This is a genomic window from Nonomuraea sp. NPDC001699, assembly GCF_053596455.1.
Genome location: NZ_JBSFGF010000025.1, coordinates 55,385 through 110,651, shown reverse-complemented (window position 1 = coordinate 110,651; position 55,267 = coordinate 55,385). Strand labels below are relative to the sequence as shown.

At 73.5% G+C, this 55,267-nt stretch carries 57 protein-coding genes (2 of these 57 cut by a window edge); 34 read left to right on the top strand and 23 right to left on the bottom strand.

The genetic code is table 11. From position 1 onward, the window contains the following. The 9 genes from ACWCSU_RS43770 to menC all read left to right on the top strand — a co-directional run. A protein-coding gene (locus tag ACWCSU_RS43770) for a serine hydrolase domain-containing protein (protein ID WP_449942433.1) crosses the window boundary here: on the top strand, positions 1-712 show its 3' portion. Its footprint begins 857 nt before the window's first position; 712 of the gene's 1,569 nt are visible here — the last part of the coding sequence; its start codon lies beyond the left edge, outside the window; the stop codon is at positions 710-712. Positions 713-833: 121 nt separating this feature from the next. After that, positions 834-2,393 (top strand): ABC transporter substrate-binding protein, encoded by a 1,560-nt coding sequence (locus ACWCSU_RS43765; protein WP_449942432.1) that lies wholly within the window; start codon positions 834-836, stop codon positions 2,391-2,393. Next, the gene (locus ACWCSU_RS43760; protein WP_449942431.1) at positions 2,393-3,340 is read left to right on the top strand and encodes an ABC transporter permease; all 948 of its coding nucleotides are present in this window, start codon (positions 2,393-2,395) and stop codon (positions 3,338-3,340) included. Before ACWCSU_RS43765 ends, ACWCSU_RS43760 begins: the two co-directional genes overlap by 1 nt. Then, positions 3,337-4,194 (top strand): ABC transporter permease, encoded by an 858-nt coding sequence (locus tag ACWCSU_RS43755; RefSeq protein ID WP_449942430.1) that lies wholly within the window; start codon positions 3,337-3,339, stop codon positions 4,192-4,194. The genes ACWCSU_RS43760 and ACWCSU_RS43755 overlap by 4 nt, the downstream gene beginning before the upstream one ends. Beyond that, positions 4,187-5,899, top strand: coding sequence for an oligopeptide/dipeptide ABC transporter ATP-binding protein (locus tag ACWCSU_RS43750; protein WP_449942429.1), 1,713 nt, complete (start codon positions 4,187-4,189; stop codon positions 5,897-5,899). The genes ACWCSU_RS43755 and ACWCSU_RS43750 overlap by 8 nt, the downstream gene beginning before the upstream one ends. A 41-nt stretch (positions 5,900-5,940) precedes the next feature. After that, positions 5,941-7,491, top strand: coding sequence for an N-acyl-D-amino-acid deacylase family protein (locus ACWCSU_RS43745; protein ID WP_449942428.1), 1,551 nt, complete (start codon positions 5,941-5,943; stop codon positions 7,489-7,491). Further along, on the top strand, positions 7,488-9,101 hold the full coding sequence (locus ACWCSU_RS43740; RefSeq protein ID WP_449942427.1) for a PucR family transcriptional regulator: 1,614 nt from the start codon (positions 7,488-7,490) through the stop codon (positions 9,099-9,101). The genes ACWCSU_RS43745 and ACWCSU_RS43740 overlap by 4 nt, the downstream gene beginning before the upstream one ends. Positions 9,102-9,154: 53 nt before the next feature. Then, positions 9,155-9,952 carry a GNAT family N-acetyltransferase gene (locus tag ACWCSU_RS43735; RefSeq protein ID WP_449942426.1) on the top strand — a complete coding sequence of 266 codons (798 nt, stop codon included), beginning with the start codon at positions 9,155-9,157 and terminating at the stop codon, positions 9,950-9,952. Then, positions 9,949-11,067, top strand: coding sequence for an o-succinylbenzoate synthase (gene menC, locus ACWCSU_RS43730; RefSeq protein WP_364098221.1), 1,119 nt, complete (start codon positions 9,949-9,951; stop codon positions 11,065-11,067). The genes ACWCSU_RS43735 and menC overlap by 4 nt, the downstream gene beginning before the upstream one ends. Here menC and ACWCSU_RS43725 read toward each other — a convergent pair. Next, positions 11,051-11,506 (bottom strand): MarR family winged helix-turn-helix transcriptional regulator, encoded by a 456-nt coding sequence (locus tag ACWCSU_RS43725; protein WP_357705534.1) that lies wholly within the window; start codon positions 11,504-11,506, stop codon positions 11,051-11,053. The two genes, menC and ACWCSU_RS43725, sit on opposite strands and share 17 nt — an antisense overlap. A 90-nt stretch (positions 11,507-11,596) precedes the next feature. On the opposite strand from ACWCSU_RS43725, the gene ACWCSU_RS43720 reads away from it, so the two are divergent. Genes ACWCSU_RS43720 through ACWCSU_RS43710 form a run of 3 tightly spaced genes read left to right on the top strand, consistent with a single transcriptional unit; the run spans position 11,597 to position 13,230 of the window. Further along, on the top strand, positions 11,597-12,142 hold the full coding sequence (locus ACWCSU_RS43720; protein WP_357705533.1) for a YceI family protein: 546 nt from the start codon (positions 11,597-11,599) through the stop codon (positions 12,140-12,142). A gap of 21 nt (positions 12,143-12,163) precedes the next feature. Next, the gene (locus ACWCSU_RS43715) at positions 12,164-12,553 is read left to right on the top strand and encodes a hypothetical protein (RefSeq protein ID WP_449942425.1); all 390 of its coding nucleotides are present in this window, start codon (positions 12,164-12,166) and stop codon (positions 12,551-12,553) included. Positions 12,554-12,558: 5 nt separating this feature from the next. Further along, positions 12,559-13,230 (top strand): SGNH/GDSL hydrolase family protein, encoded by a 672-nt coding sequence (locus tag ACWCSU_RS43710; protein ID WP_449942424.1) that lies wholly within the window; start codon positions 12,559-12,561, stop codon positions 13,228-13,230. A gap of 12 nt (positions 13,231-13,242) precedes the next feature. Here ACWCSU_RS43710 and fxlM read toward each other — a convergent pair whose 3' ends face one another. Both fxlM and ACWCSU_RS43700 read right to left on the bottom strand, forming a co-directional pair. Continuing rightward, positions 13,243-14,466 carry a methyltransferase, FxLD system gene (gene fxlM / locus ACWCSU_RS43705; RefSeq protein WP_449942423.1) on the bottom strand — a complete coding sequence of 408 codons (1,224 nt, stop codon included), beginning with the start codon at positions 14,464-14,466 and terminating at the stop codon, positions 13,243-13,245. 146 nt (positions 14,467-14,612) lie between these two features. Then, positions 14,613-14,957: an ArsR/SmtB family transcription factor gene (locus ACWCSU_RS43700; RefSeq protein WP_357705529.1), complete on the bottom strand. Its 345-nt coding sequence runs from the start codon at positions 14,955-14,957 to the stop codon at positions 14,613-14,615. 136 nt (positions 14,958-15,093) lie between these two features. Here ACWCSU_RS43700 and ACWCSU_RS43695 point away from each other — a divergent pair, with 136 nt between their 5' ends. Then, entirely contained in the window at positions 15,094-16,563 is a 1,470-nt protein-coding gene (locus ACWCSU_RS43695) for an MFS transporter (RefSeq protein ID WP_449942422.1), read from the top strand. A gap of 85 nt (positions 16,564-16,648) precedes the next feature. On the opposite strand, the gene ACWCSU_RS43690 is transcribed toward ACWCSU_RS43695, so the two are convergent. Further along, positions 16,649-17,074, bottom strand: coding sequence for a MerR family transcriptional regulator (locus ACWCSU_RS43690; protein ID WP_449942421.1), 426 nt, complete (start codon positions 17,072-17,074; stop codon positions 16,649-16,651). Between the two features lie 179 nt (positions 17,075-17,253). Between ACWCSU_RS43690 and ACWCSU_RS43685 the strand changes: the two genes are divergently transcribed. Then, complete coding sequence (locus tag ACWCSU_RS43685; protein ID WP_449942420.1) at positions 17,254-17,709, top strand: SgcJ/EcaC family oxidoreductase; 456 nt, start codon at positions 17,254-17,256, stop codon at positions 17,707-17,709. A 68-nt stretch (positions 17,710-17,777) separates the two neighbouring features. Next, positions 17,778-17,942, top strand: coding sequence for a hypothetical protein (locus tag ACWCSU_RS43680; protein ID WP_357705525.1), 165 nt, complete (start codon positions 17,778-17,780; stop codon positions 17,940-17,942). A 69-nt stretch (positions 17,943-18,011) separates the two neighbouring features. Here the strand turns inward: ACWCSU_RS43680 and ACWCSU_RS43675 are convergent, their stop codons facing one another. Next, complete coding sequence (locus tag ACWCSU_RS43675) at positions 18,012-18,647, bottom strand: TetR/AcrR family transcriptional regulator (protein WP_449942419.1); 636 nt, start codon at positions 18,645-18,647, stop codon at positions 18,012-18,014. 90 nt (positions 18,648-18,737) lie between these two features. Here ACWCSU_RS43675 and ACWCSU_RS43670 point away from each other — a divergent pair, with 90 nt between their 5' ends. The 3 genes from ACWCSU_RS43670 (at position 18,738) to ACWCSU_RS43660 (ending at position 21,226) form a co-directional block, all read left to right on the top strand. Continuing rightward, positions 18,738-19,394: a CatB-related O-acetyltransferase gene (locus ACWCSU_RS43670; RefSeq protein WP_449942418.1), complete on the top strand. Its 657-nt coding sequence runs from the start codon at positions 18,738-18,740 to the stop codon at positions 19,392-19,394. Positions 19,395-19,459: 65 nt separating this feature from the next. Beyond that, positions 19,460-20,635: a macrolide family glycosyltransferase gene (locus ACWCSU_RS43665; protein ID WP_449942417.1), complete on the top strand. Its 1,176-nt coding sequence runs from the start codon at positions 19,460-19,462 to the stop codon at positions 20,633-20,635. A 24-nt stretch (positions 20,636-20,659) separates the two neighbouring features. Next, positions 20,660-21,226 (top strand): YciI family protein, encoded by a 567-nt coding sequence (locus tag ACWCSU_RS43660; RefSeq protein ID WP_364098188.1) that lies wholly within the window; start codon positions 20,660-20,662, stop codon positions 21,224-21,226. A gap of 39 nt (positions 21,227-21,265) precedes the next feature. On the opposite strand, the gene ACWCSU_RS43655 is transcribed toward ACWCSU_RS43660, so the two are convergent. Together ACWCSU_RS43655 and ACWCSU_RS43650 are read right to left on the bottom strand one after the other, a co-directional pair. Continuing rightward, on the bottom strand, positions 21,266-21,658 hold the full coding sequence (locus ACWCSU_RS43655) for an STAS domain-containing protein (protein ID WP_357705520.1): 393 nt from the start codon (positions 21,656-21,658) through the stop codon (positions 21,266-21,268). Next, on the bottom strand, positions 21,658-22,041 hold the full coding sequence (locus ACWCSU_RS43650) for an STAS domain-containing protein (RefSeq protein ID WP_357705519.1): 384 nt from the start codon (positions 22,039-22,041) through the stop codon (positions 21,658-21,660). The genes ACWCSU_RS43655 and ACWCSU_RS43650 overlap by 1 nt, the downstream gene beginning before the upstream one ends. Positions 22,042-22,301: 260 nt before the next feature. Between ACWCSU_RS43650 and ACWCSU_RS43645 the strand changes: the two genes are divergently transcribed. Beyond that, entirely contained in the window at positions 22,302-22,874 is a 573-nt protein-coding gene (locus ACWCSU_RS43645) for a dienelactone hydrolase family protein (RefSeq protein WP_357705518.1), read from the top strand. A gap of 186 nt (positions 22,875-23,060) precedes the next feature. Here ACWCSU_RS43645 and ACWCSU_RS43640 read toward each other — a convergent pair whose 3' ends face one another. The 4 genes from ACWCSU_RS43640 to ACWCSU_RS43625 form a co-directional block, all read right to left on the bottom strand. Beyond that, positions 23,061-23,546 carry a DUF4232 domain-containing protein gene (locus ACWCSU_RS43640; RefSeq protein WP_357705517.1) on the bottom strand — a complete coding sequence of 162 codons (486 nt, stop codon included), beginning with the start codon at positions 23,544-23,546 and terminating at the stop codon, positions 23,061-23,063. 44 nt (positions 23,547-23,590) lie between these two features. After that, positions 23,591-24,709, bottom strand: a complete 1,119-nt coding sequence (locus ACWCSU_RS43635; protein WP_449942416.1) for a hypothetical protein — start codon at positions 24,707-24,709, stop codon at positions 23,591-23,593. A 12-nt stretch (positions 24,710-24,721) separates the two neighbouring features. After that, on the bottom strand, positions 24,722-24,925 hold the full coding sequence (locus tag ACWCSU_RS43630) for a hypothetical protein (RefSeq protein ID WP_449942415.1): 204 nt from the start codon (positions 24,923-24,925) through the stop codon (positions 24,722-24,724). Positions 24,926-25,083: 158 nt separating this feature from the next. After that, positions 25,084-28,101: a M4 family metallopeptidase gene (locus ACWCSU_RS43625; RefSeq protein ID WP_449942414.1), complete on the bottom strand. Its 3,018-nt coding sequence runs from the start codon at positions 28,099-28,101 to the stop codon at positions 25,084-25,086. 354 nt (positions 28,102-28,455) lie between these two features. Here ACWCSU_RS43625 and ACWCSU_RS43620 point away from each other — a divergent pair, with 354 nt between their 5' ends. Both ACWCSU_RS43620 and ACWCSU_RS43615 read left to right on the top strand, forming a co-directional pair. Further along, positions 28,456-28,830: a hypothetical protein gene (locus ACWCSU_RS43620; RefSeq protein ID WP_449942413.1), complete on the top strand. Its 375-nt coding sequence runs from the start codon at positions 28,456-28,458 to the stop codon at positions 28,828-28,830. Beyond that, a complete protein-coding gene (locus tag ACWCSU_RS43615) occupies positions 28,827-30,935 on the top strand; it encodes a hypothetical protein (RefSeq protein WP_449942412.1) in 2,109 nt (702 codons plus the stop codon). Before ACWCSU_RS43620 ends, ACWCSU_RS43615 begins: the two co-directional genes overlap by 4 nt. Before the next feature lie 9 nt (positions 30,936-30,944). Here ACWCSU_RS43615 and ACWCSU_RS43610 read toward each other — a convergent pair whose 3' ends face one another. Then, positions 30,945-32,360 carry an amino acid permease gene (locus ACWCSU_RS43610; protein WP_449942411.1) on the bottom strand — a complete coding sequence of 472 codons (1,416 nt, stop codon included), beginning with the start codon at positions 32,358-32,360 and terminating at the stop codon, positions 30,945-30,947. A 90-nt stretch (positions 32,361-32,450) separates the two neighbouring features. Further along, positions 32,451-35,819 (bottom strand): OmpL47-type beta-barrel domain-containing protein, encoded by a 3,369-nt coding sequence (locus ACWCSU_RS43605; RefSeq protein ID WP_449942410.1) that lies wholly within the window; start codon positions 35,817-35,819, stop codon positions 32,451-32,453. A 239-nt stretch (positions 35,820-36,058) separates the two neighbouring features. Between ACWCSU_RS43605 and ACWCSU_RS43600 the strand changes: the two genes are divergently transcribed. From ACWCSU_RS43600 to ACWCSU_RS43590, 3 genes are read left to right on the top strand one after another with little or no spacing between them, the layout of a single operon-like run. Continuing rightward, positions 36,059-37,183, top strand: coding sequence for a winged helix DNA-binding domain-containing protein (locus ACWCSU_RS43600; protein ID WP_449942409.1), 1,125 nt, complete (start codon positions 36,059-36,061; stop codon positions 37,181-37,183). A gap of 58 nt (positions 37,184-37,241) precedes the next feature. Next, positions 37,242-37,868, top strand: a complete 627-nt coding sequence (locus ACWCSU_RS43595) for a helix-turn-helix transcriptional regulator (protein ID WP_449942408.1) — start codon at positions 37,242-37,244, stop codon at positions 37,866-37,868. Next, positions 37,865-38,995, top strand: coding sequence for an aminotransferase class I/II-fold pyridoxal phosphate-dependent enzyme (locus ACWCSU_RS43590; RefSeq protein ID WP_449942407.1), 1,131 nt, complete (start codon positions 37,865-37,867; stop codon positions 38,993-38,995). Before ACWCSU_RS43595 ends, ACWCSU_RS43590 begins: the two co-directional genes overlap by 4 nt. Before the next feature lie 16 nt (positions 38,996-39,011). Here the strand turns inward: ACWCSU_RS43590 and ACWCSU_RS43585 are convergent, their stop codons facing one another. From ACWCSU_RS43585 to ACWCSU_RS43565, 5 genes are all read right to left on the bottom strand, one after another. Next, complete coding sequence (locus ACWCSU_RS43585) at positions 39,012-39,791, bottom strand: TetR/AcrR family transcriptional regulator C-terminal domain-containing protein (RefSeq protein WP_357705508.1); 780 nt, start codon at positions 39,789-39,791, stop codon at positions 39,012-39,014. A gap of 142 nt (positions 39,792-39,933) precedes the next feature. Further along, positions 39,934-40,284, bottom strand: a complete 351-nt coding sequence (locus tag ACWCSU_RS43580) for a hypothetical protein (protein ID WP_449942406.1) — start codon at positions 40,282-40,284, stop codon at positions 39,934-39,936. A 173-nt stretch (positions 40,285-40,457) separates the two neighbouring features. Beyond that, positions 40,458-41,222 (bottom strand): alpha/beta fold hydrolase, encoded by a 765-nt coding sequence (locus ACWCSU_RS43575; protein ID WP_449942405.1) that lies wholly within the window; start codon positions 41,220-41,222, stop codon positions 40,458-40,460. A gap of 70 nt (positions 41,223-41,292) precedes the next feature. Further along, entirely contained in the window at positions 41,293-41,928 is a 636-nt protein-coding gene (locus ACWCSU_RS43570; RefSeq protein ID WP_449942404.1) for a GNAT family N-acetyltransferase, read from the bottom strand. A gap of 22 nt (positions 41,929-41,950) precedes the next feature. Then, positions 41,951-42,340 carry a MerR family transcriptional regulator gene (locus ACWCSU_RS43565; protein ID WP_357705504.1) on the bottom strand — a complete coding sequence of 130 codons (390 nt, stop codon included), beginning with the start codon at positions 42,338-42,340 and terminating at the stop codon, positions 41,951-41,953. Between the two features lie 55 nt (positions 42,341-42,395). On the opposite strand from ACWCSU_RS43565, the gene ACWCSU_RS43560 reads away from it, so the two are divergent. Further along, positions 42,396-43,640, top strand: coding sequence for an MFS transporter (locus tag ACWCSU_RS43560; RefSeq protein WP_449942403.1), 1,245 nt, complete (start codon positions 42,396-42,398; stop codon positions 43,638-43,640). Here ACWCSU_RS43560 and ACWCSU_RS43555 read toward each other — a convergent pair. After that, positions 43,564-45,000 (bottom strand): LLM class flavin-dependent oxidoreductase, encoded by a 1,437-nt coding sequence (locus tag ACWCSU_RS43555; protein ID WP_449942402.1) that lies wholly within the window; start codon positions 44,998-45,000, stop codon positions 43,564-43,566. The two genes, ACWCSU_RS43560 and ACWCSU_RS43555, sit on opposite strands and share 77 nt — an antisense overlap. A gap of 93 nt (positions 45,001-45,093) precedes the next feature. Here ACWCSU_RS43555 and ACWCSU_RS43550 point away from each other — a divergent pair, with 93 nt between their 5' ends. Beyond that, positions 45,094-45,564 carry a MarR family winged helix-turn-helix transcriptional regulator gene (locus ACWCSU_RS43550; protein WP_357705501.1) on the top strand — a complete coding sequence of 157 codons (471 nt, stop codon included), beginning with the start codon at positions 45,094-45,096 and terminating at the stop codon, positions 45,562-45,564. A 24-nt stretch (positions 45,565-45,588) separates the two neighbouring features. On the opposite strand, the gene ACWCSU_RS43545 is transcribed toward ACWCSU_RS43550, so the two are convergent. Continuing rightward, positions 45,589-46,548, bottom strand: coding sequence for a DsbA family protein (locus tag ACWCSU_RS43545; RefSeq protein ID WP_449942401.1), 960 nt, complete (start codon positions 46,546-46,548; stop codon positions 45,589-45,591). Positions 46,549-46,605: 57 nt separating this feature from the next. Between ACWCSU_RS43545 and ACWCSU_RS43540 the strand changes: the two genes are divergently transcribed. From ACWCSU_RS43540 to ACWCSU_RS43515, 6 genes are all read left to right on the top strand, one after another. Further along, on the top strand, positions 46,606-47,169 hold the full coding sequence (locus ACWCSU_RS43540) for a TetR/AcrR family transcriptional regulator (RefSeq protein WP_397039756.1): 564 nt from the start codon (positions 46,606-46,608) through the stop codon (positions 47,167-47,169). A gap of 121 nt (positions 47,170-47,290) precedes the next feature. Continuing rightward, the gene (locus tag ACWCSU_RS43535; RefSeq protein ID WP_364098131.1) at positions 47,291-48,262 is read left to right on the top strand and encodes a small ribosomal subunit Rsm22 family protein; all 972 of its coding nucleotides are present in this window, start codon (positions 47,291-47,293) and stop codon (positions 48,260-48,262) included. Between the two features lie 27 nt (positions 48,263-48,289). After that, positions 48,290-49,057, top strand: coding sequence for a GNAT family N-acetyltransferase (locus ACWCSU_RS43530; RefSeq protein WP_449942400.1), 768 nt, complete (start codon positions 48,290-48,292; stop codon positions 49,055-49,057). A gap of 44 nt (positions 49,058-49,101) precedes the next feature. After that, entirely contained in the window at positions 49,102-49,989 is an 888-nt protein-coding gene (locus ACWCSU_RS43525; protein WP_449942399.1) for a pentapeptide repeat-containing protein, read from the top strand. 29 nt (positions 49,990-50,018) lie between these two features. Further along, complete coding sequence (locus tag ACWCSU_RS43520; RefSeq protein WP_357705495.1) at positions 50,019-50,498, top strand: RrF2 family transcriptional regulator; 480 nt, start codon at positions 50,019-50,021, stop codon at positions 50,496-50,498. 44 nt (positions 50,499-50,542) lie between these two features. Next, positions 50,543-51,736: an MFS transporter gene (locus ACWCSU_RS43515; RefSeq protein WP_449942398.1), complete on the top strand. Its 1,194-nt coding sequence runs from the start codon at positions 50,543-50,545 to the stop codon at positions 51,734-51,736. Positions 51,737-51,826: 90 nt separating this feature from the next. On the opposite strand, the gene ACWCSU_RS43510 is transcribed toward ACWCSU_RS43515, so the two are convergent. Then, positions 51,827-52,588, bottom strand: a complete 762-nt coding sequence (locus ACWCSU_RS43510) for a hypothetical protein (protein ID WP_449942397.1) — start codon at positions 52,586-52,588, stop codon at positions 51,827-51,829. 249 nt (positions 52,589-52,837) lie between these two features. Then, a complete protein-coding gene (locus ACWCSU_RS43505) occupies positions 52,838-53,335 on the bottom strand; it encodes a MarR family winged helix-turn-helix transcriptional regulator (RefSeq protein ID WP_449942396.1) in 498 nt (165 codons plus the stop codon). Positions 53,336-53,412: 77 nt separating this feature from the next. On the opposite strand from ACWCSU_RS43505, the gene ACWCSU_RS43500 reads away from it, so the two are divergent. Together ACWCSU_RS43500 and ACWCSU_RS43495 are read left to right on the top strand one after the other, a co-directional pair. Then, positions 53,413-54,321 carry an EamA family transporter gene (locus ACWCSU_RS43500; protein WP_357705491.1) on the top strand — a complete coding sequence of 303 codons (909 nt, stop codon included), beginning with the start codon at positions 53,413-53,415 and terminating at the stop codon, positions 54,319-54,321. A gap of 37 nt (positions 54,322-54,358) precedes the next feature. Next, on the top strand, positions 54,359-55,222 hold the full coding sequence (locus ACWCSU_RS43495) for an SMP-30/gluconolactonase/LRE family protein (protein ID WP_449942395.1): 864 nt from the start codon (positions 54,359-54,361) through the stop codon (positions 55,220-55,222). 23 nt (positions 55,223-55,245) lie between these two features. Here the strand turns inward: ACWCSU_RS43495 and ACWCSU_RS43490 are convergent, their stop codons facing one another. Further along, positions 55,246-55,267: the final stretch of a DinB family protein gene (locus ACWCSU_RS43490; protein WP_449942394.1), read on the bottom strand. It continues 467 nt past the right edge of the window; only the last 22 of its 489 coding nucleotides appear in the window; its start codon lies beyond the right edge, outside the window; the stop codon is at positions 55,246-55,248.

Sequence of the window (55,267 nt, the reverse complement as noted above, 5' to 3'; positions counted from 1 at the left end):
CGGCATGCACGGCTACGTCGGCAACCTGCTCCACCTGCCGGAGCCCGGCCTCGGCGTGGCCGTGCTGACCAACCACAGCGGCCTGGACCCCGTCGGCCTCAGCCTCCGCCTGGCCCGCGCCCTCACCGGCCAGGACCCGGCCCCCCGTCCGGCCCCGGCCCGCCGGGCCGACGCCGAGGCGGCGCGGCCCGCCCTGCTCGGCCACTGGCACGACCCGGAGACCGACGCCACCCTCACCCTCGAACCCGCCGACGGCGACGACGGCGGCGGCGGAATCTCCCTGACCGGCGCCACCGACTTCGAGCTCGCCCTCGACGAAGACGGCCGCTGGTACGCGCAGGTGCCGGCCGGCCGGATCTGGCTGGTGCCGGAGGACGGGCGGCTGCTGTTCGGCCACGACGGGTCGATCCGGTGGCCGCACGTGTACGAGCCGTGCGACCCGCCGGGGGAGGGGCCCGTCCCGCGGGGCGCCTGGCTCAACGACGAGACGGGCGTGCTCGCCGTCATCGACGAGGGCATGCTGCGCGTCGGCCTGACCTTCCAGGCCCCCGTCGCCCCCGCACCCGCCGGGACGTGGCGGGCCGGCCCGTTCACCCTGCGCCTCGACGGGGACGGCGACCTGCTGCTCAGCGGCTTCGGCCTGCTCGGCCTGCGCTTCGCCGCCCAGCCCGAGGGCACCGCGCCCGTCGGCGTCCCCCCTGGTCTGGTCTAGGGCCGTGTTGGCCTGCAGCACGAGCCGGGGCGCGCAGAGTTTGGCTGCCGGGTCAGTGAACGAGGGGGGCCGGGCTTCTAGCGTCCGACTATTCCCCCCGCTCACTCCCCGAGGTGGTTCCATGACATCCGCAACCGCACTCGCCAGGCTCGCGACGGGCGCTCTGCTCGTGCTGGTGACCGGCTGCGCCGGAGCCGCGAGCTCTGGCGCGGCCCCCGACACGCTCCGCTGGGCGATGGGGCTCGCCCCCAACAGCCTCGACATCGCCCACGGCTTCAACGACGCTTCCACCACCGTGCAGTTCGCCGTCCTCGACACGATGGTGACCCTCGGCCCGGACGGCAGGGTCATCCCGAGCATCGCCGCCTCCTGGACCCATCCCGACCCGCGCACGTACGTCTTCACCCTGCGCGAGGGCCCGAGGTTCAGCGACGGCACGCCGGTCACCGCCGAGGACGCCGCCTACTCCCTGACCCGCCACCTCGACCCCGCCGTGACCTCCCAGGCCGCCAGCTACGTCACGCAGGTCAAGAAGGTCGAGGTCACCGGCCCGCGCACGGTGAAGGTCACCCTCGGCAAGCCCAGCCCCGCCTTCCTGGCCACCGCCGCGCTGGCCTGGCAGATCGTGCCGAAGAAGCTGGCCGCCGCGCACCCGAAGGACCTCGGCTCGCCCGAGGTCGGCACCCTCGGCTCCGGCCCCTTCAAGGTCACGAAGTTCTCGCTCACCTCGGGGGTGACGCTGGAACGCAACGAGCTGTACTGGGGGCCGAAGCCGGCGCTGCGCAGGATCGAGGTCAAGGCGATCGGCGACCCCGAGACGTTGCGCCTGGCCGTCTCCTCCGGCGAGGTGGACGGCACCAACGACATCCAGGTCAGCGAGACGCGCAAGTGGAGCGCCCTGTCCGGCGTCACGACCGCCTTCTACCCGGCCAACAACATCGCCTACCTGTCCCTCGGCGTCCGCGAGGGCCCGCTCAAGGACGTGCACGTACGCCGCGCCATCGCCCACGCCCTCGACCGGGAGGCGCTGGCCACGCTCATGACCAGCGGCCACGGCGGCATCGCCGACCTGATGCTGCCCAAGCCCCAGATCGCCGCCCTGTACGGTGGCACGCCGCCGAAGCTGCCCGCCTACCCCCACGACGTGAACGCCGCCAAGGCCGAGCTGGCCAAGTCGGCCCACCCCGAGGGCTTCACCCTGGCCGCGCCGTACGACAGCGGCAGCGACGACGTCAAGGCGCTCCAGGCCATCGTCGCCGACCTGGCATTGATCGGCATCAAGCTCGACCTCCAGCCGCTGCCCACCGAGCAGTACCGGCAGCGCATGTTCAGCCACCAGGACACCCCGCTGCAGCTCGTCGACCTGCTCTACGGCACCCCCGACCCGGGCGAGGTGCTGCCCGACCTGGTCAGCCGCGCCTCGGCCGGGCCCCAGGGCTTCAACTTCAGCGGCTACGGCTCGCCCGAGACCGACGCCCGGCTCGACGACCTCGGCACGCACGAGGGCGCCGACCGTGCCGCCGCCGTCACCGAGGTGCTGGCCGAGATCGCCGACCAGGTGCCGTACGTGCCGCTCTACACCAAGGAGGCCGCCGTCGCGCTGCGCAAGCGGTTCACCGGCCGGTTCGGCACCTGGACCATGAACGTCTTCAGCACCATCCGCCCGGCGGCCGGTGCCTGATGGCCTTCGTCGCCCGCCGCCTGGCCGCCGCGCTGCTCCTGCTCGGCGTGCTGTCCGTGCTCACCTACGCGCTGCTGGCGCTCGCCCCCGGGGACCCGGAGCAGGTCCTGCTCGGGCCGCGGCCCTCCACCGCCGAGTCGCGCGCCGCCGTCCGCGCGCAGTACCACCTCGACGACCCGCTGCCCGTCCGCTACGCCACCTGGCTCGGCGACGCCGTGCGCGGCGACTTCGGCGCCTCCCTCTACAGCCGCGAACCGGTCGCCGGCGTCATCGCCGACCGCCTGCCGGTCACCGCCGGCCTGGCCGCCTACGCGATCATCCTCACCCTCGCCGTCGGCCTGCCCGCCGGGCTGGCCGCCGCCATGCACAGGGGCGGCCCGCTCGACCGGGGCATCACGCTCTCCGCGCTGGTCGGCCTCGCGATCCCGCCGTTCGCCATGAGCATCCTGCTGCTGTACGGCTTCGCCGTCACCCTCGGCTGGTTCCCCGTCTTCGGCGCGGGCGAGACGTTCGCCGAGCGGGTCGCGCACCTGACGCTGCCCGCGATCGCGCTGGCCACCGGGCAGGCGGCGGTCGTCATCAGGCAGATGCGGGCGGCCGCGCTCGACCTGGCCGGGCAGGACTACATGACCTTCGCCCGGGCGCGCGGCGTCGGCCGGGCCCGCTACTGGATCGGGTACGCGCTGCGCAACACCGCGCTGCCCGTCCTCACGGTCGGCGGCCTGCTGCTGGCCGCCAACCTCACCGGCGCGCTGTTCGTCGAACGGGCCTTCGGGCTGCACGGCGTCGGCGAGCTGCTCGTCAGCGCGGTCGGGCAGAAGGACCTGCCCGTCGTCCAGGCGCTCGTCCTGATGGGAGGCGCCGTGGTGGTCGCCGTCAACCTGCTGATCGACCTGGCCTACCTCGCGGTGGACCCGCGGGTGCGCCACGGGGCGGTGGCCGCGTGAGCGTCGTGCCGGGGACCGTGCGCCTCGGCGGACGGGCGCGCCGGCTGCGCCGGACCGGGCCGGGGCCGTTGACGCTGCTGTCGGGTGGGATCCTGGCCCTCATGGCGGCAGCCGCCCTGTTCGGAACGTGGATCGCCCCCTACGACCCGGCCGCGCAGGACCTCGCGCTCGGCGCGACGATGCCCGGCTGGGCCCACTGGGCGGGCACCGACGAGCTGGGCCGGGACGTGTTGTCGCGCTGCCTGGCCGGAGCCCGCTCGGCGCTGCTGTGGCCGGTCGTCGTCGCGCTGGGCACCTGCGCGATGAGCACCTCGCTCGGGCTGCTGGCCGGCTACCGCCGCGGCTGGATCGACGCCGTCTTGATGCGCGTGGTCGACCTGCTCATCGCGATGCCGGGACTGCTCATGCTGATCGTCCTGGTGGGCGTGCTCGGCGGCGGCATCGGCTGGGCGGTGCTGGCGATGGCGGTGCTGTTCACGCCCGGCGACATCCGGGTGGTGCGCAGCCTCACCATGGCCCAGCGCGAGCTGGCCTACGCCGAGGCGGCCCGGACGCTCGGGCTCAGCCGCACCCGGATCATGTTCAGGCACCTGCTGCCCAACATCGCGCCCACGGTCGTGGCGGGCGCGCTGCTCAGCTTCGTCGCCGCGCTGGTCGCGCTCTCCGGTCTGTCCTTCCTGGGCATCGGCCTGCCCGCCGGCACGCCCGACTGGGGGCTGATGATCGAGGAGAACCGCGGCCTGCTCGACCTCAACCCGTGGGCCGCGGTGGTGCCCGCCGCGCTGGTCACCGTCGCCGCCACCGCCGCCACCCTGCTGGGCGACCAGCTCTTCGAGAGGCTCTCCGATGCTTGAGACACGCGGCCTGCGGGTCGTCGGCGACCGGGTGCTCGTGGACGGCGTGGACCTGACGGTCGCCGCGGGCGAGACCGTCGGGCTGGTCGGCGAGTCCGGCAGCGGCAAGTCCCTGACCGCCCGCGCCCTCGTCGGCCTGCTCCCGCGCGGCCTGCGCGCCGAGGGGTCGGTCGAGGTCGGCGGCACCCAGCTTGTCGGCGCGTCCGAGCGGCTGCTGCGCGGCGTGCGCGGACGGCGGATCTCGCTGCTCATGCAGGACCCCTTCGCCATGCTCAACCCGCTGCGCACGGCCGGCGCGCACATCGCCGAGACCCTGCGCGGCCGGACGTCCCGGCAGGAGATCGCCCGCAGGCTGGCCGAGGTCGGCATCGACGACCCCGCCGTGGCCGGGCGCTACCCCTTCCAGCTCTCGGGCGGCATGCGGCAGCGCGTCGCCCTGGCCGCCGCGCTGGCCGGCGACCCCGAACTGCTCGTCGCCGACGAACCCACCACCGCGCTGGACGCCACCACCCAGCACGAGATCCTGGCGCTGCTGCGCCGCGTGCAGGAGGCGCGGGGCATGGGCGTGCTGCTCATCACCCACGACCTGCGCGTGGCGTTCGCCGTCTGCGACCGGGTCGCCGTGATGTACGCCGGGCGCGTCGTCGAGCAGGGGCCCGGCCCGGAGCTGGCCTCGGCGCCCGCGCACCCGTACACCTCGGGGCTGCTGGGCGCGCTGCCCTCGGCCGAGCTCACGCTGGAACGCCTGGTGGGCATCCCGGGCGCCGTGCCGCGGGCGGACGCGGTGGCCGGCGTCTGCGCGTTCGCCACCCGCTGCGACCGGGTCGCGGACGCCTGCACCGCGGCCAGGCCGCCGTTGCGCCCGATCGGCCGTGACCGGCTGACCGCCTGCGTCCACGACACCGCCGGGGCCGCCCGCCCGCCGCTGCGCGAGGCCGCGCTCCCCGCCGCCCCGGCCGGCAGCGAACCGCTGCTGCACGTCGAGGACCTGCGCAAACGGTACGGCGCCCACACCGCCCTGGGCGGCGTCAGCCTGCACGTGAACCCCGGCGAGACCGTCGGCCTGGTGGGGGAGTCGGGCTCGGGGAAGACCACGCTGGCCCGCTCGGTGCTCGGCCTGCTCACCCCCGACGGCGGCCGGATCCGGCTGGCCGGCCTCGACGTCACCGACCGGGCCGCCCTGGACCCGCGCGAGCGTGCCCGGGTGCACCGGCTCGTCCAGTGCGTCTTCCAGGACCCCTCCACCTCGCTCAACCCCGCCATGACCGTCGGCGCGACGCTGGCCGAGGCGATCGCCAGGGCCGCGCCCGCCGACCGGATCGGCGTGGGCGAGCTGCTGGAGCTGGTCGGCCTGCCCGCCGCGTACGCCGCCCGCCGCCCCAAGGCGTTGTCCGGCGGCGAACGCCAGCGCGTCGCCATCGCCCGCGCCCTGGCCGTCCGGCCCGCGCTGCTGATCTGCGACGAACCGGTCGCCTCCCTGGACGTGTCGGTCCAGGCGCACGTGCTCGAACTGCTGCGCGGCATCGGCCGGGAGCTCGGCACCGGGATGTTGTTCATCACCCACGACCTGGCGGTCGTCCGCCAGGTCGCCGCCAGGACCGTGGTGCTGCTGAAGGGCGCGGTCGTGGAGGAGGGGACCACCTCGGCCGTCCTGGACGCCCCCGCCCACGACTACACCAGGCGCCTGGTGGCGGCCGTCCCCTGACATGACCGACGAATCTCGTACCCGGGAAAGGTAATACCTGCATGCACGACCTCATTCTGCGCGGCGGCACTCTGCACGACGGGTTCGGCTCGCCCGGCCGTACCGCGGACGTGGCCATCGGTGGCGGACGCGTCACCGCGACCGGCCGTGACCTCGGCCGGGCCGCCCGCGTGGTGGACGTGGACGGCATGGTCGTCGCGCCCGGCTTCATCGACCCGCACAGCCATTCCGACACCGTGCCGTTCATGGCCGGGGAGCAGCCGTTCAAGCTGTGGCAGGGCGTCACCACCGAGATCATCGGGAACTGCGGCTTCTCCTGCGGACCGGCCGACTCCGAGTCGGCCCATTTCGCCCCCGGGATCTTCGGCGAGCACGCCTTCACCACCTTCGGCGGTTACCTCGACGCCGTGGAGCGGGAGGGCACGACCAACAACCTGGCCGCGCTCGTCGGCCACAACACGCTGCGCACGGCCGTCTGCGGCATGGACGCCGCGCCGCCGCCCGGCGCGCTCGACCGGATGACCGAGTTGGCCGAGGAGGCGTTCGCCGCGGGCGCGTGCGGGCTGTCCAGCGGCCTGGAGTACGTGCCGGGCGCCTACGCCGGCACCGGCGAGCTGATCGCGCTGGCCCGCGCGGCCCGGCGCTGGAACCTCGTCTACGCCACCCATCTGCGCAGCGAGAGCGAGGGGCTGGCCGGCGCGCTGGACGAGGCCGTCGAGGTCGCGGCGGCGGCCGGGGTGCGGCTGCAGGTCTCCCACTGCAAGGCGTCGGGCCGGGCTGTGCACGGCTCGTCGGCCATGCTGCTGGACAAGCTGACGGCCGCCCGGGTCCGGGGCGTGGACGTGCGGGCCGACGTGTACCCGTACCGGGCGTTCTGCACCGGGCTGGTCGCGCTGCTGCCGCCCACCGCGTGCGAAGGCGGTGAGCCGGAGCTGCTCAGGAGGCTGGCCGACCCGGCGGAACGGCGGGCGCTGCGCGCGCTGGCCGAGGATCCCGAGCGCACGACCGGCGTCGGCCTGTGGCGGGAGACGCACCCCGAGGACGTGCGGCTGCTGCGGCACGCCTCCGCCGGCGTCACCGGCCGCTCGCTGGCCGACCTGCTGGACGGCCGCGAGCCCTGGGACGCGCTGTGCGACCTGCTCATGGCCGACCCGCACGCCGACGGCGTCTTCCACACCATGCACGACGACGACGTCACCCGGATCATGCGGCACCCCCTCGTGTCGATCGGCTCCGACGGCGGGCCGCCCGAGGGGCCGACCCATCCGCGCACGTACGGCACCTTCCCCACCTTCCTCGGCGAGTACGTGCGCGAACGCGGGCTCGTGCCGATGGCCGAGGCGATCAGGAAGGTCGGCTCGGCCACCGCGGCCCAGTTCGGCCTGGCCGACCGGGGCTGGCTGGGCAGGGGAGCGGTCGCCGACGTGTGCGTGTTCGACCCCGCCGCCATCCGCCACGACGGCACCTACGACGAGCCCGCCACCCGCCCGGCCGGCGTCACCCACGTGCTCCTGGGCGGCCGCATGGTGATCGACGACGGCGAGTTCACCGGCGGCCGGCACGGACGCCTCCTGCGCGGGGGGCGGGCGTGAGCGGCCAGGGCCGGGTGACGCTCGGCGTGCTGCTCGACAGCCTCGGCGCGGAGACGGTGAGCGCGCTGTGCCTGCCGTCCGGCCGCCAGGCGATGGTGGGCGCGCCGGTCATCCACGGCTCCGACGAGCCGCTGGCCGCCTACGCCGGGGCGCTGCTGCTGGCCACCGGCAGGCCGGAGCCGTCCCTGCTGGAGAGCGCGGCCGGGGCGGGCGTGAGCGCGGTCGTCGTCCGGGCCGGGATCGGCGACGCCGCCGCGCTGACCGAGGCGGCCCGCGGCGCGGGCGTGGCGCTGCTGGCCGCCGCCCCCGGCCTGGCCTGGGGCCAGCTCTACGCCCTGGTGGACGCCCTGCTCGCGCTCGTCGCCCCGGCCGCGGACCTGGGCGGCGGCCAGGCGGGCGACCTGTTCGCGCTGGCCAACCAGGTCGCCGCCCGCGTCGGGGGCGCGGTGGCCATCGAGGACCTGGCCATGCGCGTCCTGGCCTACTCCACGATCGGCCAGCCGATCGACGACCTGCGCAGGGAGGGCATCCTCGGCCGGCGCGTGCCCGAGCACCCGACGAACGCCGAGGAGTACGCCGCCGTCCTGCGCTGCGAGGGGGCCGTGTGGAGCCACGAGCCGCGCGAGTACCTGCCCCGGCTGGCCATCGCGGTCCGCGCCAGGGGCGAGGCGCTCGGCACGATCTGGGCCATCCAGGCGGACGAGCCGCTCGCGCCCGACGCCGACGCGGTGCTCGCCGAGGCCGCCAGGACCGCCGCCCCGCACCTGGCCCGCCTCAGCCTGGCCGCCGACGAGGCCCGCCGGACCAGGGACGAGTGGGTGGGCCGGCTGCTGCGCGGCGCAGGCCCCGCCGGGGAGCTGGCCGCCTCCTTGGGCCTGCGCCCGGACGAGCCGGTCAGGGTGGTGGCCGCCGGGGACCCGGCCGGGCGGACCGACGTCTTCGCCGCCACGCACGCCGCCGACCTGCTGCGCACCGCCTACGCCGTCTACCGGATCAGGGCCGCCGTCGGCGCCGTGGACGGCCGGACGTACGCGATCGTGGCGGCCGGCGCCGGGACCGCGCTGCTGCGGCGCGTCACCGCCGAGACCCTCGGCCGGATCACCGACCGGCTCGGCGGGCACTGGCGGGCGGGCGTCGGACGGACCGCGGCCTCGGTCGCCCAGGTCCCGGCCGCCGCCCGGCAGGCCGACGAGGCGCTGCGCGCGATGGGCGGCCCGTTCGCGGGCGGCGAGGTGGGCCTGCACGAGGAGCTGGCCGCGGCGCTGTTCCTGCTGGACGCGGCCGCCTCGATGCGGTCCGGCCCGGCGGCGGGCGAGCCGCTGTCCCTGGTGGCCGAGCACGACGCCGGGCACGGCACCGACTACGTCCGCAGCCTGCGGGTCTGGCTGGCCGCCCACTACGACGTGCCCAGGGCGGCCGAGACGTTGTCGCTGCACCCCAACACGCTCAGGTACCGGCTGCGCCGCATCGGCGAGCTGATCCCGCTCGACGACCCCGACGTCCGGCTCGTGCTGGGCCTCCAGCTCCGGCTGGCCGAGATCGGCGCGGGCGCCACGGGCGGCACGGGCGGCGGCCGGAGCCCGGCGTCCGGCACAAACGGCGGCGGCTGAAGTTGGGCTTGCGCGCCAACGATCCGGCGGCGGTCCGGCGGAATGCTGGTGCCATGCTCGAAATCCGCATCCTCCACGGAACCTCCGAGTTCCAGGCCGCCGACCGGCTGCTGCGCCGCGTCTGGAACACCAGGGCGGGCGACGATCCGCCGGTGGCCGTCGACCTCATGTGCGCCCTTGAGCACACCGGCGGGTACGTCAGCGGCGCCTTCCTCGGCGGCGAGCTCGTGGCCGCCGCCTCCGGGTTCCTGGCCGAGGGGGCCGGCCTGCACTCCCACGTGGTGGGCGTGGCCGCCGAGGCGCGGGGCCGGGGGGTCGGCCAGGCGATCAAGGCACACCAGCGGGCGTGGGCCGCCGAACGCGGCCTGAGCTCCATCTCCTGGACCTTCGACCCGCTCGTACGCCGCAACGCCTTCTTCAACCTGGGCAGGCTCGGCGCGCGGGCCGAGCGGTACGTCCCCGACTTCTACGGGCCGATGAACGACGGCATCAACGGCGGCGACCTCACCGACCGTCTGTTCGCCCACTGGCCCGTGACCCCTGCCCCTGCCCTGGATCCGGCGCGGAGCCCTGTCCCGGCGGCCCCGGACTCGGGGCTGTCCGCCCTGGGCGGGACCGAGAAGGCCGAGGTGATCCTCGACGAGACCGGGGCGCCGCGCGAGCCGGGCGGCGCGGCCGTACTGCGCTGCGCGACGCCCGCCGACGCCGAGCGGCTGCGGCGCGAGGACCCCGCGGAGGCGGCGCGGTGGCGGGCCGCCCAGCGGGCCGCCCTGGGCGGCGCGCTCGCCCGCGGCTACCGGATCGCCACCTTCACCAGGGACGGCTGGTACGTGCTGGAGCGTGCGGCGTGAGGATCGCCGAGGCCGAGCTGCACACGGTCGCGCTGCCGCTGCTCACCCCGTTCCGCACCTCGCTCGGCACGCAGACCGAGCGCCGGGCGCTGCTGGTGCGCGTGCGCGGGGCCGAGGGGGAGGAGGGCTGGGGCGAGTGCGTGGCCGAGGACGAGCCCACCTACAGCCCCGAGTACCTGGAGGGCGCGGCCGACCTCATCCGCCGCTTCCTGCTGCCCGCCCTGTTCGCGGTGCCCGGCCTCGACCCGGCCGGCGTCGCGCCCGCGCTGGCGCACCTGCGCGGCCATCCGATGGCCAAGGCCGCCGTCGAGACGGCCGTCCTGGACGCCGTGCTCAAGGCGCGCGGCCTGTCACTGGCCGCCTACCTGGGCGGGGTGCGGCGCAGCGTACGCGTCGGCGTGTCGGTCGGCATCGCCGCCACCCTCGACGACCTGCTCGACACCGTGGACCGGCACGTCGGCGCCGGGTACGCCCGGATCAAGCTCAAGATCGAGCCCGGCTGGGACCTGGAGCCGGTCCGGCTGGTGCGCGAGACGTTCGGCCCCGGCCTGATGCTCACCGCCGACGCCAACACCGCCTACGCCCCCGCCGACGCCCGCCACCTGGCCCGCCTCGACGCGTACGGCCTGACCCTGCTGGAGCAGCCCTTCGCCCCGGACGACCTGCACGGCCACGCCCTGCTCGCCGCCCGCATGGACACGCCGATCTGCCTGGACGAGTCGATCACCTCGGCCCGCGCCGCCACCGCCGCCATCAGGGCGCGCGCCTGCTCGGTGATCAACATCAAGCCCGGCCGGGTCGGCGGCTACCTGGAGGCCCGCCGGATCCACGACCTGGCCCGGGCCGCCGACGTGCCGGTGTGGTGCGGCGGGATGCTGGAGACCGGGCTCGGCCGGACGGCGAACCTGGCGCTGGCCAGCCTGCCCGGCTTCACCCTGCCGGGCGACATCTCGGCGACCGCCCGCTACTTCGAGCGCGACCTCACCGCGCCGGTCGTGCTGACCGGCGACTCCATCACGGTCCCCGACGGCCCCGGGATCGGCGTCGCGCCGGACCCGGACGCCCTGGCGGCGTTCACCGCCGAGCCGCCCGTACGCGTCACCCCTTCTCGATGAGGTGGTCGAGCAGGACCTGACTGATGTCGGCGAGCTGTCGCAGCTGTTCCTCGGTGAGCAGGTCGACCAGGTGCTCGCGGACGCTGGCGACGTGCTCCGGGGCGGCGGCCCGGAGCGCGTCGAGCCCGTCGTCGGTGAGCACCGCCAGCCAGCCGCGCCGGTCGCCGGCGTAGTGCTCCCGGCGCACCCAGCCCTTCTGCTCCAGCTTGTTGACCGCGTGTGAGATGCGGCTCGGCTTGGAGTTGGTCCAGTGCGCCAGCTCGCTCATGCGCATCGTGCGCGCGGGGGCCTCCGACAGCAGGACGAGCAGCTCGTAGTAGGTGGGCGGCATGTCGGCCGCCGCCATCAGGTCGCGTTCCAGACGATCGGTCAGCAGGCGGGTGGCCAGGCCGAAGGCGCGCCACGCCTGTTGTTCGTCGTCGGTGAGCCAGCGGGTCATGCGTCGAGCGTACTGGAAAGTTGCGTGCTGAAATAAAGGTATGTACTGTCGTGCCGAATCTTCCGGTGCTGAACTAATTGGAGCGCGACCATGTACCCCAGCGAGCTGAGCGGCCACTACACCATCGACCCGGACCACAGCCGGTTCGGGTTCGTCGCCCGCCACGCCATGGTGACCAAGGTGCGCGGCAGCATCCCCGTCCAGGAGGCCACCGCCCGCCTGGACGCGGCCGACCCCACCGCCTCCGCCGTCCGCGTGGTGCTCGACGTGGCCGGCATCCAGACCGGCAACCAGATGCGCGACAACCATCTGCGCACCGGCGACTTCCTCGACGCCGCCGCCCACCCGCACATCACCTTCGAGTCCGCCTTCGTCGTGCACGCGGGCGGCGACAGCTTCGAGGTCACCGGCGACCTGACGATCCGCGGGGTGACCCGGCGGATCACCGTCCCCCTCGACTACACCGGCACCGCCGTCGACGCCCAGGGGCTGACCCGGGTCGGCTTCGAGGGCAGCGTGGCGGTCAACCGCAAGGACTTCGGCATGACGTACAACGCCGCGCTGGAGACCGGCGGGGTGATGATCTCCGATCGCATCACGCTGGAGTTCGACCTGTCCGCCGTCCGCTCCGCCTGACCACACCCCAGGACCCCCGTCATGAGCAATCCCCTCCTTTCTGGAATCTCGGGGAGGCCCGTCGTGCGCAGGCTCGCCGTTCCCGCCCTCACCGTCGTGCTCGCCCTGGCCTTGGGCATCACCCCAGCCGGCGCGGCATCGCGCCGATGGGTGGCGGCGTGGGGCGCCGCCGTCCAGCCAGCCACCCCCAGCACCTCCTGGTACGGCCCCAACTGGTCCGAGGACGGCTTCGCCCGCCGGGGTCCCGAGACCCTGCGCCAGATCGTCCGCCTCGGCGGCGGCGGCACCGCCGTGCGCGTCCGGCTCTCCAACGTCCACGGCGCCGCTCCACTGGCGATCGACGGAGCCGCCGTCGCCCGGGCCGATCGGGGAGCCGCGACACTCCGCCCCCGCACGCTCTGGCACTCCTGACCGGCGTGGACGTCACCGGCCCCCGCGCCGGGCGGCCATCCTCCACCGGGCCGTCCCTCACCGGGGCCGTGGTCACCTTCGGCGACTCCCTCACCGACGGCGTCGGCTCGACCGCCGGAGCCGACAACCGCTACCCCGACCGGCTCGGCGAGCGCCTGATCGCGTCCGGCCGCCCCCTGACCGTGATCAACGCCGGCATCGGCGGCAACCGCCTGCTGACCGACTCGCCCGAGTACGGCACCAGCGGCCTGACCCGCTTCCGCCGCGACGTGCTGGAGCGACCCGGCGTCCGCACCGTCATCATCATGGACGGCATCAACGACCTGGCCGAATGGAACAAGCCCCACCAGGCGACCGCCCGCGGGATCATCGACGGCCACAAGGAGCCGATCCGGGCCGCCCACGCCCGGGGCATCCGTGCCGTCGGCGCCACCCTCACCCCCGTCAAGGGCTCGCCGCTCGCCTACAGCCCGGCGGCGGAGGCCGTACGCGACCAGGTCAACGAATGGATCCGCACCAGCGGCGCGTACGACCACGTGGTGGACTTCGAAGCGGCCGTCCGCCGCCCCGACGACCCCGACTCCCTGCGCCCGGAGTACGACTCGGGCGACGGCGTCCATCTCGACGATCGCGGCTACGACGCCCTCGCCCGAGCCGTCGACCTCGACGCCCTGTGACGCCCCACACGATCAGGGCCAGGCCATGACGAGCTGGGTGTGACGCTTGCGGAAGACCCGACCGGCGGCGGGAGGCGGCACGACGGCGCCCGCGGGGTGAAGGGTGAAGACCGGGTCCGGACGGTCCCGCAGGCGGTGATCCCAGGTCCGCACATGATCGGCCAGCTCCCGGGCGAGCCCGGCGCCCTCGCGGCCGTGGCCACAGGCCCCGAACTCCCAGCGCCGCCGGTCGTCCTCGCGGACGCACGACTCGCGGATGGTGAGATAGGCGAAGCTGTCGCGGGTGATGAGCGCGGGACAGTACCAGCGCATGGCCGGCCGGACGAGCCCGCAATCGCGCTCGGGATCCTGCCAGAACATGCCGAACCGCTCGTCGACCGCCGCGATCGACAGGTGCATCGAGTCGAACGGCTCACCATGGCCGGCGGTGACGCCGGTCCACAGCTCGGTCCGGTCGCCGCCCAGCGCCCGGTCGAGGGCGGCCCTGTCGAGCGCGGGGCCGCTCTCCAGGGTCAGCCTGACGGCTCCGCCCGCCAGGACCGGTTCCTGGTCGGGCAGCATTCCGGCCCCCTGGCAGGGGACGAAGCCGCAGACCGTCGGGTTCAGCCCCAGGAAGTGGTCGCCCTCGCGGACGAAGGTGAAGGACCGGCTGACGGTGGAGAAGCGCAGCGGCACGACCATCCGGCCGCCCGGCGCGAGAAGGTGTCCCCAGGGAACGTCCCAGACGCCGACGGTGACGATGACGGCGTCGAAGCCGCCGCTCGGCGCGTGTTGCTCGGCCGCGTGCTCGGCGTCGCCCAGGACGACCTTCACCCGCCCGTAGCCGGTCTCGGCGAGGAAACGGCCCGCGCGCCCGGTGACGAAGGGGTCGATGTCCACGGTGACGACCAGCCCGTCCGGCCCGGCGATCTCGGCGATGAGGGCGGCGTTGCAGCCGCCGGAACCGACCTCCAGGACCTTCGCGCCGGGACGGATCCGTGCCGCTTCGAGCATCTCGGCCTGCAGCCAAGGCGCGCTGATCGAACTCGTGGCCCTGCCGTCGGGCCCGCGCTTGGTGACGACGACGTCGTGGGCCGAGTAGGCCGCGCTCGGCGACACCTCAGGCGCGAAGCGCTCCCGCGGCACCTTGGCGAACGCCGCTTCGACCTCGGGGGAGCGGACCCGGCCGCCCCGCCTGAGCTCGGCGACCAGCTCGGCCCGGAGACGGTCGGGGGAGTCGGACGACAAGGTGGTCACCACAGCGAGGGTAGCCGGGCCCTGCGGGGTGGAACGGAGAATCGAGGCATGGCGCGGGACACCTCGGCGACCATATTGCCCTGCACCGAAGCAAACGTGACCGATCCGCGGCGCTGAAGGCAATGCGAGGCGCCGGGGGCGGGTGGTCAGGCGGCGGAGTCGGGGTGTTGGGTGGCGGCGTCGGTGCGGGCGCCGGAGAGGATGGCGTCGAGCAGGCCGGGGTAGCGGGCGTCCAGGTCCTCGCGCCGCAGGACGAGCAGGTTCTCCCGCCCCGAGGGCTGCTGCCGGATGACGCCGCTGTCGCGCAGCACCCGCCAGTGGTGCGTCATGGTCGACTTCGCGGTGATCCCCAGCGTGTTCAGGACGCTGGTGCAGTTGTGCTCGCCCCCGGCGTCGAGGATGCGGACGACCGACAGACGCACGCCGTTCCCCAGCGCCGACAGCACGTCTTCGACCCGGATCTGGTCACGGTCGGGATGACGGAAAGCCATGGTTCAACTGTACCGCGACTGTCGAACAATCCTTCTCCGGTCTGGCATAGTACGACTGTACGTAAATCCTCGTACGATCGTTTCGTGTGGCGGGCTTCCGCGTGCCCGCTCCCCGGCTCCCTCCGAAGGGCGTTCCATGTCCACACCATCCACGCTGCCCGCGGCCGTCGCGGACGGCGTCAAGCCGCGACTCGGCTGGACCCTGGCGTTGCTCGCCCTGGCCCAGCTCATCTACGCGCTCGACCTCAACATCGTCTTCGTCGCGCTTCCGCAGATCGGCGCCGAGCTGGGCTTCCCCGGCCAGACCCAGCAGCTGGTGGTCAGCGCGTACGTCGTCTTCGCCGGCGGCTTCCTGCTGCTGGGCGGCCGGGCCGCCGACCTGCTCGGCCGCCGCCGCGTCTTCGTGCTCGCCCTGGCCCTCTACGCGTTGTCCTCGCTGGCCGGCGGGCTGGCCGGCGGTCCCGTCGTCATCATCGTCGCCCGCGCGGTCCAGGGCATCGGCGGGGCGTTGCTGCTGCCCTCGACGCTGGCCCTGCTCAACAGCCTGTTCGCGGAGGGGCCGCAGCGCAACCGGGCGCTGGCCGTCTGGGGTGGCGCGGGCGCCAGCGGGCTGACGATCGGCGCGCTGCTCGGCGGCGTCCTCACCCAGAACTTCGGCTGGCCCGCCGTCTTCTTCGTGAACGTCCCCCTGGCCGGGCTGGTCGCGCTGGCCGCCCTGGCCGTCATCCCGCGCGACCCGGCCAGGCGGGAACGGCGCAGGTTCGACCTGCCGGGGGCGCTCACCGTCACCGGCGGGTCCACGCTGCTGGTCTTCGCCCTGGTCGAGGGGCCCGAACTGGGCTGGGGCAGCCCGCCGGTCGTGGGCGCCTTCGCGCTGGCCGCCGTCCTGCTGGTGATCTTCGCGCTGGTCGAGGCCCGCAGCGCGGATCCGCTCATGCCGTTCCGGCTCTTCCGCAACCGGAGCCTGACCGTCGGCATGCTGGTCACCTTCGTCTACATGGCCACGTTCGGCGTCCTGCCGTACTTCCTCACCGTGCTGCTGCAGAGCGTCCACGGTTACAGCGCCCTGCAGACCGGGCTGGCCTTCCTCATCCCCTCGCTGGCCATCGCCGCCGGCACGCAGAGTGGCGAACGTCTGGCGACCCGGATCGGCACCCGTCCCACGCTGCTGATCGGCTTCGCCGTCGGTGTCGTGGGGACCGCCGTCCTGGCCCTCGGCTTCGACGCCGACGCCGGGTACGGCCTGCTGATCCCCGGCCTGGTCGTCTCCGGGCTCGGCCAGGGCATCGTCTGGACCGCCATGTGGATCGCCGCCGCCACCGGGACCCCCGCCCACGAACAGGGCGTCGCCAACGGCATCGCCTCCACCGCGCTCAACATCGGCAACGCCATCGGCCTGGCCGTCTTCACCGTCATCGCCGACCTCGGCACCGAGGGCAGGACCGGTCAGGCCCTGCGCGCCGCCACGGCGGACGGCGAGTTCCTGGTCGTCCTGCTCACGGCGGCGGCGATGATCGCCGGGCTGCTGATCACCCTCACCCTGCCCCGCCGCACTCCCCGACCCCCGGCGCCCGTGCAGCCGGACGAGTCGCTCGCGACCGGCTGACCGCACGTCGTCGCCCGCGAGCACCTGGCCCGCACCCCGGGTGCTCGCGGAACAGGAACCCGCCGCCGACGTGACGCCCGGCCGGTCAGTGCCGGTGAGCCTCTTCCAGGGACGCCCCCGCCAGCCGCGCCTGGACCACGCCGGTGAAGGACGAGCACTCGAAGACGTTCTCGTGCGGGCACGCCATGCCGTGCGCGATGGCGGTGCGCGCCACCTGGGCTCGGGCGATGCGCTCGTCCAGCTCGTCGAGCTTGCGCCGATACAGCTCCCGCCCCGCGTCGCCCGGCTCGGACCGGACCGCGAGGAACGTCTTGACCTCGCGCAACGTGAGGCCGACCTCGCGCAGCAGCAGGATCGCGGCGACCAGTTCGACCGCCGACGGCGGATAGCGCCGCTGCCCCGAGACGCGCTCCGGCTCCGGGATCAGCCCGAGCTCCTCCCAGTAGCGCAGAGCGGAAGTGGCGACCCCGGTGCGCTCGGCCAGCTCGCCGATCGTCAACAGCTCACTCATGGAACGCCAAGCATACGTGTCGGGCCCGCGTCGGCGATCGAGCAGCCGCTCCTTCGCGGGGGGCCGGGACGCGGCCGGTGTTGACAGGGGTCGGCGTCATCTCTAATCTCTTCTTTGGCGCAGATAAATCTTCAAAGAAGTAAATGCTTTAGAGAAGCTGCTGAAGGAAGGCAACGACCATGCACAACACCCTCACCGCCGCCGACGCCGCCGCCATCAACGCCGTGCTCGACCGCCTCGCCGACGCCTGGCAGCGGGCCGACGGTGACGCGTACGGGGCCCTGTTCACCGACGACGCCACCTACATCACGTACGTCGGCACCCTCTACACCGGCGCCCAGGAGATCGGCGACGCCCACCAGGCGCTGTTCGACAGCTTCGTCAAGGGCACCAGGCTGGCCAGCGAGACCCTCGGCATCCGCCTCGCGGGCCCCGACACCGCACTGGTGATCACCCGCGGCGACACCTACAAGGGCAGGTCCGGGAAGCTGCACAAGATCCAGACCTACACGATGGTCCGCCAGGCGGACGGCGACTGGAAGATCGCGGCCTTCCAGAACACCAAGCACCAGGCCCTCATGGAGGCCATCTCCTTCAAGTTCCAGCCCGCCAGCAAGCCGGCCGCCCACGCCTGAACCGCAGCCCCGGAAGATCCCGCCACAGGCCGACCCAGCCCCATGACACCCGCCACGGAAGGCCGCGCATGACCTCCCTCGCCGTCGTCGCCGCCACGGGCCGTCCCCGCGTCTCGATCGGCGCGACCGAACGCCTGGGCGCCCGTACCTCCCGCGCCGACCTGGCCGCCTTCATCGTCGACCACCTCGACGACCCGCGCACCCACCACCTCCCCGTCGCCGTCTCCTCCTGACCGCGACCGGACGCCGTCCCCGGCGGAACGGCCTCGACCCGGCCGCGGTCCGCCTGTGGAGACCGGGCCTCACGCGTCCGGCGAAGAGGCGGGCTCGGTACGGGTGAAGGCGCCCGCGGACGCCGCCAGCACGGCCGTCCGCGCAGCCTGGTCCGGAAGGTCCGGGTCCGGGGGCGTGCGAAGGAGCACCAGGTGGTGGTAGAGCGGCGCGGTCGCGGCGACGAGCAGCCGCTGCGCGTCGGTGCCCGCCGGAAGCTCGCCCCGCTCGACCGCCCGCCCCACGATCACCTCGCACCGGGTGTACCGGTCCTCCCAGAGCCGCCGCAGCCCGCGGGCGGCCTCCTCGGAACGGAAAGAGGCGGCGATCAGGGCCGCGGCGATCGACGGCTGCGCGGTCAGGGCCGCCTGGTTCTCGTGGTTGAGCGCGGCCAGGTCGCCCAGCAGGGACCCGGTGTCCTCGGGCAGCCAGTCGTCGTCGCCCGTCGCCTCCAGCACGTCGGCGAGCAGGCCGCCGACGTCCCGCCAGCGCCGGTAGACCGTCGCGCGGTGCACGCCCGCGCGGGCCGCGACGGCGTCGAGGGTCAGCCCGTCGTAGCCGTGCTCCCCGAGCTCGGCGCGGACCGCGTCGAGAACCTGCGTACGGATGCGACCGGTACGGCCACCCGGACGGCGGCGCGGACCGGGCGACGGGCTCTCGGACGTCATCGCTCCCTTTCCCGTTTGCGAGGCGGACGGCGACATGACACCATCTTAATGTACAAGTTGTCGCATTAGCAGTGGCGGAAGGAAAGATCCATGAACGCCCACGTCCCCGCCGACCCGACCGTCATCCACCCGATGCCCGGCCAGCCGCGGGTGGCGCTGCTGCGGCCACTGGTCAAGTCCCCGCTGATCGAGGTGGGGGAGTACTCCTACTACGACGACCCGGACGACCCGACCGCGTTCGAGACCCGCAACGTGCTCTACCACTACGGCCCGGAGAAACTGGTCATCGGCAGGTTCTGCGCCCTGGGCACCGGGGTGCGGTTCATCATGAACGGCGCCAACCACCGCATGGACGGCCCCTCGACCTTCCCCTTCCCCACCATGGGCGGCTCGTGGTCCGACCACTTCGACCTGCTCACCGGCCTGCCGAACCGCGGTGACACCGTCGTCGGCAACGACGTCTGGTTCGGCTACGGCGCGACGGTGATGCCCGGCGTGCGCATCGGCCACGGCGCGATCATCGGCGCCGGCTCGGTGGTCACCTCCGACGTGCCCGACTACGGGATCGTCGGCGGCAACCCGGCCCGTCTCATCCGCACCCGCTACCCCGCCGACGACGTCGCCCGCCTGCTCGCACTGGCCTGGTGGGACTGGCCCGCCGAGCACATCACCGAGCACGTGCGCACGATCATGTCGGGCAGCGTCGCCGACCTGGAGGCCGCCGCCCCGGGCGCCCGCCGCGCCTGAACCGCCGGCCCGCCGCCCGTTCCACCGCTCGAACGTCGCGTAGAACCCGAAATGAGTGATCGTCCATGTCCCGCCGCCGCGCCCACATCGCCATGGTCGGCATCCCCGCCGTCAGCCACGTCCTGCCCAGCCTGGAGATCGTCCGCGAGCTGGTGGCGCGCGGCCACCGGGTGACGTACGCCAACGACCCGGCGGTCGGCGAGCTGATCACGGGCACCGGCGCCGAGCTGGTCCCCTGCTCCTCGACGCTGCCGGTCGCCGACAACAGGTGGCCCGACGACCCCATCGCGGCGATGAGCCTCTTCCTGGACGACGCCGTCCAGGCACTCCCGCAACTGCGCGCCGCCTACGACGCCGACCCCGCCGACCTCTACCTGTACGACATCGGCGCCTACGCCGCGCGGGCCCTGGCCGAGACGCAGGGCCGTCCCCTCATGCAGCTGTCGCCGACGTTCGTGGCCTGGGAGGGATACTCCGAGGAGGTGGCGGCGCAGCTGTGGCGACTGCCGGGAGCCGACGCCTACCTGGCCAGGTTCGCCCGCTGGCTCACCGACTGCGGCGTCTCCACCACCGACGTGGAGACCTTCTCCGGCCGCCCGCCGCACACGCTGGCCCTGATCCCGCGGGCGATGCAGCCGCAGGCCGACCGGGTCGACACCGGCACCGTGACCTACGTCGGCCCCTGCCACGACCCGCGCGGGCAGCAGGGCGGCTGGACCCGTCCCGGTGACGCCGCGAACGTCCTGCTGGTCTCCCTGGGGTCGGCCTACACCCGTCAGCCGGAGTTCTACCGCCAGTGCCTGGCGGCCTTCGGCGACCTGCCGGGGTGGCACGTCGTCCTGCAGATCGGCAAGTACACCGACGCGGCGGAGCTGGGCGAGATCCCGTCCAACGTCGAGGTGCACCCGTGGGTGCCGCAGCGGGCGATCCTCGACCAGGCCGACGCGTTCGTCACCCACGCGGGCATGGGCGGCTGCTGCGAGGGGCTGCTGGCCGGGGTGCCGATGATCGCCGTGCCGCAGGGCGCCGAGCAGTTCGCCAACGCCGACCGGCTCGTGGAGCTGGGCGTGGCCCGCCGCATCGACACCCCGGACGCCACGGCCGAGACCCTGCGCGCCGCCCTGGGCGAGCTGACCGGCGACCCGGAGGTGGCCCGCCGCCTGACGCGCCTTCAGGCCGAGGCACGGGCCGAGGGCGGCACCGCCCGCGCCGCCGACCTCGTCGAGCAGCTGCTGGGCTGAGCCGCCCGGACTGGGAGATGATCTGTGGTAGGTACTCTCCGCATGGAGTTCTTCTGCTATCACCGTGACCGTCCTGACTCGGGCGCCCTGCGCGCGGAACTGGTCGAGGCGCACTGGTCCTACATGGACCGCTACGAGGCCGAGCTGATCGCCCGCGGCCCGACCTTCGACCGCGACACCGACACGGCCACCGGCAGCGTGCACATCGTCGACCTGCCCGACCTCGCCTCCGTGCGGGCGTTCGCCTTCGACGAGCCCAACTACCAGGCCGGCGTCTACCGCGACGTGCTGGTACGCCGGTGGCGCAACGTGCTGGGACGCACCATGTGGGAGTTCCCCGGCGGCCGGGAGGGCGGCAACCGGTATCTGGTGCTGGGCCTCGGCTCCGGGCAGCCCGCCGACCTCGTCCCGCCGGCCGGCGGCGACGAGCTGATCGCGTACGGGCCGCTGCTGTCCGACGACGGCGCCACCTGGGTCGGCACCGCCCTGCTGGTCCGGGCGCCCGACGCGGACGCGGCCCGCGCCGTCCTCACCGCCGGCCGGTACGCCGACATCGAGGTGCACGACTGGGAGTTCGGCGGCCGGCGCTGACACCCGCCGGACAGGGGACCTCGGACGACGACCAGGACGTCAGACGGCCTCGGTGGGGCCGGCGGCTTCGAGCGCCCCGGCCCTGGCGTCCCGGAGCGCCTCCACCGCGGCGACGGCCCGGGTGACGTGGTCGTGGATCGTCACGAGCTCCACGGTGCCGGTGATCTCCAGCAGCCGGGCCACCGTGGGCCGGAGGCCCGCCAGGTGCACGTCCACGCCGTGCGCGCGGGCCAGCGTGGCGGCGGCGAGCAGGACGGACAGGCCGGAGCTGTCCAGGAACGCCAGCCGGCTCACGTCGAAGATCAGGTGCTCGTCCAGGCTGCGGCGTACCTGGTCGAGGTAGGCCTCCAGATGGCCGGAGGCGGTGGCGTCGACCTCGCCGGCCACCGTGACCACCGTGATCCCCGGCAGGTAGCTGCTGGCCAGGTGCATCACAACCGCTCCACATCATCCGGCAGTCGATCGGGCGAGGCGCCCCGGGCCGCCGCGACGGCCTCGTCCACGCAGGCATGGATGTGCAGCACGTCCCACACCCCGGTGATCTGCAGGATGCGGGCCGGGATGTCCCGTACGGCGGCCAGGCGCAGGCAGCCGCCCGCGCCGCGGACGTCGTCGTGCGCCCGCAGCAGCACGTGCAGACCGCTGCTGTCCATGAAGGTGAGCTCGCCCAGGTCGAGGACCAGGGATCGGCCGGGTCGGCGGGCGTCGCGGATGGCGGACTCCAGCCGATCGGCGTTGGTGGCGTCGAGCTCGCCGGAGACCGTGAGCAGCACGCCGGCCGGGACCGGCCGGCAGGTCATGTCGAGCACGGACATGGCGGCTCGGTGGCGACGGCAAGGTACGTCTGGGTGACGGACATCTGTTGTTCCCCAAGTGGGCCTGGCCGGTCGGGACGGCATCGAGCCGCCCCAGCACCAAGGTTAGGGGCGAAGCTGGTTGCAGGAAAGAGGTTTCGTCATACGATCTTCAGGTGACCGCTCGGCGGATCCGGGACGCCCCTGCAGACCGTCCGGCAGGACGCCTGACCCGCCGGGGCACGCGTCCCGCGGGCGCTCGGGGTCGCTAAGCTGCGCGTATGGCGCGGATTCTCCTCCTGCATTCGATGTACGGCCTGCGGCCCGCCGTCCACCAGGCGGCCGACAGGCTCCGGGAGGCGGGGCACGAGGTGCACGTCCCCGACCTGTACGACGGGCGCGTCGTCGACACGTCCGAGGAGGGCATCGCGATCAAGGAGGAGATCGGCAGCGAGGAGTTGCTGAAGCGGGCCATCGCGGCGGCGGCCCCGCTGTCCGGCGACGGCCTGGTGTACGCCGGCTTCTCCCTCGGCGCTGCCATCGCCCAGAACCTCGCCCTGGGCGACGAGCGTGCCCGGGGGCTGCTGCTCATGCACGGCACCTCCGACATGGCCGAGGGCGCCACCGCCGACGACCTGCCGGTGCAGCTCCACGTCGCCGACCCCGACTTCTACGAGCCGGTCGACTGGCTCAACGCCTGGTATCTCCAGATGCGCCGGGCGGGAGCCGACGTGGAGGTCTTCCGCTATCCGGGGGTCGGCCACCTGTTCACCGACCCCGGCCTGCCCGACCACGACGCCCCGGCGGCCGAACGCGCCTGGGCCGTCGCCCTCGACTTCGTCGCCGGTCTCTGACGCCCGCGCGGGCCGGGATACGACCCCGGCCGCCAGGGGTAGGGGCCGGGGATGAGGTTCGGGGACTGGGACGTGCGACCGCTGGGCGGCTGGATCGGCTGCCTGGCGATGATCCTGATCTCGCTGCTGCTGTCGATCGTGCTGACGGTCGTCGTCAACTGGCTGCGCTGACCGGCCCCCCGGACGTCAGGCCAGTGGCTTGACGTCGAGCCGTCCGCCGTCGCACACCTGGCCGGCGTCGAACGGGACGTTGACGTACGACTGCTCGTCCGGCGGGATGACCAGCAGGCGGGCCGGGCTCGGGCAGTGGGTCTCGTCGCCGGTCTCGACGACCGTCCAGTGCAGCGTCGTACGGGCGCTGCCGCCCGGCTTGACCGTCACCTGGTGCTTGGTCCCGGCGGCGCGGCGGACGCGGGTGCGGAGGGCGTCGCCCTGCTTGTCGATCATGATCAGGCCGGGGTGGCCGTACAGCGTGCAGGTGGTGCGTGAGCTGTTGGTGAACACCAGCGGCGCGTTCCTGTTGCCGGCGCCGGCGTCGATCGTGCCCAGGCGCACCTGGAGCTGGGCGGCCGAGCAGCGGCGGACGGGCGAGGACTGGCCGGCCATCGCGGGGGCGGCCCCGCCCGCCAGCAGCAGCCCGGCCACGAGCGTGGCGGTGGTGAAGCGTCTCATGGTGTGTTTGACGCAGGGAACGCGGCGAAAGTTATGACCGGCTGTCATCCGGCCCGTTCGCGGGAGGCGTACAGCAGCACCAGGACGAGGGCGGAGGCGAGAAGGGCCGCGCTGAACCACAGCGGCGAGAGCCCGAAGACGAGCCCTTCCCCCGGGCCGGTGACGAACAGGCCGTCGGGATACAGCGGCAGGTCACCGGACGGATCGCGCATCGAGGAACGCTCGGCGGTGAGGGCTCCGGCCACGCCCACGGCGGCCGTCAGCATCAACGCCGCCACCGTCACCCGCAGCAGGCGGACGGTGCCGCGCAGGACGGTCACCAGCACGAGCAGCGCGGCCCCGCCCACCCCCACGACAAGGTCGAACCCCACCCACACAAGCGACGCCGCCGGGCTGACGGCCCCGCCGAAGACCACCCGCTCGGCCACACCTCGGGGGCCGATCCAGAACGGCATCCCGCTCGCGAGGTTGACGGCCGCGGGGACCAGCGGCAGCACGACCGCCGGCGTCACCAGCCACCACGGCCTGGCCGGGATGCGCGCGGGCGGCCGCCGGGGCCCGAACGGCACCGCGGGCGGCCCGGCCAGCTCGTGCGCCGAGCGCGCCTCCCACCCCAGGGCGACGACGCCGAGCGCACGGAGCAGCCAGAAGACCAGCACCTCCAGCGGCATGTCGTAGGAGAAGAACGCGTACGACGTCGGCTGGACGAACGAGATGACCAGCGACAGAACGCCCATCGTCACGGTCGTCCGGCTCCAGCGGCCATCCCGTGCCTGGGCCGTCAGCAGCAGCGCCAGCCACGCCATCGCCGGCAGGCCGTACAGCAGGACCAGGTCGAAGAAGCTCATGCCCGGGTCGAACTGGAGGACCCTGCAGACGGCGAAACCGAGGCCGGAGAGCACGCCCGCCGCGCCGAGGACGAGCATGAGGAGCCGCGCCCAGACCGGAAGGGCGCCCCCCACCGCGACGGAGAACAGCCAGACCATCACCCCCTGGACGAGCAGCACGGCGACCGACACCCAGCCGGCGTACGGCTCCGGCAAGGAGTACAGAAGCGAGAAGGGCGGCAGGGAGAGGGCGACGTCGACGTAAAGGACGGCGCGCAGCAGGGCGATCCGGCGGTCGGCGGCCGGTCGCGCACCGCGCCGGGGCCCGCGCAGCACCTGCCAGTAGACCTAGCCCTGCACCGCGCCGACCAGCACCAGCACCAGCACGAGCCACCAGGAGTCGGGCGGGTCCATGGCCCACCCGCGGACGACGGCGAACCAGAGCGGGGAAACCTCATGGGTGACCAGCGCGAAGACGCCGAGGCCGAGGACAAGGACCACGTAGGCCACCGCGACGGGCATCGCGACGAGGCCGAAACGGTAGCGGCGCACGGGCACTCCCACCCAGGACAGGCGACCGAGGCGCCCACCCTACTGAAGGACCACGTACGTGATCAAACAGTGGGAAACCAGAGCGGAGGGGGTCCGGGTGGACCCCCTCCGTTCCGGCCCTCAGTCACCCCCCGGGTTGCCGGGCGCCGGGCGGATCGTCATCCGATCCGCTGCCAGAGAGCCGGTACGACGTCGGGCGTCCAGTCCGGCTGCGAGGTGTGGGCGATCACGCAGCGGTAGCGGACACCCTGGTAGGTGACCTCGTCGCCGGCGTTGTAGGCGTGCCATTCCTGCCAGGTGTCACCGCCGCCGCCACCGTTCACCGTCAGCGAGAACGACGTGCCGTGGCTGGCGGCGCCGTTCGCGTTGAGGGTGATCGTGTACGTCTGCGCCGGCGTGCCGGCCGACGTGGTCACCGTCACCGTGGACGAGTCGCCCGAGTTGATGGACGCCGGGCTGAACGTCACGGTCGCGCCCGGCGGCACGCCGTCGGCCGCCAGCGTCAGCGGGATCGGCCGGCCGGTGGTGACCTGCGTGCTCAGCGTGGTGGTCGCCGTCCCGCCCGCCGTGACGGTGGCCGACGACGGGTCGGCGGCGACGGTGAAGTCGCCCGCAGGCGTGCCGCCGGTGACCGTGAGCGCGTAGCTCGCCGTCTGCGTCTGGGCGGTGCCGGCGGCCGTCACCGTGATCGGGTAGGTGCCGTTCTTCGCCGTCGAGGCGACGGTGAAGGTCAGCCTGGACGACTGGCCCGACTGGATCGTGGCCGGGTCGAAGGCCACGGTGACGCCGTTCGGCAGCTTGGTGGCCGACAGCGTGACCTGCTGCGGCTGGCCGCCGGTCGTCGCCGTGTTCACCGTGGTGGCCGCGGTGCTCCCGGCCGTCGCGGTGCCCGCCTCCGGGTCGAGCCGGACGGAGAACGCGTCCGGGTCACCGGGACGGGAGACCGTCAGGGTGTAGTTCGCGGTCTGCGTCTGGGCCGTGCCCTGGGCGATCACCTGGAGGGTGTACGTCCCGGCCGGCACGGTGGACGCCGTCGCGATCGTCAGCGCCGACGACTGTCCCGACTGGATGGTGGCCGGGTTGAAGGTCGCGGTCACGCCGGTCGGGAGCGTCCCCGTCCTGAGCTGGATCTGCTGGGCGTTGCCGCTCGTCGTCGTGGTGGTCAGGGTCGAGGCGGTGCTGCCGCCCGCGTCCACGGACCCCGACGCCGGGCTGAGCGCCAGCGAGAACTGGTCGGGGATGGGCCGGTTGACGGTGAGCGAGTAGTTCTGCGTCTGCGTCTGGGCCGTGCCCTGAGCGATCACCTGCACGGTGTACGCCCCGGGAGCCGCGTTCGCCGCCACGTTGAGGGTCAGCGTGGACGACTGTCCCGACTGGATGGTGGCCGGGTTGAAGGTCGCGGTCACGCCGGCCGGGAGCGTCCCCGTCCTGAGCTGGATCTGCTGGGGGTTGCCGCCGGTCGTCACCGTGGTCAGGGTGGTGGAGGCCGAGCCGCCCGGGTCGGCCGCGCCGGAGCCGGGGCTGACCTGCAACGAGAAGGTGTCCGGGTTGGCCACGCAGCTCGGGTCGCTGGTGGCCCGGACGCTCACGGCGTCCCAGGCGGCCTTGACCGCGTTGAACTCCACGCAGCTGTTCGGGAACAGCGACTTGGCGGCGTTGAGCGAGGCCACCCGCGCCTTGGCGTGGGTCCACGGCTGGGTCTTGGCCTGCAGCGTGCCCATGAAGATCTTGCCGGCCTTCTGGATGCCGATGCCGGTCACCGAGGACGGTCCGCCCTGGCAGATCGGGCTGCTCGGCTTGCCGCCGCCGGGGTTGTTGCCCTCGGCCAGCAGGTAGAACCAGTGGTTCTGCGGACCGGCCGCCGCGTGCACCTCGGTGGTGGGGATCGCGGTGCTGTAGCAGTTGGGGTCGCCCACCTGGGACGGGTTGTACATGTACCGGATCGGGCCGTTCCCGACGAGGTTGACCTCTTCGCCCACCTGGTAGTCCGGCGGGTCGTTCGGGTTGTTGGCGTACGCCTCGGTCAGCGCGCCGAAGATGTCGCCGGTGGACTCGTTCAGGCCGCCGACCTCGTTGTTGCCGCTGTCGCCGCCGGGGGTGTTGGTGAAGACGGAGTGGCCGAACTCGTGGCCGACGACGTCCATCGGGGTGGCCTGCTGGTTGCCGGCCTGGTTGTGGCCGAAGGTGGTGTACGAGCCGTTCCAGAACGCGTTGACGTCGTTGAGGCCGACGCGGATGGGGAAGGACCGGCCGTTCCCGCTGTGGCCGTTGCGGCCCAGCCAGTCCCGCAGCATGTTCCATTCCATCTGGGCGGCGTACAGCGCGTCCACGCAGGCCGTCTCCAGGTCGGTGCCCGACCCGTTGCCCCAGGAATCGGTGCTCTTGGTGTAGGCCGTCCCGCCCTGGCCGCCGCACTGGAGGCCGGGCCTGGTGGTGTCCACCATCCGGTACGAGCCGGCGGACCCGCTGGTGTCGATCGTCACCGTGCCGTCGTAGAAGCCGCGGCCGGTGCCCTCCCGCACCTTGTCGAACTTGTCGATCAGCGAGCCGGACCGCGCGTCCACGAACACGTCGAGGATGCTGGGCCTGCCGGTGGCCGTCCGTCCGGTGACCTGGACCTGCCAGGCCAGCCTGGGCGTGGCGGTGGTCGCGTGGACGACCAGCTTGGCCGCGGACACCTCGTCCACGTCCGGCAGGAGGGCTCGGGCGGTGGCCGACGCCTGCTTGCCCGTCACCGACGGCTTGACCCCGACGTCGATCTTCGCGGTCTGGCCGGTGACCACCTGCTGGATCACCTGTCCGGCCCGGTCGGTGCCGACGACGACCTCGCCGCCGAAGACGGGCAGGCCCTTGTACGTGCGTTCGTAGGTCAGATATTGCAGGCCGTAGGTTCCGGCGACGTTGGCCGAGAGAGTGAAGGCGTCGCCGGAGCCCTTGTGCAGGCGTCCGGCGTCGGCGGCGAGTGCCGCGTCGGCGTTCACTTTCGCGCGGTCGCGCGACTTGGGGTCCGCGGGCGCGAACGCCGGCGGTTCGGTCCGGGCGACGGTGGTCGCCGCGATGGATGCCGTGCTGGATAAGTGTGCTTTCGACGTGGCGCCGGCGGCGCCCGTCATCGGGACGGCCAGGGCCGCCGCCGCCAACACGGCGATGGCGCCCGACTTGAACGTGCTGTTCACTCTGGGTGACTCCTCTCACATGTCCCCGGGGGTGTGGGGATCGAAGGAGCCCTTTGGCTGGGGCTTGATTAAAGTTGCCACCCAAGGTCGTCAGGCGAACAGCTCACAAATTTCCATAACGCCACGGTATGCCGGGCGCACCGGGAGCTCCGGGTCCGCAAGTCCTTGATCTTCATCAAATGGACGCTGATATCCTCCGAAAAAGGGCGGGGGACGCACGGCTCAGCGACGACGGAACCGCCACAGGCCGCCGTCCGTGGCCCACGGCGACCCGCGGCCCGTGGTGAACCGGCCCGACCGGTTCCGGCCGGCGATCGACGAGGTCTGACACCGCGTACGGACGCAGGAGGGCACGTGCAGCACGCACCGGAGCAGGCAGGCGGGATCCGCACCTGGGAGCGGGTCGCGGTCGACATGCCCGGCCCGGAGTTCGAGCCGTTCGGGCCATTCGGCTCGTTCGGGCCGTTCGGCTCGTTCGACTCGTTCGGGCCGTTCAGGCCGTTCGGGTCGGAGCCGCCGCGCCCGCAGGGAGACGCGTGCCCCGACGCCGGGCTGCCCGGGGCGTCCGCCTCGACGGTCGGGGCCTCGGAGGCGTGCCGCGCGGCGGTGTGGGCCGTCCACTCCCAGCCCGACGAGGACCTTGCGGCGCCCGATCTCACCGCTGCCCTCCGACGTTTCGACGACGACCGGACGCTGCTCGCCCCGTGGCCGAGGGACGCGGCCCGATGAGCGACGCGACGGGAGGCGCCATGGGCGGCGCGGACCGGGTGGACCGGGCGGACCTCGTTCTCGGCCGGCGTCTCGGGCAGGGTGGCCGGGGGACGGTCCACGAGGTGCCCGGCCGCCGGATCAACGGCCAGTGGGACGTCGTCTACAAGGAGTACGACCCCGCCGTCCTGCCCGGCCTCGACGCCGGCGTGCTCGCCGAGATGGCCGGGCTGATCGGCCGGCTTTCCGGATGGGACGCCGCCTGGCTGTGCGACAGGACCGCCTGGCCCGCCGAGGTCGTCGAGTCCGGCGGGGTGGTCTGCGGCTTCCTCATGCGGTCGGTGCCCCACCGGTTCTCCTTCGCCGCGCAGACGCCGTCAGGCACCGAACACCGCCCCGCCACGATGAACCTCCTGCTCGACGACAACGCCTACGCCGTCGGCACCGGCCCGCACGTCGGCCCGCGGGTCGGCGAGCGCGACCGTCTGCTGTTGCTGGCCGACCTGGCCGACACGCTGGCCCGCCTGCACGCGATGGACATCGTCGTGGGGGACCTGTCGCCCACGAGCCTGCTGTTCGCCACGGAGGGCTCCCCGGAGTGCTTCCTCATCGGCTGCGACGCGATGCGGCTGGCCGGGACGGAGGCGTTACCGCAGGTCGAGACGCCCGGCTGGCAGCTCCCCGCCGACGAGCCCAAAGGCACCCCGCAGGCGGACGCCTACAAGTTCGCGCTGCTGGCCGTCCGGCTCTTGGCCCGCGACCGGACCTCCACGGACCCCGGCCGGCTGGCCGCCGTCGGCCCCGGGCTCGCCGACCTCGCGACGGCGGCGCTCGGCGGCCCCGCGGACCAGCGTCCCCGCCCGGAGCAGTGGGCGAAGGAACTGCGCCAAGCCGCATCCACCCCCACCCCCACCCCCAACCCGCCACCCACCACCAACCCGCCACCCACCACCAACCCGCCACCCACCACCAACCCGCCACCCGCTCCGGGATCACCGCCCACCCTCCAACCACCGTCCGCCCTCGGATCACCGCCCGCGTCAGGACCGTCCCCTGCGCTCGGGCCATCGCCCGCGTTCGGATCGCCGTCTGCCCCCGAATCGCCGTCCGCGCTTGGGCCGCCGCCCGCCCAGGGGCCGCCGCCCGCGCTCGGGCCATCGTCTGCTTTCGGGCCGTCGGCCGCCCTCGGGCCGCCGCGTGGTCCGGTGCCGCGTGGTCCGGTGCCGCCTGGCCAGATGCAGCCGGGCCCGATGCGGCCGGGGCCGATGCCCCCGCCTCCGTCCGGCGGCGGGCTCAGCACCGGGATGAAGGTCGGGCTCGGGGCCGGGGTCGGGGTGATCGGTGTGGTGCTTGCCGTGGTGGGGGCGGTGGTCGTGGTGTCGGCGGTGAAGGGTCTTGACCGGGGAAGCGGGGAGAGCCTGCTGACCGCGGCGTCCTCCGGCCCGCCCGTCGCCACCGTCCCGACGCCCTGGCCGTCGCCGTCCTCCGCCACCCCGGGCCCCAGCGAGCAGCCGACGGAGACCCCCACCGACACACCCACGCTCGACCTGCCCACCGAGGAGCCGTTCGACCCCGGCGACCTCGACCGCCAGGACACCGACCCGACCCCGCTGACGCCGAGCGCCCTGCTGCCCCGCTCCTTCACCACGGCCAAGGGCGTGCGCTACACCCTCCGGTCGAGCGGCGTGGACAAGTGCCCGGACGCCTACCACGCGGCCAACGTCCGCTCGGTGCTGCGCAAGGCGCGCTGCTCCAAGATGGTCAAAGGCTCGTACGTGAACCCGGGCGCGCCGGCGAACAAGCGCATCATGGTCTCGGTGTGGGTCGTGCCGCTGAAGAACGACGGCCGGGCCGACACCGCGTACGCGCGCCTCGACGACGCCTACGCCGACGCCTGGGGGATCGTGTGCCCGAGGAAGGGCCCCGGCTCCGGGCTGTGCCACTCGACGAGCTGGAGCAGGGCCCAGACCTGGGGATGGGTCGGGTACACCCACCGCTACCTGCTGCACACCATGGCCGTCTACACCAACCGCGCCAACGCCACCAGCACCCGGCCCTGGCTCAAGGACGCCTCGAAGGCGGCGTACAAGGCCATCGGGCCCACGGTCTACCAGGACACGAACTGAGGCGGCAAGTCAGTCGCGGCGGTTCAGCGCGGAGTGGCGGCGCCCGTAGGCGAAGTAGATCACCAGCCCGATCAGGAACCACACGACGAACCTGAGCCAGGTCAGCGGCTCCAGGAACGTGATCAGCCAGATGGAGAAGAGCACCCCGATCGCCGGCACCACCGGCATGCCCGGCATGCGGAACCCGCGCGGCAGGTCGGGACGCCGGTAGCGCAGCACGATCACCGCCGCGCAGACCACCACGAAGGCCAGCAGGATGCCGATGTTGGTCAGCTCCGCCGCCTCCCTGATCGGCAGGAACCCGGCGATGATCGCCGAGGCGACGCCGACGATCCAGGTCACCCTGACCGGCACGTGCCGTACGGGGTGGAGCTTGGCGAACCAGGACGGCAGCAGCCCGTCGCGGCTCATCGCGAACCACACGCGGGTCACGCCGAGCATGAACGTGAACATGACGGTCAGGATGCCGACGATGGCGCCGACCGCGATCACGCTGGCCAGTCCCGACAGCCCGACGGACGCGAACGCCGAGGAGAAGCCGCTCTCGGGGTCGATGTCCTGGTAGTTCTGCATGCCGGTGAGGACGAGGCAGGCCAGCACGTACAGGACCATCGAGATGGCCAGGGAGTACAGGATGGCCTTGGGCATGTGCCGCTGGGCGTCCTTCGACTCCTCGGCGGCCGTGCTCATCGCGTCGTAGCCGAAGACGGCGAAGAACACGGTGGCCGCGCCGGTCACCGCCCCGCCGAACCCGAAGGGGAAGAACGGCGTGTAGTTCTCGGTGCGGATGTAGAAGAAGCCCACCACGATCACCAGCAGCACCACCGCGACCTTGATCATGACGACGAACGTCTCGAACCGGGCGGCCGACCGCATCCCGAGGTTGAGCAGGAACGCGATGAACAGGCACAGAATCCCGGCGAACAGGTCGACGACGTGCCCCGGGCCGGTGCCCGGCGCGCCGAGCATCCAGGCGGGCAGGTCGATGCCGAGCTGGCCGAGGAGGAAACCGAAGTAGCCCGAGATGCCGATCGCCACGACCGCGACGATGGCGGTGTACTCCAGCAGCAGGTCCCAGCCGATGAACCAGCCGACGATCTCGCCGAGCACCGCGTAGCCGTACGTGTACGCCGATCCGGCCTTCGGGATCATGCCGGTGAACTCCGCGTAGGAGAACGCGGCGGCGGCGCTGGCGATGCCCGCGATCAGGAAGGAGATCACGACGGCGGGCCCGGCGGTCTGGTTGGCGACGGCGCCGGCGAGCGCGAAGATGCCGGCGCCGATGATGCCGCCCACCCCGATCGCGGTGAGCTGCCAGAGCCCGAGCACGCGGTTGAGCTCACCTTCGTGCTCGGTGGCGATCTGTTCTACCGGTTTGCGGCGGAAAATCCCGGACCCGCCGCCGAAGCCTCGCGCAGACGTCATGGCGGGGTCCTGCCCTGACAGGATGTCCGCCATGCGCATGACACCGGAAGTCGGACGGACCGGCTCAAGGCGGGCCGGCCCGTCCGCGACCTAGCCGGCGCGTCCCACGGTGATCCGGGTGCGGGCCTCGGTGGCGTTGCCCGCCCGGTCGACCGCCCGGTACGTGACCGTGTACACCCGGTCCTCGGCGCCGTCCCGCTCGGCGCGCAGCGCGAAGGCGGTGTCGTCGGTGCCGGGGTCGGCCCCGCGGACGTCGTCCGCGGCGTCGCCCTGGGAGCTGGTGACCGAGACCAGGGTGACGGTGACGGGCCCGGCGTCGGACGCCTTCAGCGCGACCCGCACCGGGACCAGCCTGCGGTTCGGCGGCCACAGCCGGGCGGGGTCCGGCGTGACGGTCAGCGTGGGGGCCGTCGCGTCGATCCGGACGGTGACCGTCCTGGGCTCCTCGACGTTGCCCGCCCGGTCGGCGCTGCGGAAGGCGAGCACGCTCTCCCCTTCGCGGTCCACCCGCACGGGGGCCGTGTAGGGCTGCCAGGCTCCGTCGCCGAGCCGGTACTTGGTGCGCTCGACGCCGGAGCCCGCGTCGGCGGCGGTCAGGACCACGGTGACGGGCTCGGCCGACCAGCCGGAGGGCACCCCGGACGCGGTCGTCACCGGCGCCTCGCCGTCCTCGGTCGCGGGAGCGGAGTGGATCTTGAAGCCGTCCACGATGAAGTACGAGCCGTCCTTCTTGACGCCCTTGAGCGTGTGCGGGCCCGGCGCGAGCCCGGTCTTGCGGTAGACGACCTTCTGGTACACCCGGGTCGGGTTGCTGTTGTCGATCGTGGCGTCGAGCTTGCCGTCCAGGTAGAGGTCGACCTTGCCCTCGTCGGAGTTGACCTGGGCGACGTACTCGACGCCGGTGCCGTGGAAGGCCAGCTCGAAGGAGTCGCCGTCGTTCTGGGTGGCGTGCAGGTCGTCGAGGGTCGAGCCCGCGCCGCCGCGCCGGTCGTTCTTCCAGTCCCAGCCCTGGCCGGTGTAGGTGACGCCGGAGACGTTGTCGATGGTCTCCACGCCGTACGCCTTGGTCAGGCTCACGTCCGACAGCGCCTGCGCCCGCCAGACCTTCAGCGCCACCGGACGCCCGGCGGGCGTGCGGTTGTAGACCTTCCAGAAGCTGTCACGGTCGGTGACCTTGGTACCCGCGATCTCCCTGATCACGTCGCCGGTGCGCAGCCCCTGCCCGTGGGCGTGGGACCCGGCCGGGACGGCGGCCAGGAACAGGCCGTCGTAGTCGGTGAGCCCGACCGAGGACTTCACCTCGTCGCTGTGGACCTCGGTGGCCGTCGCGCCCATGAGCGGCTCGGCCAGGTTGCCGATCGTCATGCCGGTCTCGGGCTCGCGCCAGGTGAGCGGCGGCGGCGTGGGCGCGCCGGGCCTGCCGAAACCGGTCATCGGGAACGGCTGGAACCCCAGCGCCAGGGCGGGGGAGCCGGCCTTGAGCGTGTAGTCGAGCTTGGCCGGGTCGGCGTACGGGCTCGCCCCCTCGAACAGCGGGTCGGCGACGACCGAGCGGGTGTCGAGCCCGCGGGCCCGCCAGGCGGCGGTGATGTCGGCGACGGGTCTGCCGTTGTTCCAGAACAGGTTGTCGTCGTAGACGGTCCCGGAGGTGGACGGGTCGCTCTGGATGAAGTCGTAGGGGTCGTCGGTGACGAAGATGTTCTTCTCGACGACGTCGCCGTTGTTCTCGTAGGAGACGTGGAAGTGGCCGCCGCCGTTGACGAAGACGTTGCCGCGCACGGTCCTGTGGAAGCCCTCGCGTAGCTTCACCCCGCCGTTGAGCAGCAGGTTCCCGGTGATCTCGTAGTTGGAGGAGCCGTCGTCGAGGTCGATGTCCCATTGGGAGGAGTGCCGGATCCGGTTGTGCCGGATCTTCGTCGTCTCCGTCGCGTCGAGCTTGGCGTACGCCTTCTTCTGGGCGTCGCCGGCCGTCAGCGGCCAGAACCGGTCGCGGCCCCAGGAGTTGATCGGCCCGTGGTCGGAGGTCTCCTTGACGCAGTCGAAGATGTCGTTGTCCTCGATGACGTGCCCGCCCCACGTGCCGTCGTTGATGTTGACGCAGGCGCGCGGGCCGTCGTGCACGGTGTTGCCGGAGACCGTGACCCGGCGGCTCATCGAGATCTGCACGCCGGAGCTCTGCTTCTCGAACCGGCCGTTGCGGGTCATGTGGTTGCCGCTGACGGTGATGTCGCGCGGGTAGTCCTCGGTCTTCGGGCCCGGCGTGGTGTCGGTGATCGTGCGGCGCATGTCGTCCCAGGTGGACGGCTCGCGGACGGCCGCCGGCGAGCCGACAATGGCGACGTCGCTGGCCCCTGACTCGCGGAACTCGCCGCCGGAGACGACGTTGCCCTCGGCGTAGCCGTCCATGAAGACGGCGTTGCCGCCGACCTGGTCGAAGCGGGCGTCGCGGATGGTGATCTGCTTGCTGTTCTTCAGGTAGACCGCGCCGGCGCGGACGATCGCCCAGTCGCCGAGCTGCAGTTTCTCGTACGGGCGGCTGAACAGCGTGCGGTGGGTCTGGGTGAAGGTGAACCCGGTGAAGGTGAGGTCGTGCACCGGCGCGGACGGCGAGTCGCCGACGACGCGGACGAGTTCCTCGCGTTCGGCGGTCTCGACGCGGGCCTCGGCCGGGTCGAGACCGGCGGGCGGCTGGAGGTAGAGGCGGCCGGCGTCCTTGTCGTAGAACCACTCGCCGGGGGCGTCCAGCTCCTCCAGGACGTTCTCGACCATGCGCTTCTGCGGGTGCAGGCCGTCGCCCCGGTTGTTGTCGCCGACCCACTTCAGGATCGGGTCGCCGCCGGGCGCGACGCCGGTCACCCTGAAGGAGTTCCCGCCCCATTCGCCCTGGTGCAGCCCGCGGACCAGCGCAGTCGTCGGGTTCTTCCAGCGGGCGACCCGTTCGGGGGAGATCGCGTCGGCGGCGTACCCGTCGAGCACGGCGACCGTGGGGTCGGCGTTGGGGTAGCGGGCCAGGACCTGCCGCGTGCCGTCGAGGAACAGCTCGTCGAAGTCGAGCCCCGGGCCGATGTCGGCGACCAGGGTCGCGCCCTGGTACGGGGTCCAGGCGGGGGTCAGCCGGCGTCCGCCGCTGAGCACGACCTGCTCGCCGGGGGCCGCCTCGTAGACGGCGCCGGAGTCGGCGGGGGTGAAGGTGAGGGGCTCGGCGAGGTGGTAGACGCCGCCGCGGACCCGTACCCGGGGCGGCTCCTGCACGGACGGCAGGGCCGCGCGCACGGCGAGCTGGGCGCGCGCGATCGTCCTGAACGGCGCCGCCTCGGTGCCGGCGGCGCTGTCGTCGCCGTCGGGGGAGACGTGGAAGACGGTGCCGGCCGCGTTGGCGGAGGCTGGGGTGAGGGCGGTCAGTCCGGTCGCGGCGAGAGCCGCCGCGAGGAGCAGCCGCCAGGGCTTGCCATGGCGCACAAGGGCCTCCAGTCGGGGGATGGCCCTCATTGTGGCCAACCCCTTAGGTGAAGACGATCACGTCGAGGTCACGTTTCATCCGATCTATCAACACCTGTACTCGCCAAGTGAGGCTGAAACAGCCCCTGAATCCCTTTCCTGCCCTGCTTATGATCGGATCTTTCGTCGTGGGGGGAATGAGGAACGAACCTTGCCGCATCACCTCCTACGGTGAAGGGGAACGCACCGAGGAGGAATTCGTGATCGAACTGTCGTGGCCGCAGGTCAGCGCGCGACGTCTGGAGCGCGCCCACCTGGCCGCCCCCGCCGCGGACAAGGGCCAGGCCGCCGTCGTGGCCGCCATGTGCGGGGCGCACGCCCAGGTCATGTCGGCGGCCGAGCTCTCGATCGGCCTGCGCCTCGACGGCGTCACCCGCCTCCACGTGCGCGAGGCGTTGTGGGGCGAGCAGGCCCTGGTCAAGACGCACGGGCCGCGCGGAACCGTGCACCTGCTCCCGGCGGCCGAGCTGCCCATGTGGTGGGGCGCCCTGTCGTCGATGCCCGCCGGGCCCGCCGGGGCCGAGGGCGCCCGGATGACGGCCGAGCAGACCGACGAGGTCGTCCGGGCCGTGCGCGACGTGCTGTCCGTGGCCGACATGACGATCGACGAGCTGAGCGACGCGGTCGTCGCCGCCACCGGGCCGTGGGCGGGCGACCTGGTCATGCCGGCGTTCCAGGGCATGTGGCCGCGCTGGCGGCAGGCGATGGCCACGGCGGCGCACCGGGGCGCGTTCGTGTACGGGCCGGCCAGGGGACGCAAGGTCACCTACCGCGTCGCGCCGGACGTCCCCGTGCCGGCGGACGGGCGGGCCGGCCTGGTCAGGGCCTACCTGGCCGCGTACGGGCCGGCCACCCCGGCCCAGTTCGCCCAGTGGGCCGGGGCGCCGGTGCGGTGGGCGGCCGAGGGGTTCGCGTCGGTGGAGACCGAGCACGTGCTGTTCGACGGGCGTCCGGCCCAGGTGCTGGCGGGGGACACGACGGTGCCGGACGGGCCGCCGCGCGGCGTGCGGCTGCTGCCGTACTTCGACGCGTACCTGGTCGCGGGCCGCCCGCGCGAGCTGCTCTATCCCGGCCCGGCCTTCCGGCGGGCGCTGGCCGGCGGCCAGGCGGGCAACTTCCCCGTGCTGCTCGTGGACGGCGAGGTGCGCGGCGTGTGGCACCAGCGGCGCTCCGGCGGCAGGATCGACGTCACCGTCGAACCGCTGTCCGGCCTGACCGCCGCCCAGCTCCGCGAGCTCGACGAGCAGGTGGAACGGGTGGCGGAGATCCTGGAGGGCAGGCCGCGCCTGACCATCGGCCCGGTGACCGTGGGCGCGCACGCCTGACGGCCGGCCCACCGTCCCGTTTGGACAGACTGTCCGAATTGGACATAAGATCCGAGATGTGACGGAGACGGATACCCGCGTGCGGCTGTGGTCACCGGTGTGCGAGGCGGTGGCGGCGCTGCTGGCCCCGTACGCCGAGGTGATCCTGCACGACGTCCGCGGCGACCGGGTGCTGGGCGTGTGGAACCCGATGTCCGGGCGCGCCCCCGGCGCCCCTTCGCTGCTCGGCGAACTGGACCGGCTCGACTCCTCGCCCAACGGCGTCTACGGCCCCTACGAGAAGCTGACGGCCGACGGGCGGCGGCTGTCGTCGGTGAGCGCCGTGCTGCGCGACCCCGACGGCGAGCCGTCCGCGGTGCTCTGCGTGAACCTCGACCGCACCCCGCTGGAGCAGGCCGCGACCCTGCTGGCCGCCTTCGCCGCGCCGTCGGCGCCCCGCCCCGAGGCGCTGTTCGAGCAGGACTGGACCGATCGCGTCCAGCGGATCGTCGGCGCCTACGTCCGCGAGCACGGGCGGCCGGTGGAACGGCTGACCCGCGAGGACCGGCTCGCCGTGGTGGCCGAGCTCGAACTGGCCGGGGTCTTCGCCGTCCGGCGGGCCGCGACCGTCGTCGCGGGGGCGTTGCGGACCTCCCGTTCCACCCTCTACGCCCTGCTCGCCGAGCTCAGGAGGAGCCGACCGTGACCCGACTGCCCGACTTCCGGCTGGAGGTCTACTTCTCTCGCTGGGAGTTCACCGCCCGGCACCACATGGCCGCCTCCGACGCGCAGACCATGACCATGTCCGGCCTGCTCGCCCTGGCCGGCGACGACGACCGGCACGCCTGGGAGACGTTGTCGCTCGGCTACACCGAGACCTTCGGCGACCCCGGGCTGCGCCGGGCCGTCGCGGACACCTACGAGCAGCTCACCGCGGACGACGTGATCGTCTTCGCGGGCGCCGAGGAGGCCCTGTACCTGGCCATGCAGGTGCTGCTCGGCCCCGGCGACCACGCCGTGGTGGTCACGCCCTGCTACCAGTCCGCCGAGACGGTGCCGGCGTCGTTGTGCGAGGTCACCGGCGTCGCGCTCGATCCCGACCGCGACTGGGCGCTCGACCTCGACGCCGTGGCCGCCGCCATCCGGCCGAACACCCGCGTGGTGTCGGTCAACTTCCCCAACAACCCGACGGGCAAGGTCATCGGCGCCGCCGACCTCGCCCGGCTGGCCGAGCTGTGCGAGGAGCGCGGCGTCCACCTGTTCAGTGACGAGGTCTACCGCGGCCTGGAGCTCGACCCCGCCCTTACGCTGCCGCAGGCCGCCGACCTGTCGCCGACGGCGCTCTCACTGAACGTCACCTCCAAGTCCCTCGGCCTGCCCGGCCTGCGCATCGGCTGGATCGCCTGCCGCGACCGCGAGCTGCGCGCCCGCCTCGAACGCGCCAAGCACTACACGACCATCTGCAACTCCGCGCCCAGCGAGATCCTGGCCCGCATCGCGATCAAGGCGCGGGAGACCATCCTGGAGCGCAACCGCGGGATCATCGCCGCCAACCTGCCCCGGTTCGAGGCGTTCTTCGGGGAGTTCGGCGACCTGTTCGAGTGGCGGGCGCCCGACGGTGGCTGCGTCACGTTCCCGCGCTACCTGGGCGCCGACGGCGTCGAGGCGTTCTGCGCCGAGCTGGTCGAACGGGCCGGCGTGCTGCTGCTTCCCGCGAGCGTCTACCGGTCGGAGCTCACGCCCACGCCGGACGACCGGTTCCGCCTCGGCGTGGGCCGCAGCGACCCCGGGCCGGCCCTGGAAGCCTGGGCGTCCTTCCTCAGGAGGCGCTGACCCCGGCGGGCGCGGGTCAGCCCGCCCCGACGGCGACCTCCACGCCGTCGAGCAGCACGGTGAGCCCGACCGTGAACGCCTCGTTCACCTTGTGCTCCACGTACGGCTCGCCCTCGCCGGGGACGCCGCCCTCGCTCTCCACCCAGGCCACCATGGGGAAGCGGGCCGCGAACCCCGGCGCGACCTCCTCCAGCAGGCGCGACCGGGTGAGCCACCACTCCTCGTCCGACACGCCGGTGGCCGAGGGCGCCTGCCGGGACTCGGCGACCGTCCTGGCCGCGCCGCGGACGAAGTCGAACAGCAGCGACACCACGCCGCGCAGCCGGGGCGGCCGCAGGCCGGTCTCGCGCAGGATCGCGACCAGGCTCTCCAGCAGCGCGAACTCGTTGGGGCCGAGCACCGGCCGGGCCTGCGACACCTGGAGCAGCCACGGGTGGCGCTGGTAGAACCGCCACAGGTGCTCGGCCCACGCGGTGACCGCCGCCCGCCAGCCTCCGGCCAGGTCGTAGGCGGTGGGCAGCTCGCCCAGGGCCTTGTCGTACATGAGGTCCACCAGCTCGCCCTTGCTGGGGACGTAGGTGTAGAGGGCCATGCCGGTGCGGCCCAGCCGTTCGCCCACCTTGCGCATGGACAGCGCGGCCATGCCCTCGGCGTCGGCGACGGCGATGGCGGCGTCGACGATCACGTCCACGCTCAGGCCCGGCTTGGGGCCGGGACGCGACTCGCCCGGCTCCTCGGTCCGCCACAGCAACGCCATCGAACGGCGCGCGTCCCCCTGCCCGGCGAAGACGACCACAGTACCGACTCTCCTCTGCCGTGGATCTCTTTACGGCAGAAGATATCAGCGGCCGGGGGCACGCCCGGGAGCCGCCGCGGGGACGCGCCGATCCCGGCACCCTCGCGGGGCGCCGGGATCGAGGTGTGTGAGGGGGCCGGTCCTAGACGCCGACGCCCGCGCCCGGGCCGTAGCCGTGACCGATCCAGTTGCCGTTGCCGCTGCCCGGCCAGTTGTGGCGGCCGTGGTCCTTGTGCTTCCAGCCCCAGCCCTCGTCGTCGCCGTCGTAGCCGTGCTCACCGCCCTTGCAGGCGTCGGCGTCACGGGTGCCGGCGAACCTGCCCTCCTTCGTGACGTGGTGGTACGTGGAGTCGTCGTTCGTTCCGAGGCTGCAGTTGTCCGGGTACCAGTGCCTCTCGTCGTTCCAGGTGTCCGCGGCGGCCACGCCGGCCATGCTGAACACCGTGGCCGCGACGAGCAGCGCACCGCCGGCGGCGATGAGGTTACCTCTCATGAGCTCCCCCTGTAATCACGAAGTGACATCGGCCATCACTATACGTAGCGATCTTGGACGGCTTCCGCAGCGCCACACCCGGTTTCCCCCAACAGCGGGCCCCCGACCAGCAAACTCCAGGACGCCGGCGGCCCCGGCCTGGCAAGGGAACGCGGGCCGCCGGACCGCCGTCCTCAGGCGAAGAACTCGGCCAGCGCCGGCCCGAGCACGCCCGGCTCGACGTCGTGGAACCCGCCCGGCAGACGGCGGTGCCGCGCCCCCGGCACGGCCTCGGCGACCGCCGCCGTGGACGCGTGCAGCCTCTCCGGACTGGCCGCGCTGTCGATGAGGAGCGTGGGCACGGCGAGGCCGGCGTACCGGGACAGCGTGGCCGTGCCGGTCAGCCGGAGGTCGTGGACGAGCGTGGGCGCGATGCCCTCCAGCACCGGACGGGACGGCGACCCCGCCATGGCCGCCACCATCTCGGGCGGGATGCCGACCGAGAGCTGGAACGCCTCGACCGCCGCGCCGCGCCGCCCCTCCTTGACCAGCCTGTCCAGCTCGTCGCCCAGCCCGGCGTCGTCGCCGAGCGGCGGCGGCTCGAACAGCGCCAGCCTGGCGATCGGCACCCCGGCCGCGGCCGCCTCCAGCGCCAGCACCGCGCCGGAGGAGTGGCCGAAGACGCGTACGTCGCCACCGGCCCGCCCGATCACGGCGGCCAGGTCGTCCACCTCGCGCGCCACGGAGAAGTCGGCGCTTTCGGCGCCGTCGCCGCTGTCGCCGCGCCCGCGCCGGTCGTAGGTGAGGACGGTGAAGCCGCGGGCCAGTTCGGCCGCCAGCGGCCCGCCCGGCCCCGAGCCGCGGAAGCACATCGCTCCGTCCACCAGGACGACGGCGGGCCCCTCGCCTGCCTGGTCGTAGGCGATGCGGGTGCCGTCACCGGAGATGACCGTGTTCATCGTTGTCCCTTTCCGTTGTGTTCCCGATGCCCTCCCGACGAACGGGACCCGCCGGGACAGACACCTTCGTTCAGCCGTCTTCCGGAAGAAGCAGCACCTCGGCGCCCATCGGGAGGTAACCCGCCGCGAGGAAGGCCCGTACGCTCGCGGCGTTGCCCGGCGCGATCTGCGCCCACAGCGGGCCGGGCGTCAGGTGCCTGGCCGCCGTGGCCAGCGACCTGCCGAGCCCCCGCCCGCGGTGCTCCGGCTCCACCTCGACGGCCGCCTCCCAGCGTCCGGCCACGCCGCGTCCCAGCGTGACCAGGCCGCCGCCGTCGCCGGTGACCCACACCCGTACGGCGTCGCGGTGGCGGCGGGCCCGGACGACCCGCGGATGGTCGGCGGCGGCGAGCTCCTCCAGCGGGAGCGGAGGCGGCCCGGGGAGCGGGGTGGCCAGCGCGAGCAGGTCGAGGTTGCCGGTCCGCCGGCCGGTCGCGGCCTCCATCGCCGTCAGGAACGCGGGCATGAGCGGGGCCGACAGGTCGCCGGCGGGCAGCAGGGCGTGCACCCGCGCCGGTTCGACGTCGGCGAAGACGACCGTGTGGGCGGTGAAGGCGATGATCCCCGCGTCGCGCTCCGACGGCTGGGGCAGGACGGTCACGGTGCCGTCGGGGGCGGGCGGGCGGCCCGACGTCGCGTCCGAGAGAAGGTCGGCCAAGGTCTCCATGCCCCTCATTCCAGCAGAACGATCAGGCGGAGGCCGCGCCCTCGCCCGCGGCGGACCGCACGGCGGCCAGGTAGGCGTGGATGGCGTCCCGGTTGCGGGACAGGCACTCGATGCGCTGCTGGATGCGGCCAGCCTCGGCCTGCAACAGCTCGGCCAGCTCGGACGTCAGGCACGCCGGATGCAGGTGGATCTCGTCCGGCCTGGTCAGGAACGGCAGGATCCGGCGGATGATCTCCGTGGTGAGGCCGGAGTCGAGCAGGCCGCGGATCTGCTGGACCCGGTAGACCGCCGACTCGGGGTAGTCCCGGTAGCCGTTGTCGGCGCGGTCGGGGTGCAGGAGGTCCTGCTCCTCGTAGTAGCGGAGCATGCGCGTCGGCACGCCCGTACGCTGGGACAACTGTCCGATCTTCATGCTTCCCTCGGGTGATTTGCCTTCACACTGATGTGAAGGTTTCAGCATAGGCGGCATGTCTCCTGCGAAACTCCCGTGGGCGGGCCTGCTCGCGCTGTTCACGGCGGCGTTCACGGCCGTGATGACCGAACTCCTCCCGGCGGGCCTGCTGCCGCAGCTCTCCGGCGCCCTCGGCGTGCCGGAGGGAACGGCCGGCTTCCTCGTGACCGCCTACGCGGTCGCCTCCTTCCTGGCCGCGATCCCGCTGACCTCGCTGCTGCGAGGGCTGCCCAGGCGGCAGGTGCTGGTGGCCGCGCTGAGCGGGTTCGCGCTGCTCAACGCCGTCACGGCGGTGTCGTCGTCGTACGCGGTGACGTTCGGGGCGCGGGTCGGCGCGGGGGCGATGGGCGGCATCCTGTGGGCCATGCTCGTCGGGTACGCCGCCCGCATGGTCCCCGCCGAGCGCCGCGGGAGGGCCATCGCGATCGTCTCGGCCGGGATCACCGTGGCGCTGTGCGCGGGCATCCCGGCGGGGACGCAGCTCGCGGCGGCCGTCGGATGGCGGGCGGCGTTCGGGTCGCTGTCGGCGGTGGCGGTGGTCCTGGTGGGCTGGGTCATGTGGAAGGTGCCGCCCTTCCCCGGCGAGCCGGCGGCGCGGCGGGTGCCGCTGCGGCGGGTCGCGGTCATCCCCGGCGTCAGGACCGTGCTGGCGGTGACGGTCCTGGTGCTGCTGGGGCACCAGGCGATGTACACGTACCTGGCGCTGTTCGCCGAGCGGGCGGGGTTCGGCCGGCCGGGGACCGTGCTGCTGGTGTTCGGCGTGGCCACGGTGGCGGGGATCTGGGTGGTCGGCGCGGTGATCGACCGGCGTCCGCGGGCGACCCTGCTCGCGGTGCTGGCGGCGGTGGCCGCGTCCATGTCGGCCCTCGGCCTGTACGCCGGGTCCGCCGCGGTGCTGCTGGGCGCGGTCGCGTTGTGGGGCATGGCGTTCGGGGGCGCGCCGACCTTGTTGCAGACCGCGCTGGTCACCGCCTCGGGGCCGGACCACGCCGACGTGGCCACGTCCATGCAGACCACCGTCTACAACGCGGGCATCGCGGCCGGATCGCTCACCGGAGGGCTGGTGCTGGAGGGTGCGGGGGCGGGCGCGCTGCCGTGGACCGCGCTCCCGGCCGCCGTCGCCGCCCTGGCCATCGTGGCCGCCGCCCGCCGGTACGCCTTCCCGGCGCCCGGCGGCCCCGCGGTCAGAAACCGTGCCTCGACAGCGGCGGCACCAGCTCCCGCTCCTCGTACGACAGGTGGGACAGCAGCGCGTCGCTGAGCAGGTCGACGGCGGTACGCAGGTCGTCCAGGCCGCCGGGCTCGCCGACGAAGGCGACCAGCGTGCGGTCCACCCGTTCGATGATCTTGTGGATCGCCTCGTGCTCCTCCTGGAGGCGGTCCAGCACGGGCGCGAGCCCCGGCTCGGCCCGGCGCAGCTTCGGGAAGACCATGCTGTCCTCGCCGGTGTGGTGCATGGTGACGAGCCGGCAGTACGACTCGCAGTACGCCCCCAGCGTCCAGTTGTTCTGCCGCATCGTCATGGTCGCGATGTGCGAACGGGCGGCGCCCGCGTCGATCGTCCCCGCGGCCACCTGCTCGACGAGGTCGCGGAGCTGGGCCAGCTCGGCCCGCAGGTGGTCGTGCACGTCCACGAGGTGCTGCCCGGCGGCCTGCTCCTGCGGGGTGTAGCGGCGGCCCGGGTCGGGGTCGGGCGCGGTGGGGCGGGTGGCCTCGTCCCAGACGCGGGTCTCGGGGCGGGTCTCGGGGCGGCGTTCCGGCTCCGGGGACCGTCCGCGCCCGGCGGCGACCAGCTCGCGTACGGCCGGGGCGGTCTCGGCGGCGAACCGCTCGATCTGCCGCGGATCGCCGGACATGAGGATGAAGCCGCTCACCCCGTGGACGAGGGCGAGCTCGGCGAGCTGCTCGGCGGGCAGCGGCTCGGCCAGGTTGAGCAGCCGCCGCACGTCGGACGGCGACCGTCCGGCCTCGGTGGCGGCCTCGTCGATGACGGCGTTCCCCTCGGCCAGGGCGGCGGCGTCCGTGAGGCGGGGGAGCGAGGGCAGCCAGCCGTCGGCCAGCCGCCCGGTGAGCCGGAGCATGCGCGGCTTGTACGCCCCGATCCAGATCCCGATGTCGTGGGCCGGTCGCGGGCCGCGCTTGAGCCCGTCCACCCGGTAGTGCTCGCCGCGGTGGTGGATGCCGCCGCGCGTGCCGGTGTCCCAGCTCGCGCGGATGATCCCGATGCCCTCCTCCAGTGCGTCCACGGCCTGGGCCGGTGTGTGCCGGGGGCCGCCCATGGCCTCGATGGCGTCCCAGTAGCCGCCCGCGCCGAGCGCCAGCTCGAACCGGCCGTGGCTGAGCAGGTCGAGGCTAGCCGCGGCCTGGGCGAGCACGGCCGGCGGGCGCAGCGGCAGCGGGTGCACGTTGCCGGCCAGCCGGATGTGCTCGGTGCGCGCGGCGACGAAGGCGAGCAGCGTCCAGGTGTCGAGGAGTGCGGGCTGGTAGGGGTGGTCCTGGAAGGTCACCAGGTCGAGCCCGGCGCGCTCGGCGAGCTGGGCGAGGGCCACGACCTCGTCCGCCTGCCCGGCGGCCGGGACGAGGTTGGCGCTGAACATCAGGTCGTGTCGGTAGTCGGGCATGAGGGGCTCACCCATTAGTTGGTTGTACGAACTGTTTGTGTCGCGAAGTAAATTTAGTTCGTGCCGCCAACTACTGTCAATTACACTGGTCGCATGGTCGCCACCGAAGCGCCCGGCCTGAGCCTCACCGAGGCGCTCGTCCGCCTGGCGCACCTGGTCCATCAGGTCTACGGCGAGGTCAGCAGGGAACACGACCTGACCCCGCAGCAGGCCCAGCTCCTGTGCCTGCTGGTCGACGGGCCCATCGGGATGACCGGGCTGACCCGGGCGCTGCACCTGGAGAAGTCGAGCCTGACCGGGCTGGTCGACCGCGCCGAGAAACGCGGGCTGGTGGCCCGGGTGCGCGACGCGCGCGACCGCCGCGCCTGCCTGATCGAGCTGACCTGCGCGGGCGCGGAGATCGCGGTGCGTGCCCACGACGGGGTGACGGCCCGCCTGGAGACGCTTGCCGCCGGTCTGCCCGCGCCGCACCGCGACCTGCTGGCCGGGACCATCGGGACGATCCTGACCGAGGACACCGCCCGTACGGGCCGCGCCTGGGCCGCCCCCGAACCCGGCCGCTGACCGGCCGGCCGCCGTGGCTCGGCGTCAGGCGTAGTCGGGGGTCATGGCGGCGGCCAGGGTCAGGTGCGGGGCCGCCTGCTCCGGGTGGCCCTGGCGGTGGAGGGTGCGGCCGAGGAGGTGACGGGCGTAGGAGTCGTCGGGCGCCTCGGCGACCAGGCTCTCCAGGGCCGTACGTGCCCGGCCGAGCTGGGCCGAGGCGAAGTACGACCTGGCGGCCAGCAGCCGCACCCCGCGATCCGTCCCGTGCTCGTCGAGCAGCGGGCGCAGCAGCGTGAGCGCGCCGAGCGGGTCGCGCTGGTCGAGCAGCGACTCGGCGAGGCGCAGGCGCTCCACCTCGGCGGGCAGCCGCCTGACCGGGTGGCCGGCGGCGTCGGCCAGGAACTCCCTGATCACGTCCGGCGCCTGGGCCCCGGCCAGGGCGCGGTCGCCCGCCACGATGGTCGGCGACGTGCGCACGCCCTTGGCCTTGCCTGTGAGCAGCAGCTCGCGCACCAGAGCGGCGCCCCGCCCGTCCCACGGCACTCCGGACTCGGCGGCGATCGCCGACAGCACGGCCGGGTCGCCGATGTCGCGGGTCTCGACGAAGTGGGCCGACAACACCCGCTCGACCACGGACGACTGCAGGGCCGCGCCGCCCGTCTCGTACGCCACGGCGATCAGCCGGTGGGCCTCCAGCGTGTTGGGCCGCCAGGCCGCCCCCCACTGCCCCCCGAGCCCCTCGTCGGCGGCGATGCCCGCCACCCGCACCCGGTTGTCGGCCGGGGACAGGCCGGGCGAGCAGGCCCGCAGCGCCTCGTCGGCCATCGGGTCGCGCAGCGCCTCCGCCAGCGGCTCGGCCTTCGCGGGGGCCGACGGATCGATCTGGTACGGCCGCCAGACCACCTCGACCGGCTCGCCCTCCCAGGACGCGAGGGCCTTCTCCAGCCGCCGCTTCCCGATGTGGGCCCATCCGCAGACCATGTCCGCCCAGACTTCGATTCGCATGGCAGGCAATCTATGCGACAACTGTCGATTAGTCAACATGTGTCGTATAGTGGCGGCGTGAACCCGGATGATCCGCGCGCGCGGCGTACGCGTGCCCGTCTCAAGGCCGCCGTGCTGGAGCTGGCCGCCCGGCAGGAACTGGGCAGCATCACCATGTCCGCGCTCGCCCAGCACGCCGAGGTCAACCGCGCCACGGTCTACCTCCACTATCCGGACGTCGACGCGCTGGTCACCGACGCCATGGAGGACGCCGTCACCGCCGTGGCGCGGGCGGCCGCCCTGTGCCCGCTCGACGCCCCCCGCGACCGGCCGCCGGCCCCGCTGGCGGAGCTGTTCGACCACGTGGCCGCCAACGCCACCCTGTACGAGCGCATGCTCGGCGGCCAGGGCAGCGCCCGCTTCGCCGCCCGGATGCGCGAGCGGCTCACCGAGGAGCTGACCGGCCGGTTCGCCGCGGGCAACCGTCCGGCGGGGTTCGAGGACGTGCCCGCCGACGTGCACGCCGCCTTCCTGGCCGGGGCGCTCATCGGCGTGATCACGCACTGGGTGTGCGGCGGCCGCCGGGACGCCGGCGCGGCCCAGTCGTTCTGGCGGCTGTTCCGGCCCCCGCTTCCCGGCTGAGCTCCGCCGCCCCCTTGATACGCTGCGTCGCGACATCGCTGGACGGACGGCAGTTCACCGGCCCCTCGCCGAGGTCGACACCGCCCTTCCCCGACACCGCCCAGACCGCCAGGACGACACGATGACCATGCTCCCCGACGAGCTCAGGACCGCTCTGGAGTCGGCCCTGGCCCGCTACGCGCCGCACGACCTGTCCCGCGCGACAGAACAGCTCACCGAGCGCTACCGCACCGGCCCGTCCGCCGCCGCGCCGCACCTGCGCACCCCGGCCGACATCGCGGCCTACGCCGCCTACCGGATGCCCGCCACGTACGCCGCCGCGGGCACCGCCATGCGCCGGGCCGCCGCGATGACCCCGGGCTTCGCGCCGCGGACGCAGCTCGACGTGGGCGGCGGCACCGGCGCGGCGGTCTGGGCGGCCGGGCCGGTCTGGCCCTCGCTGGAGCGCGTCACCGTCATCGAGCACGACCCCCAGATCATCGAACTCGGCCGGCGGCTGGCCAGGACCGCGCCCGTGCGCGACGTCACCTGGCGACGCGCCTCGATCGACCCGGGGCTCGACCGGCCCGCGGCCGACCTGGTCACCATGTCCTACGCCCTGAACGAGCTGCCCCCGCAGCGGCACGCCGACGTCGTGCGCTGGCTGGCCGGGGACGCGACGATGGTGATCGTCATCGAGCCCGGCACCCCCGCCGGCTACGCCAACATCGCCACCGCCCGGGAGACGCTGACAGGGTGCGGCCTGACCATCGTCGCCCCCTGCCCGCACGACGGCCCCTGCCCGATCCGGCAGGGCGGCGACTGGTGCCACTTCTCCGTACGCCTGCCGCGCACCTCTCTCCACCGCCGCGTCAAGTCGGGCACGCTCGGCTTCGAGGACGAGAAGTTCTCCTACGTGGCCGCCGTACGGGGGGAGTGGCCGCGGGCGGCGGCCCGCGTCCTGCGCCACCCGCAGAAGCGCAAGGGCATGGTGTCGCTGCGCCTGTGCACCGGCGACGAGGTCCGGGACGTGGTCGTCTCCAAGCGGCAGGGCGAGCTGTACCGGCTGGCCCGCGACGTCGACTGGGGCGACGACTGGCCGGCCGCCGACTGACCGCCGCCCGGCGGTAGGGTCGGCGAAATGGACCATGACGAGGTTTTGGCGCTGTTCGACCGGCAGTCGCGGCGGGAGGCGCGCCCCGACGGGCCGGGCGCCAGGGTCGAGCGCGACGGCGACGTGGTGCGCCAGGTCGGGCCGCCGCACGCGTGGAACGGCGTCCTGTGGTCCGGCCTCGACGAGGAGAGCGCCGACGCGGCCGTCGCCCGCCAGGTGCGCTTCTTCGGCGACCTCGGCCTGGGGTTCGAGTGGAAGCTGTACGCCCACGACCGGCCCGCCGACCTGGCCGACCGGCTCCTGGCCGCCGGGTTCGCCGCCGAGCCCGCCGAGACCGTGATGGTGGCCCGGATCGCCGACCTCGACACCACGGTCGAGCCGCCCGACGGCGTGCGCCTGGTGCCGGTCACCGACGCGGCGGGCGTGGAGTCGCTGGCCGAGGTGCACGAGCTGGCCTTCGGCACCGACAGCGGCCGACTCCGCGACCACCTGCTGGCACGGCTGTCCGACGACACCGTCGTCCCCGTCCTGGCGGTGGCGGACGGGCGGCCGGTGAGCGCGGCCCGGCTCGACCTGACCCCCGGCACGAGCTTCGCCGGGCTGTGGGGCGGCGGCACGGTGCCGGGCTGGCGGGGGCGCGGGCTCTACCGGGCGCTGATCGCCTGGCGGGCGCGGCGGGCCGCCGACCGCGGCTACGACTACCTCCAGGTCGACGCCTCCGACCAGAGCCGGCCGATCCTGCTCGGGCTCGGGTTCGTCCCGCTGACCACGACCACGCCGTACGTGCGGCCCTGACCTCGCCGGTACCCTGGGCACACCCCGTCGTGACAAGGAGAGCGTTGCCCGAGAGGAACCCGCGCGAGCTCGGCCTGCTGGCCGACTGCGAGAGCTGTTTCGCCCTGTGCTGCGTCGCCCTGCCGTTCGCCGCCTCGGCCGACTTCGCCGTCGCCAAGGACGCCGGCCGTCCCTGCGTCAACCTGCGCGACGACTTCCGCTGCGGCATCCACGCCCAGCTCCGGCAGCGCGGTTTCCCCGGCTGCACCGTCTTCGACTGCTTCGGCGCCGGGCAGAAGGTCTCCCAGGTCACCTTCGAGGGCCGCGACTGGCGTGCCGCGCCCGAGACGTCCGGGCAGATGTTCGCCGTGTTCCCGGTCATGCGGCAGCTGCACGAGCTGCTGTGGTACCTCGCCGAGGCGCTCACCCTCGACGCCGCCGCGGAGATCGCCCCCGAGCTGCGGGCGGCGTACGAGGCGACCGAGCGCCTGACCCGCGAGAGCCCCGGCGTCCTGGAGCGGTTCGACGTGGCCGCCCACCGGGGTGAGGTCAACACGCTGCTGCTGCGGACGAGCGAGCTGGTCAGGGCCGGTCGGCGGGGCAGGGAGCACCGCGGGGCCGACCTGATCGGCGCCAACCTCAAGGGCGCCGACCTGCGCGCGGCCAACCTGCGCGGCGCCTACCTCATCGGCGCGAACCTGCGCGGGGCCGACCTGCGCCTGGCCGACCTGATCGGCGCCGACCTGCGCGGCGCCGACCTGTCCGGGGCCGACCTCACCGGCTGCGTCTTCCTCACCCAGGCCCAGGTCAACGCGGCCAAGGGCACCCACGCCACGAAACTGCCCGCCTCCCTGGCCCGCCCCGACCACTGGACGGCCACCGCCGGCGAGCCGGCGCCCCGCGGCCGCCGCGACAGGGCCGGCTCCCGTGGGCGGCAGGGCCGCCGCGGCTGACCCGAAAGGGACATGTAGTATCCCCTTTCATGCGCATGGGTGAAGGCGTCGAATGGGGGCTCCACTGCTGCCTGGTGCTGGCGTGGCTGGAGGACGAGGCCCCGCTGCCCACCGGGCGGCTGGCGGCGCTGTTCGAGCTGCCGCCCGTCTACCTCAAGAAGCGGCTCCAGGCGCTGGTACGCGCGGGCGTCCTGGCCTCGGTGCCGGGCGCGCAGGGCGGGTTCAGGCTGGCCAGGCCGCCCGGCCGGATCACGCTCATGGACGTCGTGGCCGCGGTCGAGGGCCCGGACGAGGCGTTCAGGTGCACCGAGATCCGGCAGCGCGGCGCGGGGGCCGAGGCGCCCGCCCGCGAGTTCGCCCACCCCTGCGGGGTCGCCGCGGCCATGCGCCGGGCCGAGCTCGCCTGGCGGCGCGAGCTGGCCGCCCAGACCGTCGCCGACCTCATGGCCGCGGCTCCGGCGAACGCCCCTGACCGCGCGCGCCGCCACTACGAACGCCTTCGCGGCTGAATCCGACCCCGCCCACAGGGCGCACACGTGTGAGGAGAATCGGGATGTCGAATGTCCCGAATGAGACGGAGTCCCGGGGGCTCGCCCCGACGCTCGTGCTGGCGCTCGGGACGTTCGCGGTGGGCACGGACGCGTTCGTGGTCGCCGGATTCCTGCCGGACCTGGCCGCGTCGCTGGGCGTCACCGAGGGGGCGGCCGGGCAGTCGGTGACGGTGTTCGCCGCGGCGTACGCGGTGCTGTCGCCCGTCCTGGCCACCGTCGCCGCGCGGGTCCCGCGGCGGGTCCTGCTGGTCGCGGCGCTGGTCGTGCTCGGACTGGCCAACCTGGGGTCGGCGCTGGCGCCGTCGTTCCCCGTGCTGGTGGTCACCCGGGTGCTGGCCGCGGCGGGGGCGGCGGCGTACACGCCGGGCGCGGGCGCGGTGGCGGCCGCTCTGGTGCGGCCCGAGCTGCGGGCGCGGGCGCTGGCCGTGGTGGTGGGCGGGCTGACGGTCGCGACGGCGCTCGGCGTGCCGCTCGGCGGCCTGGCCGGCGAACGGCTCGGATGGCGGTACGCGCTCGGCGCGGTGGCCGTGGCCTGCCTGGCGGTCGCCGCCGGGGTGCGCGCCGTCATGCCGGTGCTGCCGGGCGCGCCGCCGGTGCCGCTGCGTGCCAGGCTGGACGTGCTGAGGCGCCCGGCGGTGACGGCCATCCTGCCGCTCACCGTGCTCGGGATGGCGGCCAGCTACACGGTCTACGCCTACAGCGCGCCCGCTCTGCGCGCCGTGGGCGTGGAGGGGACGGCGGGCCTGCTCTTCCTGTACGGGCTCGGCGCCGTCCTCGGCAACCTGGCCGCCGGGTACGCCACCGACCGGTGGGGCGCGCACCGGGTGCTCCCGGCCGCGTACCTGGTCATGGCCGTCAGCCTGGGGCTGCTCGGCTGGATGGCGGCGCCCGGCGCGCTGTCCGGCATGCCGTCAGGCGTGCTGGTCGGGGTGCTGGTCCTGGCGTGGGGCGCGAGCAGCTGGTGCCAGACGCCGCCGCAGCAGCACCGGCTCATCGCCGCCGCGCCCCGGGAGGCGCCGCTGGTGGTCTCGCTCAACTCCTCGGCGATCTACGCGGGGATCGGCGCGGGCACGCTGCTCGGCGGGCTCACGCTGCCGTCGGGCGCGGCCCTCACGTACGGGACCGGCGCGGCGCTGGCGGCCGTCGCCCTGGCGTACGCCCTGGCCACCCGCCACCGGGACCGGGACCGGCCATGACGACCACCGCGCCCTACCTGCCGGACCTTTCCGTCCTCTCGCCGGTCCCGGCGGGCTCGGCGGGCCGGTGGCCGGGCCGGGGGCGGTGGGTCAGCGTCTGCGTGGCCTGGTCCGTACGTTCGTCGGAACCTTGCGCGGCAACGACGGTCTCGTCAGGGGCTCCGTCGACGGCCCGTCCCAGTCCGGCCTCTTCACCTCTCCGCCGCCCTCGGCGGGATCGGCGCCGTCGAGGGACAGGATGCGGCCCTTGAAGGTGGGGTGCTTGGACTCCCAGTACCGCCAGCCCTCCACCCTGGCGGGCACGTTGGCTATCCCCGAGCCGACCTCGACGTGCCGGCAGTTGCCGAGCATCGACCAGGCCGACCAGCCGATGCGGTAGCCGAAAACGCGGTACCACATATTGCCGTACATCCCTTTGCTGATGGTCCGGCTGTATTCATGGCCAGTGAAAACCATATGCCGCTCTTCGAGGTGCGGCAGGCCCATCTTGCGTAGATTGCTTACTAGATCTCCGGTCGTGATCGAGGTTTGCCGCTCGTTCTCCGTCTCCCGGAACGCCCTCACTTCGTATTCCCGGGTCACCGTCACCGTGATGGTCCCGCCGGGGCCGTCAATGTAGCGGGTGCGGGGGATGAAGAAATTTCTCGGCGAGAGGGAGTGGATTTTGAAGAAGGTGTGCTCGTCGCAGGGCCCGCCGTCGTCCGCGTGTGCCGCCGGAGGGACCAGGGCGAGGACGAGGGCCGTCGAGAGCGAACCCCGCGCGGCCGCTCGCGTCGTGGTGCGCCCAAGACGACGTGCTGTCGATCGGAAGGGGTTGATGACGGCTTTTGTTCGCCTATCGGGTGAGAACATGTACCGTTCCTTTCGGAATGTAGCCCAAAGTCGCCACCCGAACCCGTAGACCGGAATGCGGCCTTTCCGTGCGGCGAGCAGGGCATTTAGACCGGTACGATGTTTACACTTGCCCCGAATCGCTCATCGACGCCACACCGGAAACGCATTCCCGGTGACCGGCAAGATTCAGTCGCAGAAGTGCCATGATCAGAAGCGACGGCGTCCGTCACATCGATCAGGCGCCGGCGGGCCACCGCGCGGCCCGTGTCAGGGGGTGCTGTCACCGAGGGATTCGAGCAGGTCGCGCAGGGTGGTGGCCAGTTGTTCGCGCCGCCGTCCGGTGATCGCCGCCAGCAGCCGCTGCTCGGTCGCCAGGTGGTCGGGCAGCGCGCGGTCGATCAGCGCGAGCCCTTCGGCGGTGAGCGTCACGTGCACGCCGCGCCCGTCGGAGTCGCTGGGCGTACGCCGCACCAGCCCGCGCGACTCCAGCCGGTCGAGCCGCTGGGTGACGGCCCCCGAGGTAACCATGGAGGCGCGCATCAGGGCGGCGGGGGTCAGGCGGTGGGGCGGGTCGCTGCGCCGCAGCGTGGCCAGCACGTCGAACGAGGCCCGGTCGAGACCGTGCCCGGCGAACGTGCGGCTCAGCTCGGCGTCGATCAGCCGGGACAGCCGCGACAGCCGTCCGATCACCGCCATGGGGGAGACGTCCAGGTCAGGGCGTTGCGCGTGCCACTGCCTGAGGATGGAGTCAACCTGGTCAGCCACGTCCGCAGCCTACAAGTGTCTTAGCGGTGAGGAAAATCACCTGGCTGGAACGTCCGGAGTTGGGTTAATTTGTCTTAGTGCTAAGTAATCGAACGGGAACCGTTCTGCTGACCGCCCTCACCCCCGCCATCTGGGGGACCACCTACCTGATCACGACAGAACTGCTGCCGCCCGGCCGCCCCTTGCTGGCCGCGTTGATCCGGGCCCTGCCGGCCGGGCTGATCCTGATCGCGATCACCCGCCGGCTGCCCGAGGGGAACTGGTGGTGGCGTGCCCTGGTGCTCGGGGCGCTCAACATCGGATTGTTCTTCGCCTTGTTGTTCGTGGGCGCGTACCGGCTGCCCGGTGGGGTGGCCGCGACCGTCGGCGCCATCCAGCCGCTGCTGGTCGCGTTGTTGTCGGCGGGACTGCTGGGGGAGCGGGTGACCTGGCGCGTCGCGCTCGCCGCGGCGGCGGGCGTGGCCGGGGTGAGCCTGCTGGTGCTGCGCGCCGACGCCCGGCTCGACCTGCTGGGCGTGGCCGCCGCGCTGGGCGGCGCGGTGGTGATGGCGGTGGGGGTCGTGCTCAGCAAGCGCTGGAAGTCGCCCGCGCCGTTGCTGGCCACCACAGGCTGGCAGCTCACGGCCGGCGGCCTGCTGCTCGCCCCGGTCACGCTCCTCGTCGAGGGGCCGCCGCCCGCGCACCTGACCGGCGAGAACCTCGCCGGGTACGCCTACCTCGCGATCATCGGCTCGGCCCTGGCCTACACCCTGTGGTTCCGGGGCATCCGCGAGCTGTCGGCCACCAAGGTCACCTTCCTCGGCCTGCTCAGCCCCGTCGTCGCCACCGCGCTCGGCTGGCTGGTGCTCGGCCAGCGGCTCACGCTCGCGCAGGTGATCGGCGCGGTCGTCGTGCTCGCCGCCCTCGTCGTGGCGCAGCTCCAGCCCGTACGGCATCGCGCCGCGCCCGAGCCGCTGGCCCCCGTGCCCGCCGGCGACAAACGGTGATCGCGTACGCCGTTAGGATCGGGGCGAGGAGGCCGGTATGAGCATCAAGGCGTACCCCGTCACCGATCCGGTGGCCGAGCACGGCGAGGGGCCCGTGTGGTCCGGCCGCTGGGGCGGGCTGCGGTGGGTGGACATGCTCGCCGGCGACGTGCTCGCCCTCGACGACTCCGGCGGCGTGCGGCGGCGGCACGTGGGCGAGGTCGCCGCGGCCCTGCGCCCCCGCGTGTCCGGCGGCTACGTGGTCGCCGGCGAACGCGAGCTGCTGCTGGCCGACTCCGACGACCTCGACGCGCCGCTGCGCTCGCTCGGCCAGGCGTGGAGCGACCCCGGCGTGCGCATGAACGACGGCGGCTGCGACCCCCAGGGCCGCTTCTACATCGGCAGCATGCCCTACGACGAGACCCCCGGACGCGGCTCCCTCTACGTGGCCGGGCCGGACGGCGCGCTCAGCCCGGTGCTGACCGGCGTGACCGTCTCCAACGGCCTCGACTTCAGCCCCGACGAGAGCCTGGCCTACTACGCCGACACCGCCACCGGCCGGGTGGACGTCCTCGACCACGACCCGGCGGGCGGGCTCAGCGGGCGCCGGCCGTTCGTGACGATCGATCCCGCCCAGGGCGCGCCCGACGGGCTCACGGTCGACGCCGAGGGCGGCGTGTGGGTGGCGCTCTGGCAGGGGCACGCCGTGCACCGGTACACCCCGGACGGGCGGCTCGACGCCGTCGTCGGGCTGCCGGTCGGCAAGGTCACCGCGGTCACGTTCGGCGGCCCGAGCCTCGACCGGCTGTTCGTCACCACGTCGCGGCTCGGGGTCGACCCCCGGGAGCAGCCGGAGGCCGGGGCCCTGTTCGCGGCCGACCCCGGCGTGCGCGGCCGGCCGGTGCTGCCCGCCGCCCTGTGACGAGGGCGCCGGCCGCGTGACGGTCAGCGGGGATGGTCGCCGGTG

Coding starts and splice junctions, on each gene's coding strand:
- ACWCSU_RS43535 (WP_364098131.1), top strand. CDS start 47,291: ATGACCATGCTCCCCGACGAGCTCAGGACCGCTCTGGAGTCGGCCCTG.
- ACWCSU_RS43720 (WP_357705533.1), top strand. CDS start 11,597: ATGTACCCCAGCGAGCTGAGCGGCCACTACACCATCGACCCGGACCAC.
- ACWCSU_RS43670 (WP_449942418.1), top strand. CDS start 18,738: ATGAACGCCCACGTCCCCGCCGACCCGACCGTCATCCACCCGATGCCC.
- ACWCSU_RS43700 (WP_357705529.1), bottom strand. CDS start 14,957: ATGGCTTTCCGTCATCCCGACCGTGACCAGATCCGGGTCGAAGACGTG.
- ACWCSU_RS43560 (WP_449942403.1), top strand. CDS start 42,396: ATGTCTCCTGCGAAACTCCCGTGGGCGGGCCTGCTCGCGCTGTTCACG.
- ACWCSU_RS43760 (WP_449942431.1), top strand. CDS start 2,393: ATGGCCTTCGTCGCCCGCCGCCTGGCCGCCGCGCTGCTCCTGCTCGGC.
- ACWCSU_RS43610 (WP_449942411.1), bottom strand. CDS start 32,360: ATGACGTCTGCGCGAGGCTTCGGCGGCGGGTCCGGGATTTTCCGCCGC.
- ACWCSU_RS43750 (WP_449942429.1), top strand. CDS start 4,187: ATGCTTGAGACACGCGGCCTGCGGGTCGTCGGCGACCGGGTGCTCGTG.
- ACWCSU_RS43640 (WP_357705517.1), bottom strand. CDS start 23,546: ATGAGACGCTTCACCACCGCCACGCTCGTGGCCGGGCTGCTGCTGGCG.
- ACWCSU_RS43735 (WP_449942426.1), top strand. CDS start 9,155: ATGCTCGAAATCCGCATCCTCCACGGAACCTCCGAGTTCCAGGCCGCC.
- ACWCSU_RS43665 (WP_449942417.1), top strand. CDS start 19,460: ATGTCCCGCCGCCGCGCCCACATCGCCATGGTCGGCATCCCCGCCGTC.
- ACWCSU_RS43655 (WP_357705520.1), bottom strand. CDS start 21,658: ATGCACCTGGCCAGCAGCTACCTGCCGGGGATCACGGTGGTCACGGTG.
- ACWCSU_RS43495 (WP_449942395.1), top strand. CDS start 54,359: ATGAGCATCAAGGCGTACCCCGTCACCGATCCGGTGGCCGAGCACGGC.
- ACWCSU_RS43675 (WP_449942419.1), bottom strand. CDS start 18,647: ATGACGTCCGAGAGCCCGTCGCCCGGTCCGCGCCGCCGTCCGGGTGGC.
- ACWCSU_RS43575 (WP_449942405.1), bottom strand. CDS start 41,222: ATGAACACGGTCATCTCCGGTGACGGCACCCGCATCGCCTACGACCAG.
- ACWCSU_RS43615 (WP_449942412.1), top strand. CDS start 28,827: ATGAGCGACGCGACGGGAGGCGCCATGGGCGGCGCGGACCGGGTGGAC.
- ACWCSU_RS43545 (WP_449942401.1), bottom strand. CDS start 46,548: ATGCGAATCGAAGTCTGGGCGGACATGGTCTGCGGATGGGCCCACATC.
- ACWCSU_RS43715 (WP_449942425.1), top strand. CDS start 12,164: ATGAGCAATCCCCTCCTTTCTGGAATCTCGGGGAGGCCCGTCGTGCGC.
- ACWCSU_RS43690 (WP_449942421.1), bottom strand. CDS start 17,074: ATGAGTGAGCTGTTGACGATCGGCGAGCTGGCCGAGCGCACCGGGGTC.
- ACWCSU_RS43695 (WP_449942422.1), top strand. CDS start 15,094: ATGTCCACACCATCCACGCTGCCCGCGGCCGTCGCGGACGGCGTCAAG.
- ACWCSU_RS43745 (WP_449942428.1), top strand. CDS start 5,941: ATGCACGACCTCATTCTGCGCGGCGGCACTCTGCACGACGGGTTCGGC.
- ACWCSU_RS43550 (WP_357705501.1), top strand. CDS start 45,094: ATGGTCGCCACCGAAGCGCCCGGCCTGAGCCTCACCGAGGCGCTCGTC.
- ACWCSU_RS43680 (WP_357705525.1), top strand. CDS start 17,778: ATGACCTCCCTCGCCGTCGTCGCCGCCACGGGCCGTCCCCGCGTCTCG.
- ACWCSU_RS43650 (WP_357705519.1), bottom strand. CDS start 22,041: ATGTCCGTGCTCGACATGACCTGCCGGCCGGTCCCGGCCGGCGTGCTG.
- ACWCSU_RS43530 (WP_449942400.1), top strand. CDS start 48,290: ATGGACCATGACGAGGTTTTGGCGCTGTTCGACCGGCAGTCGCGGCGG.
- ACWCSU_RS43565 (WP_357705504.1), bottom strand. CDS start 42,340: ATGAAGATCGGACAGTTGTCCCAGCGTACGGGCGTGCCGACGCGCATG.
- ACWCSU_RS43520 (WP_357705495.1), top strand. CDS start 50,019: ATGCGCATGGGTGAAGGCGTCGAATGGGGGCTCCACTGCTGCCTGGTG.
- ACWCSU_RS43570 (WP_449942404.1), bottom strand. CDS start 41,928: ATGGAGACCTTGGCCGACCTTCTCTCGGACGCGACGTCGGGCCGCCCG.
- ACWCSU_RS43515 (WP_449942398.1), top strand. CDS start 50,543: ATGTCGAATGTCCCGAATGAGACGGAGTCCCGGGGGCTCGCCCCGACG.
- ACWCSU_RS43725 (WP_357705534.1), bottom strand. CDS start 11,506: ATGACCCGCTGGCTCACCGACGACGAACAACAGGCGTGGCGCGCCTTC.
- ACWCSU_RS43685 (WP_449942420.1), top strand. CDS start 17,254: ATGCACAACACCCTCACCGCCGCCGACGCCGCCGCCATCAACGCCGTG.
- ACWCSU_RS43765 (WP_449942432.1), top strand. CDS start 834: ATGACATCCGCAACCGCACTCGCCAGGCTCGCGACGGGCGCTCTGCTC.
- ACWCSU_RS43555 (WP_449942402.1), bottom strand. CDS start 45,000: ATGCCCGACTACCGACACGACCTGATGTTCAGCGCCAACCTCGTCCCG.
- ACWCSU_RS43580 (WP_449942406.1), bottom strand. CDS start 40,284: ATGAGAGGTAACCTCATCGCCGCCGGCGGTGCGCTGCTCGTCGCGGCC.
- ACWCSU_RS43645 (WP_357705518.1), top strand. CDS start 22,302: ATGGCGCGGATTCTCCTCCTGCATTCGATGTACGGCCTGCGGCCCGCC.
- ACWCSU_RS43510 (WP_449942397.1), bottom strand. CDS start 52,588: ATGTTCTCACCCGATAGGCGAACAAAAGCCGTCATCAACCCCTTCCGA.